Here is a 56,251-nt window from a genome sequence, read left to right as displayed (position 1 = left end):
ATTCTTGACGAAGAAGCCAGGAAGATCGCAGCCATAAATCATGATCTGGGCGAAAAATTTTATCTACTTGCATCTGGCCGAGCGGTAGATTTGGAAGAGCATGTAGAGACTTGGCTTTCCAGCTTGGACAACGAACCAAAAACAATCGCGATGAAGCGTCGTGATGTGACGGTCTTGGTCGGCAACTTTCGGTTCTCCCATGAGGTCCAAAAGAAATCAGTACAGCGCTGGGTTCGTGGCTATCAGTCGTCCAAAGCACTTGCGGACGCAACAATGGGGCGAATGGTTTCTGCCTGGAAAGGCTACTGGTCGTATCTGCAATACGAAGAAATCTTGGATCGTGATGACAATCCGTTTGATGGAATCCTGATTAAGCCAAAGAAGAAGTCCTCAAGCAAACACAACAGGAAAAAGGGGTGGGAGCCTTTTACCCCTGCGGACGTAGCTGCCTTACTTCATGCTGCCACTCTCAAACGGGATCATCAGCTTTGCGACGTGATTGAAATCGCGATGTGGACTGGATGCAGGATTGAGGAGGTTTGTTCGCTTCGGGTCGATCATGTGCATTCCGACTTTATTGAAATCGTAGGAGCGAAGTCCGCTGCTGGGGATCGAAAGGTTCCGATCCATTCAAGGCTTAATCCGCTGTTGCAGCGTCTATGCAAAGAAAGCACTGACGGGTTCGTCATCAGCGGTCTGAACCCGACAAAATATGGCAAACGTTCAGACGCCGTGGGAAAAAGATTTGGACGCTTGAAAGACAGTTTGGGGCATGGCAGGAACCACGTCTTTCACAGTATCAGGAAAACCGTTGCGACGCTTCTGGAGAATGCAGGAGTCCCAGAGAACGTATCTGCCGATATTCTCGGACATGAAAAACAGACAATGACCTACGGGTTGTATTCCGGCGGATCAGGGCTGGGTTTAATGCGTGAGGCGATTCAGAAGTTAGAGTATCCAGAATTGGTTAAGGCCGAGTAGGGGCATGGCTAAGAACGCCAGGCCCAATTAGACGAATTCATCGGACTGCGTGAGTTGTCCTGCAATAGTGAAATTTCCGCAGTGCGGACTTTGCTGCCATTCTCTGCGGATGCAGCATTTGGAGCAAGGCAGCGGATGGGCCAGCAAGCCGCCATCCGCAGCGTTTGTAGCATCGACTATAACTAATGGCAGTTTTGCGTAGAGGAGCAGACATAGTTAGCAGAACACGGCCGTCTAGAGGACTCATGCTGCGACATGCATGCTGCTAGGTTCGCCCCGCACTTTGCCGACAATCTTTGTAGGCGGGTAAGCTGCCAAAAATGTGACAACACCAATTTTTGGATTCTGAGATTGGCCACCGGATGGGGAAGGTAGTGCGTGTTGCTACGCGAACATTCTGCAATAAAATCTGCGGATTAGTGACCGCCAGCGGCCTTGAGAGAACCTATGTTGGGGAGAATTGGTGGGTTGAGAAATCGCCTCTCAAGTGTATAGGATGGTGCTCAGATTGATTGGGCACGCGTCGACGTTCCTTCATTTTTAGATCTTGGTGAAAGATGAAGATTCTACGCTTTAAGGCAAGAAAAGTTCACGGATACCTAAATTTTGACGTTAAGTTCAACGAACGCTTGTCGTTCTTGACTGGCATCAACGGGACAGGGAAAACTACAGCTCTTAATTCGATAGTCGCGTTGTTGCTTCCTGATCCTCAGTTTCTTTGTAATGTGCAGTATGAGTATCTTCAGGTCACAATTCAGCTGGAAAAGCGAAAGATCAGCATCAAGTCAGTAAGCAACGACGGTGGTGCCACCGTATCAATTTCCGGATTTGAGGAGGCAGTTGAACTTACGGCATATCTGCGTGATCCGGACGTTCCGGTCTATCGACAGGAAGAATACGAAGCTGAGTATTATCGCGAACAAATTTCCGACCTTCGAAATAACGAGGTAATTCGTGAAATTGTTGATCTTCCATCACCTATGTACCTTGGGCTTGATCGAAGGGTGCTGCACGGACTCATCCGAAGGCCCAGAAGACTTTCCTCCTCCCGTATAGCGCGAGGCCATCAAAAAAAGACAGTTTTTTCCGGGAGCATGGAAAACAGGCTCGCTGAAGCAGTCGAACTCGCGGAGCACAGCCACGCCCAACAGTCATTAAAGCAAAACTCGTTGGATGCAGAATTTCAGCGACAACTTCTTCTCGAACTGATCAACATTGCTCCAATTTCTACTCAAGGTAAATTGGTACCTCCCACTCAGACAGACACTCGAAAAATTGGAGAGTGGCTGGAGACTTTTGCGACGCTTCCAATGATCCTCAAGTTGCCAGAGGATGATGTTAATCTCGCCATTCGGCCCATGTCGACTTTCTTGCAGAGTCTCAAAACAGATATCCAGCAAGTTCCTCCCGATGTAAGTGCTGACGAGATGTTCAAAGAAGAAAGCACAAGGGACATCATGCTTAATTGGGTGATGAATCAGCCGTACATTGAGAAGATTCAGCGTGTGGTGTCGATTATCGAGAAGTACGATAAGTCCAGGAGTGAAATTGAAGAACTGAATAATCGATACCTAAGTGGAATAAACCGGTTCTTTCGCGATGGCGGCAAGATGGTCGATTTCAACGCACGCGGTAGAATTTCGTTCGCATCGATGAAAACAAAAGGTGACCTAGGATTCAACAGCTTATCGTCCGGCGAAATCCAACTGTTTGTTATTCTGACCCATCTTTATTTTAACCCCAATGCGGCAGAAGCAAATTTGTTTATTATCGATGAACCCGAACTGTCATTGCACGTCAATTGGCAAGAGGCGTTTGTTTCTGCGCTACTAGATGCCACGAATGATGTGCAACTTATCCTAGCTACTCACGCACCATCTATTATCCTTCACCGAGTTGATGAATGTATTGAAATTGAGCAAATTTGAATGAGTTCCGTAAGATATCCACCATCGGCCGCGCGGGCTTTGGCGAAACTGAAGAAGTCCGGCAATACTATTGAAATATATGTCGAAGATTCTTCCAACCCCAATGTTTGGCTCTATTTCTTGAGGCAGCATTTGCCAGCGGGAGTGAATCTGAAAAGCGTTCACACGTTGGGTTCACGCAGCGCGGTAATCAGAGCATGTCGACTGGACCAGTCTGATCGGCCTGAAAAACGATTGTATATTATTGATGGAGACATTGATATAGCTCTCAATCGTCCAAAGCCAAGACTTAAGCACCTCTATCGATTGCCCTGTTATTGTGTTGAGAACATGTTGATGACAGAAGATGGTCTAGTCTCAGTCGCTACGGCAAGCGATGTCAGCGTTACGGAGGAGAACGCGTCAAAACGACTGTCATATGCGGACTTTGAAGTTAAAGCCAACCGCACTCTGCTTCCTCTGTTTTGCGTCTATGCTGCACTTATCAATTTGAAAGTGCCTGAGAAGACCGTGTCACTCCATGGGAAGGGCTTGTACATCTGCGAAAAGAAGAAGATAGGGTTTTGCCCGAAAAAAGCATCCAGACGAGCAAGAAAACTGGGTAGAGCGGCAAGAGCGCATTGCGGTTTTGATGCATTTGTCAATGAAGCAAGACGGATTCGCGCATCGATTGCTAGTCGAAAACTGAGTCATCGCGAGGTAGTTTCCGCCAAGGACTACACTCTCGCAGCTTTGCACATTAGCTTGCGAGGTTTATTCGGTTTTCCTGGGAATGCGGATCAACTGAAGGTGCACCTGGCTCAGAAACCTTCAGTACGCTTGGACCCTTCACTTAAGGGTAGGTTCACGCGGATAATGGCTGCGTAATAGCTTTCTGGTGTGCTACTGGACATTGTCGGCAATACTGCCGGTATTGGTTTTGGTGCCAATCGCAACCTGCTGCATCGACAAAGGCGGTGATCTTTCTGTATGGCCACTTGGATGTCCGGTTTGCGCGGCCAGCGACCTGTTGCATGAGCATTGTCTTGTCTGTTGATGGAGGTCCGCTATGGGCTCTGACCGAACATTTGCGTCAAGTCGATTGTGGTTCAACTGAACGGCTCATAAATGTTTGATGATGTCAGAGCCCGCCACTGGAAAGGTCAATCCTTAGCCACTATCCGATAAACAGACCGTTCCGAAATACCCAGGCACCGGGCGATTTCGCGTTTGCTTCTGCCCTCAGCCAGTAGTTGCACTACATCTGCGGCCTTAGCCTTTGCTGTGGGTTTCCTGCCCTTGTACTTCCCCAGCGCCTTGGCCTTGGCGATGCCTTCCCTCTGCCGTTCCAGCATCATTTCCCGTTCGAACTGAGCCACAGAACCCAGAACGTTCAGCATCAGCTTTCCGGTGGCGTTGGAGGTATCTAGGCCAAGATTCAGAACACGAAGGTCAACCCTTCTGCTCTCCAGGTCTTCAACGATTTCTCCCAGATGCTTAACGGATCGGGCTAGGCGATCCAGCTTTGTGACGACCAGGGCATCCCCTTCCCTGCAGAACTCCATAGCGGCCCTGAGGGCGTCTCTGGGAGCGACTGAGCTTACCTGCTCCTCGTAGACTCGTTCACAACCAACGGCTCTCAGTGACTCTCTCTGAGCCTCCAGCGATGCTTTCTGTTCCAGCGTCGATGTACGTGCATATCCGATCAGCATGTGACGATCCTCTTGTCTGCCAATGATGTTTAAGAAGTTGCGGCAGGGTGTCTGCCAAAAGCCGAAACCGACTTCATAGACAGGCATTTGCGCCACGCTCTGAGGCTGACACATGGGCAAGGTCTATTGGCAGGGTACGGATGCCTTTGAGCGCTGGGCGTAGCGGCCCGGTCGAGCTTTTTCAGATTTCGGAGGGGGGCGGGGGTTCAGAAAACCGACTTCAAAAAGCAGGGGGTTTATTAGGTTGTTATTGTTGTTGGTTTTACTGGCTACCTTGCTGGTGGGCTTATGAATGAAGAATTTTAGCGAACACTTGCTTTGGCAAGACTAGCCGCCCCTTTCCCCTGCAGATGGCATTCTTTTATTTGGATCAGTAGTATCTGCGAGTTGTCCAAACCAGCCTTAGGCGCAGGAATTCGACACCAACAGTTGAAACAAATCTAAGGACTCGGCCCAAACCTACAGTACGAGTTGCTCGACACTATAGTCATTGTCCGATGCAGCGTTAAAAGCTGACCTTCAGTCGAATCTAGGTTTGTTTCGCGGCCTTGTATTTTTGTTCTAGATGAGAATAGTAGTCGATCCCCAAATGAATGCGCTGCGTTTCTATCGCAAACAATTCTAAATCTGAGATTGTGTGCTCATGAGCGTCAGCTGGGTACGGAACTCCTTTCTGTTGCCATGACTTTGCAACCGTCCAGTCAGCGAACAGTTCAACACCTGTCAGCATGATCACAGGTGCTCTCATACGCCCTTCAACCGGTACCCAACCCCAACGAACCAGCCTCTCCAACAGCCGCTTTTCATTTTCCGAGAAGTTATCTTTCAAAACTGACACTACCAAGACGGTTCCAGGGAGTTCTTTTGCCACCGCTTGAAGAGCTTCAAGATCGCCCTTCTCGATCGCTTCCTCCGCAAAGCTCTTGGCTTCACCAACAACAAAATACGGTTCGCTTTTTTGATCGAGCATTCGCTCTTTTCGGTACCAAAAGGCAAAATCAATCTCCCGCTCGAATGCCTCGCACTTGAGGTTCAAGCCGGTGGTCATGGTCATGCCTATGTCTCCAACCGGAGACAGGTTCTTCGCAAACGTGGTTAGCGTAAGCGTTACAGCGTAAGCACCTTCAGCGAAGTTTGGGACAGAAAATGGTCCGGTCACGCGGTACTTCCAGCGTGGCTCCTTGCTACCCTGCGGATAGGAAAATTCCTTAAGACAGCGTTCGCATGTTACGCTGTAATCGATTCCATCAAGTCCGTACCAGTTACTGTGGGTACAGTGTGGGCAATTCAGTCCAAGACCCAGCTTTAAGATGCTTCGGCTTGTGAACTGCTCAAGCGAAACTGGAAAGCGAAGGGAGTTCCTCGCCCTCTTTTTAATTAGTTCGTGCCATCGTCCGGTATCTGCAGTTCTACCTTCAAATGTCTTGGTATTAGAAGTAGATTTTGAATTGCTTGTACGTTCCTGCATCGCCATTTTGTTCAAAAGCTGAATCGTATCCTTGTCCGCAATCAAGTCGGCAGCACGAAGGGATGCGAGCTTCTCAACCATTTGTGACGCAATACGACCGGCAGAAGACGGCTTAGCCTTAATTCCTTTCTTTTTCAGCCAACGACAGATGGCATCCGTACCCGAGTCTATTCGCAGAAAGCAGCTGCTCTCCTGGTAGTGTTCAAGAAAGACCCAACCTTCGCGGGAAACAATCGGACCCAGCTGCCCCATCGCAATGTTCGGAAAAGTGCGGTCCTCGATGTTTGAAGGGTAACAGAGTGCCAAGTCACTCGGACCGTGTGCGCTGAGGTTAACGACATTTGCCCACCGATAACGTCCGCCGCTAAATCTGTCGGCAAATTTGGGATACGGCATGGTAAACGTGACTGATCCTCTTTCGAGTTCCAGCGATAACCTGGCCTCATCTGACTTGACGCTATGACGCTCACATCTCGGTCCGTGCCAGCTATCGGAATGCATAGGGTGCGTAGAGTGGCCAACGAAAAATGATCCGTCAGGGCAATCTGAAGACAAAGATGCAACGGCCTCCTTCGCAACTTCCTCACTGACGCTACGAGCGAAAACCACCTGACTTGTAAACATTGTCCCAAACTTGTTGTTCGGGATCGGACGATGATTGGCTTGGATTGTGTTCGAAACAAACTCTTTCAGTTCGTTAAGCCAGCATAGCGGCACTGGGAACACTGGCGTCTCGTAAAGCCGTGTATTCCAATAGTCGATCAAATCGCTCGTCTTGGAGTGATCAAATATGAAAAACGTCGCCTCTCTTCGTGTCTTGGGTTCAATTTCCAAGTCCAAGAAGGTCGGATAAAACGGCGGCTTTGCTTTACCTTTGAAAACCGACAGCCAGGTATCTGGCCCCGCGGTTACCAATTTTGGAGAATAGGCGCTCTCGTAGAATTTCTTGAAGTATACGGCGTCCTCGTCTCTCGGAAATGCGCCGAACATTGCTTCCACAAGTGGCGCGAGTCGATCTTCCTTGAACAAAAGCGCTGGTACATCTTCACGAAGAACAAATTGATGCTGCGCCTCATATTCAGCTTGATAAATGTCGACCACAGATTGACCAACGTACAGGTCCAACTGATGGCCGGTCCATTTTTTTGAGTGGAGTTCATCAAGCGAGATAAGCTGCGACTCTTGACTTAAAGTCGAAACAGCGCCGAAGCCAATTGACTCCGCTAAGCCTGGCTCCGCCTCAACAAAAATGTCTGGCTCAAAAAAGCGGATGTAATCTCGTGCAACTTCCCGGTCTGGCTTGCGACGAAACGGCTCGCTTGATCGCCAGTGCGCGGGGTAGCGACCCACCGGGATAATCGGGTTGTAACGCCCACCCCAAAGACATGTGGACCAGCGCATGATGCGGCTGACGGATTTCTTGTCACTTGGGCGGACCAAGAAGCCAATGCGTATCGGGCGTACACTTGTTGTACCTGAGAGGCGGGTTGTCATTGTATTATGGTGCCCTCGTTACCAATCGTTCCGCCTTGGCGTTTTCGACACTAAATCTATTAAGAAGCACTAAGGCATCTCAGATGGTCTGAGCACTACCCAGTCGTGATTGTCTTCTTCTTGCTTTCCCTCATATGGGACCGTCTTGCGATAGTTACTTTCGTTGACCAGACGGAAGTCAGCCTTGCAAAGCTCCAACAGGCCGCAGCCGCCCCCAACAATGGTGATTTGATCGACCTGTTCCGCAATCTCTGCAGTACATTCGAAAATGAACATACAATCATCCAGCTCTATCATCTTGCAAGTCTACTGAAATCTATCGAGAAAAGGCTCTTAAAGAACCTGAAAATAGAAATGCGACTTGTCAACTTTCAAGATACTAATCGAACGTGATTTTCGAAGATTGAACTACTCCCCGATATGTGTACGGTTTCTGGCGTGTTCTAAGCTACTCTCTTCTCCTGCTAGTCGGGTTAGGTTGAGCACCCCCGAGAGTCGGCTATTGGTCCTTACGCTTCCAAGTAATGCCTCCGATACTTCCCCAAGTATCCCAAGGGAATGCCTGAAGACCTCCACATGGAATTACTATTCAGCAGGGGGGTACTCCCCCAATGATGAGGATACAGCTATAGGAAAACCATAGTAGTGCTATAGGGCACCTATGGAGCACATATAGCCGTTCCCATAAGCCGCTACCTGGTTGCCGATGTCTGAACTGGACTTAACCCGAGGGATGAATCCAAGACGCTCATTGTAGACTTCCTCAAGAATGGAAGTTGCAGTGTCCTGGTGTCTTTGCTTCACAATCAGACTGTCATGTACCGGAAGGAACGGAACACCAAACCGTTCTGACAGCCTCTGCATCGTGAGCAGAAAACACTCTGCTTCCTCATACTGCAAGACAGCCCAATCAAGCCTGCCCGGTTCCAGACAATTCAAGATCGGATGCTTTTGGACAACTTTGCCTACAACCTGTTTAAGCTTGTAGCGGTCCCTTGGGTGATACCCGTGTTGGGCTATGAACTTGTTGTCGAAAGATCGCGGCCATCGTTTGGGAAGTTCACCCCTGCCAATGGCTGCAACCACGATCCCCTTCACAACCTCTCTGGGCAAGTCGGAGACTTGATACGGGTCTGCGTCGTAGCTCAGAACCTCCCCTTGGAGGGCATAAAGAATTGCAAGCTGACTGGCGGAAACATCCACCTCACAGGTCGGCTCCCCATCAATCAGAATGCTTCTGCGCTTCGATTTGGGCTTCTGGGTCCAATCGTCATCCGAGGCACAGTAGAAACGGCCACCCAGATTGTAGTCAAAGCCCTTTCGGTCTCCGCAGCTAAAGATGCGCCTAAGCATGGGTTTGTCGGAAAGGCTGAACTGGTGTTGGGTCAGGAATACGTTCAGAGCCTCCACTTCCCTTCTGCGTTCTTCGAACCTGGGGCCTTTGGGTTTCAACAGTTTTGCGCATTGCGGATACAAGTATGAACCGTCTTTGGTCGCTCTCACTTGAATGACCTTGGCGTGTCTATGGCTGCGTTCGAAGTGTTCAGTGATGTTGTTGGATGTGATTTGAAAGCGCTGGGCTACCTCCAATAGCCTGGGCTTGGCCCTGAACCGTCTGGCCTTTCTGTACGTCGGTTGAGGATCGTCTGGGTTCATGGAGGCCCGGAAGTTGGTGAACCCGGATTCCTCCATCAGTTCCATTTCTATCCAATACTTCCGAAGCTTGGTGAAATTGTCGGAACTGACCAGTGTTTGGGCCAGTTCGTCCTTGTCGGCTGGCCGATACATGAAGCCCTGTGAAGCCTCATTGCCGCTGTGCTTGATGAGGTCTGCAGCCAAGGCACCTATGGCCAGCGTGAAGGTCTCTGCATCCTTCTGCTTTCTGGCGCGTTTGCGTGGATGAAAGTTTGCCTCATGTGCCAAGGTCAGGTCTGCGAGTTCAGAAACGAAGTTCTTGGCAGCTTCAGTTGCCGCAGATCGGTCTAAGGTAGAAAACTTCGCTTGATTCAGTGTGTCTCGGTATTGAGCGGAGTCGGTCATACTGAATGTGTCGTTCTGGTTATGCGACGGGAAACGCTTCTTCTTTTACCTTTCTGAACTCATAGAGCTACCAGTGTCGCCGAGATTATCAATCCACAAGAAGGTCGTCGTTTTACGTGAGTGACAAGCAAAACGTGTGGGGGAAGTGTGTGGGGGAAGCGTGTGGGGGGCGTTGCCTCTGCAATCTGGTAAGTCATTGTTTTTATGACTGAAAGCGCAGATTCAAATTGATGGCGGAGACGAAGTCCTCCAATTAAGTCGCAAGAGATAGATAAGCGTCGGAAATATAACAAACTGTGTTTCGACGGTATAGCGGATTGTATAGCATTTTGTATAGCAAGTTTTGGAGGGTGCCGTGATTGGCATGCTTCTCACCGTGCATGCTGCGAGTCCTTCAACTCATGGAATTCCATTGCAATCTCCTTGTCTTCAGCAGGGCTCGAACCGTCTCATGAGCGCATTGATGCGCGTTCGTCCAGGTCCAAAGAGCACTCTACGTAGCCCCGCGCGACAAGCCGGGTCATATTCGGGAGCGGCACGATTGCTTGGCGACTGCGGTGTGAAGACTTGCAAGGGTGGCAGCTAATACCCGCAGACCGTGAAGAACTATGCCGTCTTTCTGAAATGCCATGGATGCTGACAACCAACACCATCCATCTCATGGATATCTCTAATGCAGTGTCCCGCCCGGCAGTTCGAATTGCACCTTAAAGAAGAACGCAGCCTCGTATCGCAGCCAGTCCACCAACTCCTGACACAGCGTGTGACCTGCTCGACCAGCCTCCCGTGCTTCATCCAAGAAGGCATCCTGACCTTTTTCAATATTGTCAGGTCGAATGGCCACAAAACGATGCAGCGCTTCGTTGCGCTTGTGCCTCCAGGCATCAATTCGATCAATCAGGTCGGCAGGATAACTCTGTGCTGCATCAGCCTTGGAACGGAATTCTGAAATAAGCCTACCAAAAAGTTCAGGTGGCCTATCCTGACCCATTGCCACTACGAAATGATACAGTATTGCCGAGATAAGACTTTCTTCGATGGCGATAGCTTCGAGCGGAAAGTCGGCCTCAAGAGCCTGCTTTGCGCGGTTCATGGCTGCAAGAAAACCTGCGTTGCGGGACTCAACTCTATTTCGCGCAGTGTCTAGGTCTTCACCTTCTTTTTGGGCATAAAACCAAACCTCAAAGTTAGAGAATCCGCTCTGCTTTGAAGCTTTCAGATCAATTTCCCTGATCATGGACCAAAACTGATTATGGAACCTGTTCAACAGAATGTTGGTGAGCACCCAGTCAGCTTTCGGCCAAGAAATATAAGCCGGGCCGCGGTCAGTGGCACGATCGGGCAGCAGTTTGCCAAGTTCACTAATCCATCTTTCATGCACGAAAAGCAGAGTGTTGACATGAATAATCGTCGCCTGCTTGTCCGGATAAAGGTTGGCAACATCCGGTGTCCAATCAATCACTGGTGTCTTTCCCAGTTTAGGTGCACCTTCCGGCAAAATATCGCTTGACCGCTCAATCACATCTTCCAGCAGACGCTCCATCTCTGGAACGCGCGGCGGCTGCCTTTTCCTGTCACTCGCCAGACACTGAGACAGGTTTCCACAAAACCAAGTCACATTGAAAATGCCGTCCGTAAAATCAAACTCAAGCTCCTGAAGATATCTGGCATAGGCCTCGATTTCATCCAGCACTTCTTTTGAATACATTGTCACGACTATGTCCCTTGGTGGAATGCGGACCGCAATCTATAAACCTCGACGCACCGAGAGCAAGGGGAGGTCTGTAGTTCTGGGGAGGACGGACCCGCTAGTGACGTTCAAAACCTTCCTGAGCTTCCGTTCCAAACCCCATTGGCGCTGACGCCAGACAAGTAGGGTTGGAACCATCTCAAGCACGCTTTGGCGCCACTCACAGAGGCGCTGAGGGTGAAAATCATCATGATCGACAAGGTCCGGGTCAGGTGCTTGACACATGGCGCGGTGCTCCGGTGTAGGTCCAGCGGTATGAAGGCGGGGTCGGCCCCTTGTTTCGGCCGCCCTGTTGGTTCTGTTCCCAAGCGTGGGCCAGAATCCCGTGCGAGCGAGACAGACAAAAGAATCCGCGTGCCAATGGAACCGGAAAACCCAGTTCAGCGAAGATTACTGCAGTGGCGCCATCGAAATCCATCGGCGCGCCAACCTTGCGGCCACGGCTGAGTTCATCCTGAACCGCACGACCGATTGCAGCGAAATCACCCTTGATCTCGCGTGCGGCAGCTGCGGCATCGACCAACGTCAGCAACCGAGGCGCGTGTGGGTCTAACCGGTAGAAGGCAACAATCGCGCTAAGCATGCGCGCGCGCACCTGCCCAGGATTCTGACGGTGTTGGGTTTCATCACTGACTCAAATTGCTCTTGCAAAATTGATGTTACCTAAAGGCCCGGAGTGCAACTGCGAACGAAGCAGTTTTCGTCAGAACTTTCCGAAATCCGGATGGTCCTTGTAGGCGTCAGCAAGAGGCGTGCCTTTTTCCACTGCCCCTATGTCAACAGCATCAACACCCTGATCGTTCGTCCGAATGCTTCTAGACTCTTCCCACGTCCATTTTGGCGAGATAGTGACAGGCTCGGTTTCCAATTCCTTTCGAAGCAGCAGCTCCTCTTCAGCGCGTCTCAGGGGTTTCCTGATGCTGCTCTCCGTCCAAGGGCGGCGCTCATCTCGTTTCTCGCTTTTGAGATTTAGGGGACCGGATTGATTCAACAACTCCACCTTCTCTCGAAGGGTCAGTTTTTCCCAGCCAAGCGTGCGTTCAATGAAGTCGGCGAGTTCCTGCGCTTTGCGATCAGCTCTCGCCGCATTGGAAATTGCACCTTTGCGCTGCGCGGCAGAAAGGTTGATCCTGTTTCCGAGCTTAACGCCACGCCTTTTTGCACTCGCCATCCCGTTCCGCGCCCGGGCGGCGATTTCATCACGATCACGCTGGGCGTCGTCGAGAAGACGTTTCAGGCTCTTGCGTCCAACACGGCGACGCTCCTTGATCGAAATCACTGGCACATTGCTCGCGAGAATGTCTTCTAACACAGCCGGGTGACGAGAAAGGCGATCTACACTTGGAACGAGGATCGCGGCATTCTTTTCTTTGGCGATCTGAAGAGCCTTCTGAAGTCCAGGACGACGCAGGTGAGCCTGCGCTCCGGCTGCAGAGCAATCATCTTCTTGGATGGTCTGTAGGTTCAGCTTCTTCTCCTCACAGAACCCGCGCACCACATACGCCTGCTCGTCAAGACTGCCACCTTCCAGTGCTTGTCTAGTAGTAGATACACGGATGTAACCAACAACGTCCTGCAAGGTGTTACCTTCTTGTGTCTTTGTTCTTCAGTTGCGGAGAAACAGCTTTGTTTTGTTGAGTCTACTATATGTTCATTACTAAAGCAAAGAGGTTAGCAGTATGCAAAGCCCGGTAGCGATAGACTCCTGCGTCGTCAACGGCTGGCTGCAGAACATCTCTACGGGAGGTTTGGGGCATTCGGACGCTGCGGCAACAGAACCAATCCCCATAATCAATAGCGGTGACTTCTAGGACTTCGATGAAGTCAGGACCCGATGATCGGGCTAAAGCTAAACGTTGAGCCATTCCCCGAATGCTTGTGCGCTTTCCCAGCCTCGATTATGTCATACTCCACGAGATGACCCACTTCTTCTCTCCGCGCCATGACGAGCTTTTTCTTGCCACACTTGAACAGCACATGCCCGGTTGGCGTCAGGTCAGATCGGATCTCAATGCATTTCCATTGGCGCAGGAACCAAGTTTTGAGAACTACACAGGCAAATAAGGCTCTGGGCTCGCGCTTCTTGGTCGGGATGAAAGTTGAGGAACTGTGCAGCGCCAGCAGAGCTCGTCGTATCCACCATGTTGATGCCAACTCACCTAATGACGGCTGAGCCTCACATCTGCGAGGTCAGTCAATACGCGACAGGAGTTTCAGATGTCCACCTCAGTATTTGCCGCAGAGGATCAACGCCAAACCTTCCGGGCGGTGCTCACTCTGTTCAATGTCCTTCGAGATGTTGAGAAGGACATGCCTATGTCGATGGCAGCCATCTTCGCTTGGGTCGCTCTGAATGAGGGTGGCACACAGGTCGAATTGAGGCAGGCACTGGGTATGCCAAGCTCCACTGCCTCGCGCAATCTCGCCGCCCTCTCTAAGGTGCACCGGTTGGGCAAGCCCGGCCATGACCTGATTGAGTGGGTTGAGAACACTGAGGACCGCCGAGCCAAGCTGCTCTATCTGACGCCGAAGGGTAAAGCACTCGTCAACGAATTGTTGGGCGCCGTAAGGTGAGTTCGTTGTGTGCGCTTCTGTTCGAACTTTCCTCTATGCAATAGAATACAATACGGCCGGAGATCGGCCGTTTGGGGCGGAGGATGAATAGGATGTCGCTTGGCACTCGTAGCGTCGCAAACGGGCCAGCAGCAGTTGCCTAGCTCTTCAGAAACTCTTTGGAGACCACGAATTTCCGGAACAAATCGTCTCTGTCGGTCACCTTGGTAATGTAATCGAAAACCTTATGATCTTCAATATCTTGGCAATTGAAAGATCCCTGCGGAACCAACCTCAACCAGTGTTTTTCTGCAATCTGCGGCAGTTGCAGTGTCCTTTCTTGGCGGTTCAGGTTTTCGATGTTCGATCTAGCCTGAACGACAAGGTGCCAATGCGGATTCACGTCGAGCTTTTCCGGAAATGCGAACCACAACAATCGCTCATCCGGACGTTTTGACCAGCGGGGTCCGTTGATCTCTCTATTCACGCGCGCGTCCCACTGTTTCAAGAGCTCACGCATCCGCAGATACTTCAGCGGCTGATGGTTGCTCGCAAGAGTTACAAAGTGGTCAAACCTAAAGCCGCGCAGCCAGCACCGTAATTCGTGCTGCAAGCGCTGGAAATCGAGGTGGCTTGGCTGTTTCTGGTGGCAACATGTCCGGATGTTCACGCTCCGCACTCCGCATAAGTTCCTGATCACAAAAGTGTCTATAGCGAGCGCGTCGTCGAACTGCGGAGTTGCGCGAAAAAAATTGAAGCCGGCTGCGAAGTCTCGTTCCTGGCAATATTCAAGCGGAGACGTTGGACAGCTTACTCTTCACTGCGGGAAGTCGCTCGGGGAGCGCCCGGTTGGCCTTCTGGCCCGCCAAGACGGAGCCAATGATGATCAAGGCGCCCACGAGTTGAACAAGTGACAAGGATTGGTCGAGCCAGATCCAGCCGAGGGCCACAGCTGTTACAGGGCTCATCATGCCCAACATAGCCACAGCTCCAGGTTCAATTCGCGCCACTCCTCGAAACCAAAGGGCATAGGTTGCGGCCGCGCCAACGAGTCCTAGCCAAGTCAGTCCCACAACGTTTGTGACAGACAGCGTTGGCAGGGGCGGCTCGCAAATCAGTGCCAATGGCACCAGTATCAAACCACCTGACGTCAATTGCCAGGCGGTGAAGCTCAGTGCTGAGACTGGTGGTTGCCATTTCCGGCTGAGAACGGTTCCAGCCGCCATCGACGCGGCCCCGCCAAGACCGGCCGCAACACCGACAGGGTCTAACGCGGCCTCCGGTGTGACAAGCAGTAGGGCCACTCCCAGCACACCGGTTGCCGCTGCCGCAACTGCCCCGATCCGGATGGGAGTGCCGAGCCAACCATACGCCATGAAGATAACCATCATTGCCTGAAGAGCACCCAAGGTCGCCGCAACGCCGCCTGGAAGGCGATAGGCTGCAATGAACAGCAGCACCCAAAACACTGCAAAATTGAAGGCGCCCAGCAGAAAGACCCTACCCAGCCAGGCGCGATGAGGCAGACAGCGTGTGAGCGCCAGAAGAAGCAGCCCGGCCGGTAGCGCGCGCAAAGCCGCCAAGGTGATCGGGTAGCCGTCCGGCAAAGCCTCGGTCGTAACCAGGTAGGTGCTGCCCCAGACGGCGGGCGCCAGTGCGGTCAGAAAGATGTCGGTTGTGCGGGACATGGCAGAGCTCCAGATTCTCAATCACCACAGAGTGTGGATCTTCAAGCGGGGACGTTGCGGACACGGTGGAAGCCCCATGTCGCGACGCAGTTCAGGTGGCAGATCGCAACGCACATGGCGTGGCGGTTGGATGGGTTTGAAAACCCGTCGAATGATGCGTTTCATGGCGTTCTCCTTTCAGGCGACCAGGCGCATGGCAGTTCGCAACTGCGCGGCAAGGTCATCGGTTGGCCCATTGACCAGACGAGTGCCGGTTTCTCGTATGATGAGGGTCGGAACAGAGTGAACTTGCAGAGCGCGCGCGCGGTGTCGGTCTTGCTCCACCGCCCGGACCGTTGCCGGATCCCGGAACGCTTCGGCGAACAAGCGCGCGTCGTGACCCAGTTCGTCTGCGACGCTAAACACAACCTCGGTGTCCGCGACGTTGCGCGCCTCGCTGAGATGGGCCAATTGGAGGCGGTCGAACATATCCCAATGGGCAGGCTGTCCGCCCAAGCGTTCCGCTGACTTGCAGCCGATGGCTGCGGTCAATCCGTGCGGATAGTCGAATTTAGCCGTGCGCATCGCATCGATATCGACCAATTCGGGCCGGTCGCTGACCTGTCGGCAAACCGACCAATGGCCCAAAATCGTCTCTCGGGCCCGATCCGGTGTGCCCCACCGGGCTGCCATTTCTGCGCGGCTTGCCTGCAGGACAAAAGTTCTATGCTCGACCTTTATATCGAACTCGGTGGCAAGTTCGCGCAGCCGCGAGGAAATGTTGAAACACCAGCAGCACACAACATCGTGGTAGAACTCGACAGTGAGGGTCGCCATCACGCGGCCTCCTCATGAAGGTTCGCCCCGGCCAGCCGCACTGCGATCCGCGCAACATGTTTGCCCTGAAACCGCGCACCGGCGAGATCCTTCTCTGTCGGACTGCGCGAGCCATCCGCGCCAGCGATGGTGCCAGCACCGTAGGGCGCGCCGCCGACGATTTCATCAGCCGTGGTTTGGCCAACATAGGTATAAGGCATGCCAACGATCAGCATTCCAAAGTGCTGCAGCGGGACTTGCGTGGTCAGCAGCGTCGCTTCGTGCCCGCCATGCTGCGAGCCGGTGGAGGCAAAAACCGCCGCGACCTTGCCAACCAATGCATTGCGTGCCCAAAGGCTGCCGGCTTGATCGAGAAATGATTTCATCTGACCCGCCATCATGCCGAACAGGGTTGGTGTGCCAAAGATGACGGCGTCGTAGCGCTCAAGGTCGGCAGGGCTTGCCACAGGGGTTCTGTCGTCTGTGAACCCTGCTTTTTGGCGAATTTCTTCAGGGACGGTTTCCGGAACGCGACGCAGATCGACATGAGTGCCGGCGACGCTGCTTGCGCCTTCCGCCTCAGCCTCTGCAAGGGCGCGGACGTGACCGTAGCTGGAATAGTAAAGAACTAGAATGCGTGTCATTTTGAACCTCTCAGGCGTGACGTTTGCTTGCCAGAGAGAATGGGAAATACCCGACCACGCAGTAAGCGGTCTGGTTTGACTTCATTCTTTACGCAGGTTGAATAATCTCAGTCGCGCAAGGCCGATCGCAGATGATCGACAAAGGCCGATACCTTTGCGTCCGCACCCAGTCTTGATGTTGTTACGGCAAAGATTTCAGGCGCCGGGAGCTCGTAGTCAGGAAGAACGCGGACCAGATCTCCGCGCGCTTCGGCGCGGCGCGAGACGAAATCGGGCAAGGTCCCGATACCTTGACCGGAAATCAGCAAGTCTCGCAGAACAAGACTGTTCCCCACGCGGATCATTGGGTCGAGCTCAACTGTGGTTGTCCCATCCGGACCAGTAAGCGTCCATGTGGTGAGGTGATCGGCAAGAAGAAATCCGATCACTTTGTGCCGGGCTACGTCCTCGGGTTTTTCCGGCATTCCGGCCGACGCAACATAAGCTGGTGAGGCATACACTCTTTGCCGCACCGCTCCGATCTTTCGGGCAACCAACGCCGAGTCTGGCATCGCTGCACGAATGCGGATCGACACGTCAAAACCGCCTTCAACCATGTCGACGACGCGATCATCCATCGACAGCGTGACCCGCAAATCAGGGAAGCTCGCCATGAAACCCGGCAGCATCGGCGCAATCACTTCTTGGCCAAACGAATTGGACGCATTGACTCGCAGGTGTCCGCGGACCGCTCCGGCCCCCTCCCGGATGCGGTTCTCAACGTCGCCTACCGCAGCGAGAATGTTCTGCGCCTCCTCGTAATACAGTCGGCCCGCATCGGTGAGTGACATGGACCGAGTGGTCCGGGTCAGAAGAAGCGTGCCCAAGCTTTCTTCCAAGAGTCTGACTTCTCGACTCAGCAACGCTGGTGACACGCCTAAGTCCTCGGACGCGCGCGCAAAACTGCCACGTTCCACAATGCGCCTAAAGGCATGCATGACCGCCAATTTGTCCAAAGTCGGGCACCCTTCTTACCGAATTGATGGATCTTACAGACGACTAGACCTACTGATAGCACGCGTCCTGGCCTTGTGCGATGGCGGGAAGGCTTGACGCAGATAGCTGCTCAACCATTGAGGTATCTGCGGTTTGAATCCCGAAAGCGGATGATTAACTATTCGATGAGTGCAAATTCGATAGTGGGTAGCGAGTCAACATGACGGAACGGAATGGGCGTTTGACGGCAGAAGAAGCAAAAGGTCTTCGAACTGCAAAGGAACTTGAAAGTCACCTGGCCTGGCTTGACACGTTCACCCCGGCAGCTCTCGGGGTCCTGGCAATCGCTTCCGGGATTTATACTTATCTTGGCGTCTCATCGTTGCTTGAAGATAATGGAGCCGTCTCGTTTTTTGCGGCTGTGGCTTACTCCGTTGCGGTATCGGTCGGCATCTTCGTGTTCTGGAGCTATATGCTGAGGTTGCTTCCGTCGATGCGCACAGCAAGTGGCTTCATCGGATTGACCGTTTCTACGATAGTTGGGTCAATCGCAATTATTGCGATGTCCAGTTGGTTGAATGCGGCGGCGCTAGCCGGTTCTGCTGCGGTTGAACAACACTTAGAGAACACGGTTCGGGATTATCAGGCGGCATTAGAACAAGCCAATGATATTGCTTTGAGCGGCCAAGCTCTGGGTCGTGAAGTGGAGCGCGCGCGCCAAAGTTTTGAGGAACTGGCCGAGTTGGAGCAGTCCGGCGATCTTTCTGGAACAGCCGGACGGGGTGCTGTCTTTCGCGTGCTGACACAGAAGGCTGAGGAACTCCGAAACTTGGAGGAGCAAATCGCCGCCCAGCAGCAGCCGATCGAAGAAGCTTTCCAGCAGGGAAATGAAATCCTCGCAAAGATGCGCGAACTAACCGTTGCGCCTGGTCCAGTAGAGCGCCGCTCAGTCCAGTTTTCTGAAGAGAGCGTAAAGCTGGCTGGAGTAATTTCTCGCCTGAACCAATACAGCGTAGCACCTCTGGTGGCGCGCGCGGCGGAAGACCTGCCTTCTTCAGTCGTTCTCCCAGAGCTGGATGGCCGTAGCTCTGACGTCCGCAGTGCGCAGTCTTCAACTATCAACTCTGTGTTGAACGCACTCGATCAACGCAGCAAGACGCTTAAGAACGCCGCTGACGAGGTTTTGGACATGGAGCCGCCGATTGAGACAGCTTACAATCCAATCTCCAGCGCTGACGCGGTGATTATCTACGCGGGCAACTTTGTGCCCTCGTGGGCGGGAGCAATTGCCATCGACTTGTTGCCTGCGGTGCTGGTCTTCGTGCTGGCAATAACTCAAGCCGCAATTCGTAGTGGAAAAGACGGCATGAGTATCGAGGACACTCTAACGCTGTCCGATCTGAGAGCGGCGATGAATGCGATGAAGGATGTTGAGGCCACGCTTGGTGTCGCAGACGCTGCCGTAATTGAGCGGGCGACCCAGAAAAAAGACGACGTGTGATGAAATACCTATCGCGCTTCGATCCGCGTTCCGGTCTTAGATATGTGCTGATCCTACAGCTTGTCATCGCAGCGGTTCTTATCTTTAGCGATGTTGCAGAAGAGTTCTCAAATCCGTTCAAAAATCGGGTTGAACTGCCGTCTGGACCGGTATCACCTGGTGACCAGCGGCGTGAATATCGCACCGATCGGACTGACCCGACGCTATTTTTGAACGATGAGCCGCAGGATTTGCCGGTTCCGGCGACTTTTTCCGCGCGTTTGGATTTTTCTGTCAGTGAGCTCGACGAGTTTGGGCAGGTGCTTCTGTTAAGCGGTCAGATAGAGACTGGGGACGCTGATCGGCTCATTTCATACCTTTCAGACATGAACGAGAAACCCGGCTTGGTAGCGCTACACAGCCCCGGTGGTCGTGTCTCAGAGGCACTGACTATCGGACAGCATTTGAGGGAAGCCGGGGTAAATACCGGAGTTCTTGCAGGTTCTGTTTGCATGTCGTCATGCCCATATATTCTCGCGGGTGGGATTAATCGTCTTGTGTCTCAAAAAGGGGTCGTCGGAATGCACCAGCATTACTATGAACAGCCGCGTATGATCCCGGTGGTGTTTGCCGTAGAAGGCATTCAGAAGGGACAAGGCGAAACGATGCAGCACCTCATCGAAATGGGCATCGACCCAGCACTCATGCTCTATTCGCTGAATACACCTCCGGATCAGATTTACGCCTTGGTTGCAGATGAGCTAATCCAAACAAGGCTTGCCACTCAGATTCTCGAATGACGAAAGACCTAGGATTGTATTTGTTTTGAAGAGACTAGTTGCCACGTTGATTTTTGCTGCAAGCACCGCATGGGCCGGTGGCGTGCAGGTGCGAGATGCTGATACGATTGTTGTAAATGGAACACCGGTGAGATTGCAGGGTGTAGATGCACCGGAATTGGGAACCTCTGCTGGGCGAGATGCACGCCGATGGATGGTCAACTACCTGCGTGGCAAATCTATTGAGTGCAAGCTCACAGGAGAGCGAACCTATGATCGCTATGTCGGCGTTTGCTATGCCGATGGCAGAGACATTGGAGCAGCTGTGATTGCAGCTGGCTATGCTCTTGACTGTGCGCGATATAGTGGCGGTCGCTATCGGAGTTTAGAGACTTCAGCCGCGCGATCGAGGTTGCGAAGAGCTCCGTATTGTTGAGTTTGATCCTGACAAGTAACTAGCACCGGCAACGTCCTGAGAGCGACAACTACGGTCTGACCCATATCGATCCGGACGACGTCTCAGGCGATATGAGTTTTCTAGATCTGGGCTCGCCCCTGACCTATCAATTCAGCGGCGGTGCAACGGCAGGTGCCTACCTCGACTATGCCGATGCGGATATCGATACCGGGCTTGGGTTCGATCTGTCAGGTGACACAACCTCTTATGGTGTCACGGACGGTTATGGGAGCTTCGGCTCTCTGAGCTGCGCCAAACCGGAACGCATCCTCTTCCGCATTTTGAGAGAATTCTAGGACTTCGTTCATAAGGGCTACGGATCCCACAAGTTGAATCTTCAGCCATTCCCGGACCCGGCTCAAAGCGGGTTGTGGTTCAACCCATCCACTATTGAAGGCAACGGTTTCTTTGGTGATTGCCACGGTTGAAGCCATCCCCTACGATTCAGGGCTAGACGGAGAAACGGAATGGCACAGGCCGACGAAAGCAAAAAACAAGACACCCCTAAGCGTCCGGATCAGGATGAAAACACAGGGCGCGCACAAACCGGTTTGTCACCAAACCAGGAGGGGTCCGACGATAATGCGGCTCGTCGAGAGCGTTTGCGTGCCATTGCGAGCGATGCAGAAAAGCGTCTCAAGGGATCAATGAAACTGCTGTCTTGATGGCTTTCTCGTTGCCTAAGGACCTCGGCGAAATCCATAGTCGCTTTGCACTGATCGAAGGCGATAAGTCCGGATTGTAGCAACACGCCGCGCCTCCCCAAAAATGATGCGTAGGCCGATACCGCAGATCGCGATCCAACTCACACAATCACCGGCCCCAAAAGGACCGCTACGCTCACAAGGCCCAAGGCTGTTCTCACCAAAATATTTGCTCGCCCAATCAGCGCGAAAGACAGCGCTGACAGCCCAAGGGCCAAGGCAACAAATGCCGTAATAGCAGCAGCTGGCTCTGACGGAAGTTGGATCAGATCCGGCCAAGTGATCATCCCGACCGGGATCAAATAGAGGCCGACACCTAAAGCCATCGCTGTCAGCGCCACCTTGATCCAGTTTTCTCCCGCCATCCCAGCAGCGATGAAAACCGCCCCACAAACGGGTGGCGTAATCGTGGATAACAGCGCGAACCAGAAAACGAACAAATGTGCCTGGAGTGGCTCAAGGCCAAGCTGCATCAAGGCCGGGCCGGCCACCGATACGCAGATCACGTAAGCCGCTGTTGTCGGCACTTCCATGCCCAGGATCAGGCAGGCAATTGCAGTCAACAACAAGGATGCCCACAACACGCCCCCCGACCCTTCGAGGATCACGGAAGTGATCTTTACGCCCAGCCCGGTTGCCCCCAAGACACCGATAATGATCGAGGCGCAGAAGATGATAGCCGCGATCATGGACACTTGCCGGGATGCGGTGATCAGCGCTTGGGTTATGCGGTCTGCGGTCCTGTTCACGTCGAACGTCAGCTTGCCATCGATCAGCAACAGGAATGCCCCTGCGAAAATGGCAAGGCATGCTGCGTATTGAGGCGTGTAGCCGGCTGCGAACATTCCGGCCATCAACACGCTGAAGGGCACGAGGAAAAACATGGACGTTACGACCACATCGCGGGTTTGCGGGCGTTGTGACGGGTCCAACCCCTTGAGCTCAAATCGAGTGGCGTAGGCGTTGATACCCACCCAGACCGCCAGGAAATAGAGAATGGCAGGCAGAAGCGCGGCTCCCATGATCTGGGTATAGGGAACGCCCGTGAGCTCGACCATGACAAACGCGCCAGCTCCCATCAGGGGCGGCATGATCTGTCCACCCGAGCTTGCAACGGCTTCGACACCCGCCGCCAGCCGCTTGGGGTATCCCAGCCGCATCATGGCGGGGAGCGTAATGGCGCCGGTCGAAGCAACATTTGCGCTGGCCGAACCGGAAATGGAGCCGAACAGCGCAGACGACAAAACTGAAACCTTTGCCGCTCCGCCTTTGAGCCGGCCAGCCGCAGCGGCCGCCACATTCATGAAGCCCTGTCCCGCCTCGCCGGCGTTCAAGACGGCACCAAATATTACGAAAATCGAGACCACGCCGACGGAGACGGCCGTGAGGCTGCCCCAGATGCCACCTTCCGCAATGGTCATCGACCCAAGGAAGGAGCGCAGAGGCATTCCCGAATGACCAAACTCTCCGGGAATGTGCTGACCGAAAAAGGCATAGAGCAGCGCGAGGGCTGCCACTGTGGGAAGCGGCCAACCGATGGCGCGCCTTGCGGCTTCAATCACCACCGCCAAGAGCGCAAAACCTACTGCGATCTGAAAACGGCTTTCCAGAAAACCATACTGGTCTCCCAGCATTTCGTGGTTCCAAGCCACCCAAACGGCCGAGGCGACACCGATTGCGGAAAGCACCGCACCTGAAGCCAAACGGGCGCGATCGACCACGCCGAACAAGAACACCCAAGGCAGAATGAAAGCCAGGTGCAACGGTCGGCTCACCAAGTTGGGAACAAGGCCCAGAAAGACCAACCCGATGTGGAAAGCGACCAGAGCCAATGCCAAGGCAATCCACAAGGCTCGCAGGCTCCACTTTTGCGGAAGATCAACCGATCCGGTCACGTTGTTTCCTCCCCGACAGAAAAACCGGGCCAATTTCGGCCCGGCCTCAGCTTAGACTTTTCGAAGGGTGAGCTACATTTGGTCGTCAGTCAGCGCAATGCCTGCTTCCTTGTAGTAGCGGATTGCTCCGGGATGGATCTTGCCCGTGATGTTTTCCATCAGGTCGGTATCAACACCGGCCCACCAGGCCGCAGTATCAGCCATCGCATTTTTGCTTTCCCAGAAGGTCTTGGTCAGCTGATAGGCGGTGTCATCGTCCATCTTGGTGGTGGTATATGCCACAACTGGCAAAGAGGTCGTCACTATATCCTCATCCTGACCAGCATAGGTGCCGGCCGGTATTACCAGACGGGCGCGCTTGGTTTGCGCAACTTGGTCATCACTCAGGGACAACACTTTAACACCGGCCGAAGCGGCGGCTTCCACCACATTCGGCGCGGGCCAGGAACCGGCAGTAACAAAGCCGTCGATCTGGCCGTTTTTCAGAGCGGCGACAGCGTTGGAGAGCTCTGCATCGGCAATGTTGACTTTGCCTTCAAGTCCAAACAAATTCAGGTATTTCTCGCCTTCGCGCGCGCCAAAACTGCCTTTTCCTAAGAGGATGGTTTTGCCTTCCATGTCTTCAAAGCTGTCGATGCCGCTGTCCGCGGAAACAACAAAATGCATGGTCAACGAAGGGATCGGGAACAGGGCGCGGATCTCGTCAAAGGACGGATCGCTTTTGCCCTCGAACATCGCTTTTCCGCCCTGAGCCAGTCCAACCAAGGCCGGCGGTGTAGTGAACACATAGTCGGCACCGCGCGCGCGAACTTCCATAACGTTCTGAACCGAACCCTGACCTTCTTCTACGGTTACAATGATGTTCCCGTCCGATCCGGCCTTCATGGCTTCGGCGATCTGAACACCCATTTGGTAGTAAGATGTCCCTGCCTTGGCGGATTTGTAGGTCACGCGCGTTTCCGCCCAAACCGGAGATGACACGACCACCGTGGCGGCCACGGCGGCAACCATGCACTTGAAATTGTCGAACATTTGAGAGTCTCCCTTTGATAGCAGCGATAAAGCACTCAGACTGATCCGGGGTCAATGGCCCGGGATCTCGGAGGCGTGGAGCGTCGCTGGTGCACCAGCCAGGAAGGGTGTGACCACGACCCGACAGACTGGTGTTGTCTTTGCAATTTGACTACATGAAGAAGTCAGCTGGCAAACGGTATCCAACTGATGCGTTGAGCCTTCGTGGATCTGTCTCAGGAGCGCGTAATGTCCAGGTTGGAAAAGAAAACCGCTCTCATTACCGGAGGAGCCCGAGGAATAGGTCTGGCCATCGCCAAAGCATTTCGCGAAGAAGGCGCTGACGTCATTCTGACAGATGTCGACGCCAAAAACGGCCAAAGTTCCGCAGATGAAATCGGCGCAATATTCCGCGAGCTGGATGTTTCGTCGGAGGCGGATTGGCAAAGGGTTGAGGCTGAATTTCCGGTGTTGGACCTGTTGGTGAACAACGCTGGCGTAACGGGCTTTGAATCTTCCGCTACCGGCGCCCCTCCTGCACACGATCCTGAGCACGCCAGCCTGGCTGACTGGCGAGCCGTCCATGCCGTGAACAATGACGGGACCTTCTTAGGGTGCCGTTATGGGATCAAGGCAATGCGAAGGAATGGTGCCGGATCGATCATCAATATCTCTTCCCGATCTGGCCTTGTTGGAATTCCGATGGCGACGGCCTATGCGGCCTCCAAGGCTGCTGTTCGCAATCATACAAAGTCCGTTGCTTTGTATTGCGCAAGCCAAGGCCTTGCGATCCGATGCAATTCCATCCATCCCGCTGCGATCATGACACCGATGTGGGAGCCGATGCTGGGTGAAGGACCAGACAGAGCTGAGCGTGAAGCTGCCATGGTCGCGGACACCCCATTGCGACGGTTCGGAACGGCCGAAGAAGTCGCGGCTTTGGCGGTGCTTCTCGCCTCGGACGAGGCTACTTACATCACCGGCGCCGAGCTGTCGATTGACGGAGGCATACTGGCAGGGTCCGCAGCGACCCCGGGAAGCTAGCTTAATACCAACTGGGATGATTGGCGACCTAACCAAGAGCGAACGTATCGGCCAAATCGCAGTCCGACAACTAGGCTCGGGACCAAAAAATAACCACATTCTCAGCGGCGGCTTCTACCTACAACCAAATGGGGGAAGAATTGCGTCAACGGAGAAGTTGCGGACGAAGCCCTCGTTCGTTGATCGCAATCTAGGGTATGCACTCGGCCCAAAGCTGCCGTTAGGCACTGGGGACGAAGCGATCACTCCTTGACTTGTGCTTTGAAATTGCCGCCATCTATGCTGTGGTCTGTCAATCGGTAGGAGTTCTGATGTGAGCGATGACAGGCTTAGGGTTCCGCAGGACCCCGATTATTTTCATGCGATTGGGCTAACCTAACGTTCCTCCAACCTTAAACGCGCGACCGCATTGGTTTGCCAAAAGCGCCTGCGAAGGCGATCAGTTTGATGGGAGTATGCTATACCAAGACGGCCGCTTCACACCACCGCAGCCCAGGGTAAAATGCTCCATGCGGTTTGGTGCATTTAGGAATAAGATCGCCACACATAAACGTTTCCAATTATCTCGAAGCGGTAGGCGGCAATATCTTCCCCAAAGGCAAGAGAGTTTCTCGCTAAGCGACACAAGGCCTCACAAGTTCGTCAAGGGCTTCAATCATGGCCTCAAAAAAGTCGATCGTCTCATCCAGATCAGATTGTTCTACAGTGGCACTTAAGTTTCCGTGAACCAGTGTATTTCTTACGCCAACCACGTCTTGAAGCTTGTCTTTGGCAAGCTTGGCTGCGGATGCTTGGCGTGTCTCGCCAAACACCTTCTTAATAGCTCCATTTCGACCCACACCTGGATTAAATGGCTCCGGAAGGTCGATCTTTGAAAACAATTTCTCCAGCCGATCGGGTGTAACATTCCCCATCATCAATGTAAATATTTCGGGCATAATCGAAAACGCTTCGGAATCGGAAAAACACTGCCCCAATGCATTGGTTAGGCGGCTGAAGTCGAACTTCTGGCCAGCGAGAGTTCCTGTCTTCATGTGCTGAAGAACTTGGCTGGACAAGTGAATGTGTTGAACGCGAAAACTTTCTGGCAGCTCAGAATATTTTGAGGCCTTTGAAGCCATGTTCTCTGCGACTATCGAGGAGAGGTCTCGAACATATGCCTCGAATATCGAATTGGCTTGAACGAAAAGCCCTCGGTAGAGAGCAGCTGGAGGGGTGGCTTTGAGCCTCGCTGCTTCGGTCAGGCGCGCACGAACCGCCGCGTCGTATCCAAACGCAGCCATGAGTTCACCATTTCGTCCGATGATGATCTCAGAGAAAAACTGCCGAACAGCTGCAGTTTCACGAAGTTCCGATACGTATGAGAATGCGCGTTTTTTTGCGCGATCAAGCTGCTCCATTGCCAATCACGCGCTGAATGACCGCTGTGACCGCGGCTATCCGTTCTTTGATCGTGGCGGCAGTGTTTCCGCGGCCGACCATCAGTTCGTATGTGTCACTGTCCGGTTGTGCCAGATCCATAACAGCTTTCTTTATCGCAGGAGCTGCGGCTCGGATTTCCTCGGCGCGGCTGAATAGCCTAAAAAGTGAAATGATTTGCGCATCAAAGAGCGGCTTCGATAGCTTGCCTCTCCCATCACCCACCCCGGGCAACCGGAAAGCATCATCGCCGAACACCTCACGGGCAAGAGCCAGAGTATTTAGAAACTGCCCTTTCGAGATTTCGATCTGCTCTTCCTTCATGTTTCGATTGGACTTCATTGCAGCATCAAGCATGGAGCGAACCGAGCCGGAGATATTATCTTCTTGTTGAAATGCGAAGAACCTCAGAACGATCTCAACATCAGTCATCCTTTTGTATAGGACATTGTTCTTGAGGGCATCTGCTACGCTTCCGTCAGCAAGTGTATTTTCTTCGTGGCCCGGAATACCCCAAGTGTCAGTAAATGACTTCTCCTTCGAAAGAGAAATGATCATATCATTGAAAGGTCCCGAATAAAGAGAGTTTCTAAGCTCCTGTGCGTTCAACTGTTCCCCACCGGTATTTAGCCGCTCGAACACCTGGGCTCTAAGCTCAATGCTGTTGTCCTCTCGCACGGATGTATCGGACATCAATGTGATGGCAGAAATCTTGGCGCGTTCTAAGCCCCGGCGAACAAGTGGCGGAAGCTGTGCGTAGGTCCGTCCATTCAAAGCAGCCCAAATCTTCAGACCTTCCAACTCGAAGCTTCCTGCCCAGAACTCGGAAATCGCATTGAGACGCTGCTGACCATCCATGACCTCGAATTTCCCGAGGGTCTTCTCATAGAGAAAAATCGGTGGAACTGGAATATTCATGATAAAGCTCTCAATGAGCTTGCTCTTCTTCTTGTTGTCCCATCGAAGACGACGCTGATACTCTGGCCTAAGGTTGGACCATACACGGTTCTCGCTGGTGCCCTGAATGAAGTCGAGAACGTGTGAAAGGAAGATATCGTTCTTTTCCTGAACTACCCTGAGACGCCCAATCTCGAAGTGCTTTTCGATCGCTTTATCTGAAGCGCCAGCCGGAATGACCATGTCTCCGACATCAAGCGGTTCGTCATCGTCTTGGAGACCCTCGATTTCAGCCATTTCGTTCAACCTTTCCGTCATTCTTCGATTGCCTCTACGCTACATGTTGTTTCGATCATGCAAGATTAGGCTTGTCCCGCGCGTCGCTGGCGAGCGTATCGTGAAGATCTTGGCCGCGAAAGACACAAACGTCTGCATAGCGGTCCTCCGTGAGGGGCTCCGCTAAACGGCAGCTCTCCGCCCTTGATTGTCGTTTGTTCAGCTTGCGGCGTTGGCAATTCTGGCATTTCTAACGTAATCTGGAGGCCTTTTTCGAATGGCTCCTTATTGTAGGTCTGCGCACATCTCTGGCCTGTTTTCATCGGTTTCGACACCGTGACACAAGGACAGCAGGGGGGCATTTCGCATCTGTTGTGGCTCGAATACGAGCGCCTCTGTCGCAGCAAGCGCCTATTGCTGGTGAAGTATTTGTCCACGGACGCCAGTCAAACAGCTACCAAATGCTTATGTGGCGACGGATATCTAACGTTGAGGAAGTTTGAGAAATTCTAGCGCCCATCGCTTCATTCGCTCTTCGCGAACCAAGCCTCCGCTACATCGTTCGATACTCGACTAGGCGAGATTTGTGCCGAGCCAAACATCCACCCCATGACTAAGCAAGACAACACGCCATTGGATGCGACAGAGTGCGGGAAACCGTCTTGCCAATGACACTGAGCTCCACGACCGCACATCAGAAGAACGAACAACTGCGCCAATCCAAAATCATTCACTGCGAGGCAGAACGTCCTGCGCTAGGTTGCTGTATCAAGGTTTACATTTTCGACGAAAAAACCGGGTTCTCGGGTAAATCTGTCAACCTAGGGTAAACTTAATGTAAACCTTTTGGCGAAAAATCCGGCTTCGGAAGCAAGAAAAGGTTTACATCTACAACCGTCGGACAGTGGCGATGTAAACCTTTGTCAACCTTGCGCAACCCGGCCGGGGTTTCCTAGCCGGATTGAGGAGGCAGCCCAGCCAATGATGGCTTGAACTACCCCGGCGCTCACGGCGTTATTTCGGTCTGCGAGAGCAGACGCGTCTCAACAGCTGGACCTGATGCAATGTGGGTTCCGGGTCGCTGTGATTGCTCAACTCACGCAGGAAGCGTAACCAAGCGTGCTCGTTGGACGTCAATGCTTCGTTGTGCATACTCTCGTCTCTCATTTTCCAAAGAGCGACTTGATCGAGGCCTGTGACCTGCTAGTCAGCCGGGGATCGGAATTGTCGGAGGCCTCACGGATCGCTTTCAGCCAGTAGCGTTCGTTCTCGGTCACCGGATCTCCGAAAATCTCGACAACAGACGCAGCGGCTGTCTCTCCGATTGCCTGCTCTAATGAAAGACGCATCAAGTAGGCAGGATCGCACTCCAACGCCTTGGCGAGAGCAGGCACGCGATCAAGCGCAACCTTTGAACTTCCCTGTTTGATCATCGTGATCATATTGGCGTTGGTATATCCGGCCTGTGATGCAATATCGGCCTGGCTCTTGGTCGGTTTGAGTTCAAGCACCCGGCGTTCTACGTATTTCGCCAGTCTGGTGTCTGCATGCGGTTTCTTGGTCATTTCCACTCTCTCAAATGTGACGCAGCACACGCTGCACATTTATATTTTAGCGTTCGAGTGCATGGGGATGCGCGGCAGGAAGGCTATATGAGGATGGGAACTGACAATGCTAAGTGTATGCTCTCCTAAGCTGTCCTGCCGTTCCGCACCCAAGGTCCGTGTCAGAACGGCAACACCAAGAGGAACTTTTCGGAGTTTTCTGCATCGCGTCGGCTCGTTGCTATAGCGGGCGTATGAGCGCTGATCTGGAAAAACTGAAGGCCGCATACGAAAAAGCGGCTGCTTTGGTCGTCGAGGACTCGGTTTATTTGCCGGTCTTCGAGCGGATCGAACGTGAGATCGCTCTATTAGAAAAGCAGGAAGACACGATACAGAGGGCCAAGGCAATCGCCGAGCGCTACAAAGCCGTTGCTTGAATGAGCTGTTGCAGGTGTTCCAAGCTCGCGCCCTTGCCATACCTTTCGCGATCAAGTGCGTGGCCCATGAGATCACGTCGGATACGCTCATCGACCCCGGCGGCCAGCATTCGATCTTCGAAGCTGTGTCGCAGACCGTAGAGCGTGTGCTTTGGTGTCTCCATCAAGCCGTTCTCGCGCAGGAACTTGTTCACGGTCGCCGACAGACTGGCAGAGCTGTCCCTATAACGCGGGAAGCCGTCCGGGCAGGCGCGCATAGCTTCCAAGCTTATCCCGCAGAGCGGTATACAACGACGCGCGTTGGCGCTCTTGAGTTGGCGTCCTACCGGCTCAATGGAAATATGCGGCACATTGCTGTCGAGACGTATCTGGGCGGCCGTGAGCGACGCAAGCTCGCTTGGTCGAGCTCCCGTATTGATCATAGCGAGCAGGATGCCGCGCGCTTCCTCGTTCAAACCATTCAGAGCGCCCGGTGCCAAGATCTTGTCTCTGATCCATGCATCCGAAAATGGAGGCCGCGGTTCAGGTTCCCCTTCTTTGAAGCTGAGATCGGACAGGGGTAGAACCAAGCCCAAGCGCTTCATCTTGTTCACGGTCTTCAGAACGTCACCAAGATGGATGAGATCTTTGTTGGCACTGCCGGGCGACAGACCCTCGTTTTCGATCCTGTCCAGCCACCAAGCGCGGAAGTCGAGCATGTCATCGCCAGTGATCTCGGATATCGATTTGTCACCTACGACCGTGACAAAGGTGTTAACCGCCTTCTTACGAGGATTCTTCCATTTGCGGATTTGATCTGCGCTCTTACCGAAGGTTTTCTCTCGTGCCAGGTCCCAATAAAGCTCTAGGGCTCGTGTAACTGTGATCGCGGGCTCTTTGGCGCCACCTAGTAGCGCTGCAGCCTCCCTCAGGTCAGGTTTGCCGTTTCTCGTTGAGATCGCGCCGATCCGATCCAAGAGCTCTTCAGTGGGTAGCTTTGCGACCCTGTCAACGCGCATATAACGGAAGCCACGCGCCTCTGCGAGTTGCCGAGCGGCTTCAAAACGCTGTTCTGCATCCGAGGTGTCACCGGCCAGTTTTGCCTCCCACCCGGCGATCAACTGTTCCCAAGCCGGGCCCGCCTTCGCCTCAGCCTCAGACACGCTGTCCGTGTGCAGGGACAGCCAGATGAACTTGCGCGGCTCCACCGACTCATACCTTTTGGGAACCCTTTTGTAGAGAGAAAGCTTTTTTCCTCTGGTTTTGATAGCCATTGTCACCTCACTGCCTGGCAAGCAGTGTAAAGCAAAATGTATAGCGATTTGTATAGCAGATTTGGCTGATGTAGGGCGGATCGCGTTGCGGATTCGCGCAAAAACTAATCAAATACAATGGCCTGAGCGAATCTCAGAGTGAGGGTGGATGGCGGAGACGAAGGGATTCGAACCCTCGAGACGGTTTCCCGCCTACTCCCTTAGCAGGGGAGCGCCTTCGACCACTCGGCCACGTCTCCGCCGACGGGTATAGCCGTGCAAGCGACGGAAATACAAGGCCAATTCCTGCACCACCGGAAATTTTTGCCGGATTGGGCGAAGCCCTTGAAAACGCTTGGAATCGCTTGGGTCTGCACCCGCTTGGGCAAAGGCGTGGTCGCTATGTCTTGCTGTTGGATTTTCAAGAACCATGCGTGGATTCGCGTTCTGCTTCGATTTGGTTTCGCTGAACCAACGTCGGTTGGCCTTAGAATGTACGCGCGGCCAGAGTACGTAATCGGACACAAAAATTTGGGCGAGCCAGGTGCGGTAGGGAACTGCATCTGCAAAATGATGGGTGTCGCAAACGGCTGAACCAATTGGAGAGGTTGCCTGCCTTTGGCGTTGGAACGCGCTCTGCTGGATCACCAGTGCCAGGTGGATTGAGTTGCAGAAACGGCCGTTTCTTTTGACTGAACTCGGCGGCTCAGCTTCTCCGCTGAAAAGGCATAAGAACAGAAAACTTGCCAATTACATGCCAATGGATGCATATTTGCTAAGATTTTAGTCTTTTTGATTGATCCAAAAAAACAGTTTCAGAGGCTGGCCGGGCAGTGAGCGCATCCGCGCTCGACAGTAACCTTTGGGGGAAGGGCTGGCATTTTGGCTTGGTTGAAGATTGTTCTGGTTGGTTTTTTCGTTCTTTGCGTTCCTGCCCTCAGTTGGGCAAATATCGGAACCGTAATCAGCGTGAAACAGGGGGCGGACGTGACCCGTGGCGGCAAAACGCTGCCCCTGCGTAATGGGATGGAGGTGTTGTCCGGCGACTCGATCGTCACGGATGCGAATGGCGTGGTTCAGCTTGTCTTTGTGGATGACACGAAGATCGCGGTTGGTCCCAATGCGCGGATGGTTCTGGACGTGAAGATGTTGCGCGGCAACCGCAAGGCTAAAAGCTTTGCTGTCGAGGCGCTGGGTGGAAGCTTCCGGTTCATCTCGGGCAAAAGCAGGAAAGGCGCCTACTCCATCAAGACGCCGACGGCCACCATGGCGGTGCGGGGCACGGTATTTGACATGTGGATCGCGCCGGGAAACCAAAGCGCGATGCTCGTGCTGCACGGCACGGTTCAGATGTGTGGCCTCGGCGGCTCTTGCCGATCAACGGGTCGGATTTGCAGCTTGTATGCAACCAGCCAGCGTGGTGCGGTCGGGCGCCCGGTCGATCAGGCGATGTATGACAAGGCCGTGGTCAGTGGTTTTCCGTTCATTCAGTCGCAGAAAGACCTCAAGCCGCCTTTGCAGGTGGATGTCGAAGGTTGCTCGGGTGAATCCCAACCTGCGCCGCGCGCAAAATCGGACGCGCCCGAACCGCGCCGGTCCGCTCCGCCGCAGAGGCAGGTCAAGGCAGCGGTTGCCGCGCCGCCCGAACAACCGGATCCGGTCGGGCAGTTCGACAGGCCGGGCGACCGGCCCGAAACTGTCGATGATCGGCGGGATACTGGCGGCGGTGTCTTTGGGTCCGGCGGCGATGGCTAGAGCGTTGTCCATGTCGTTGCCGGCGAGCAGAGGTTGACGTGAGTGTCAGGCAGCACGAGAAAGCCGGACGGCGCCGTGCTTTTCGGCTGGTGGGCCTGGGTCTGATCCTGTTTGGTTGTCTGCTGCGGGTACTGGACCCTTATCCGGTCCGCATGTCCCGGCTGATCTATTTCGACGTGTTGCAGCGGTTGTCCCCGCGCGCCTTCGATCCCGATTTGCCGGTTCGGGTCGTCGATATCGACGAGACGTCGCTCGAGAATTGGGGCCAATGGCCCTGGCCCCGGACCCTGTTGACGCAGATGGTCGAGCGTTTGGGCGAGTATGGCGCCGCTTCAATCGCTTTTGACATGTTGTTCGCCGAGCCCGATCGGTACTCACCGTCGCGGCTGCTGAGTGATCCGGCCCTGGCTGACATTCTCAGCGCCAAAAAGGAGGCCGCCCAGCTGGACAATGACATCTTGTTCGGGGCCGAGGTTTCGAACTGGCCCGTCGTGATGGGTGTGGCGGCGCGATTGACCGGAGGGGATCAGGACATTGCCCCGAAGGCCGGGATCGTGGAGATCGGCGAAAACCCGGCCGCCGGGCTGGTGTCCGTGCCCCACTGGACTCCGCTGGCGCCACCGCTGGACCGGGATGCAACCGGGATCGGCGGTGTGAATGTTTCACCTTTGGGCGGCACGGGCGTGGTGCGTCGGGTTCCGGTGTTGTGGCAGGGGCCAAGCGGTGTTCTGCCCGGACTTGGGCTGGAGGCTCTGAGGGTCGCGACGGGCGAGCCGGTGATCTTCATCGAAGGGGCTCAGGGCGAGGCCGGCATCGTGCTGTCGGTCGAATTGGCGGGTCTGGTCCTGCCCACAACGGAAAACGGAGAGGTCTGGGTCAGGTACAGACCGGATGATCCCGCGCTCTACCTGTCGGCCAATGACATACTGCAATCCGCAGATGATCCGGTTCTGCGCAGCCAGATCGAAGGCCGGATCGTATTGATCGGAACGTCGGCGGCAGGTCTGTTCGACATGCATCAGACTGCGTTGGGAGAGTCCGTTCCAGGCGTCTCCATCCACGCCCAAGTCATCGAGCAGGCGCTGCTGGGCGACATGCTGACCCGGTCGGATGTCACCGCCGCCCTCGAACTTCTGGCTTTCATCATCCTTGGAGTCGTCGTCACGGTCGTCATGTCCAGTTTTGGAGCCGTTGCCTCGTTCATGGCCGGCGGCATCGCGGCGGCCGTGGTTGTCGGGGTCAGTTGGTTGGCATTTCAGAACCAGTCCGTGCTGTTCGATGCAACCTTCCCGCTTGCCGGCGGGATGGCCAATTTCGGGCTGTTGTCCGGTTATCTGTTCATATCGACCGAGCGGGAAAAGCGGGTGATCCGGCGGATCTTCTCGCACTATGTCGCGCCCGAGATCCTGGACGAGATGGATGCAACCGGACACCAACTTCAACTGGGCGGTGAAACGCAGGAAATCACGGTCATGTTCTCGGACATTCGCGGGTTTACACCGTTGTCCGAGCGGGTGTCGGCCACGGACCTGGTCGCGCTGCTCAATGAACTGTTTTCGGTCATCGGAGACCGGATCCTGCACGAAAAAGGCACCATCGACAAATTCATCGGGGATGCGGTCATGGCGTTCTGGAACGCGCCGGTTCCGGTGGAGCGGCACCCGCTTCTGGCGGCACAGGCTGCGTTGCAGATGCGGCGAGCTCTGGCCGAGTTCAATGCTTCGGACACGATGCGCGGGCATCCTCCGATCGCATTGGCGACAGGATGTGCCACGGGAATGGCCTGCGTCGGCAACATTGGCTCGCGGCGGCGATTCAACTACACGGTGATCGGAGATGTGGTCAACGTCGCCGCTCGAATCGAGCAGAGTTGCCGCCAGGTCGAATATGACATCCTGATCTCAAGCTCAGTCTCACAGGCTGCTGGCGCCGATCTCGCGATGCTCGAAGCAGGGCTTGTTCATCTGAAAGGCAAGACCGAACTGGAGCCGTTATTTGCTTTGGTCGGTGACAGCGTGTTGGCCCATAGCGCGGATTTCCGGAAGCTGCAGGAGATGCATCAGGATCTGATCATTGCGATACGTGCACGGCGGGCTCACGACGAAATACAGCGCTTGAGTGAAGCCTGCAGCGCCCAAGCAGGCTTGGTCGAACCGGGCCTGCGCGCGTTCTATGCGGCCTTGCCGGGACGGTCGGCTGATTTCCGGTTCGACATCCGCTCGGGCCAGGCGATGTTCAGCCATCATGGCAACGTGCACCGGTTTCCCGGATGACAGGGACCCATTGCGGGCCGCAGAGTCAAAACGGGCCGTGCCTTTTTTAAAGGCACGGCCCGTTTCGATCGGACAGGGTTCTCAGTCTCGCCCCCTCGAATACTATCTACAAAATCACGAACTAAAACTTCGATACATTCGAGACTGATCCACATTCCCAATCGGGATGACACATTGATGCCCGATTTCAACCGGGGCGACAGTGAAGCAGTTCACATTCGCAGAAACTTTTTTACAAATTTCTCCACTCGAAGAATCCGGGCCCGGCACGGTGCAGCAGTTCTGCCGCCACGGCCCGGCCCATTTCCGCTGCGTCCTCCGTCGAACCGGTCTGGCTTTCGGTGATGGCATCCGATCCATCCGGGCGCAGGACCTCGCCGCGTAGGCGCAACTGCCCATCGGCAAGTTCGGCCAGACCGGCAATCGGAGTTTCGCAGGACCCGTCCAGCGCGGCCAGCAACGTGCGCTCGGCCGCCAAGCGACAGGCCGTTTCAGAGTGATGAATGGCTTCCAGCATCTCGGCGGCCCGGTGGTCGTCCACGCGGCGTTCGATGCCGATCGTACCTTGTGCGATGGCCGGCAGCATGTCGTCGGGCGAGATCGCAGTGGCAGGGACGTCCTGCATGTTCAGGCGGCGGATGCCGGCCATGGCCAGGAATGTGCATTCGGCCACGCCATCAGCCAGCTTCTTCAGCCGGGTCTGCACGTTGCCCCGGAACTCGACCACGTTCAGATCGGGCCGGCGGTGCAGCAATTGTGCCCGCCGCCGCAGCGACGAGGTGCCGACGACCGCACCTTCGGGCAGGTCATGGATCGAGTTGAGGCGGGGCGAGATGAAGGCATCGCGCACGTCCTCGCGCGGCAGGAACGTGTCCAGCACCAGCCCCTGCGGCTGTTCGACGGGCATGTCCTTGGTCGAGTGCACGGCGATGTCGATGTCCCCGCCCAGCATCGCCTCTTCGATTTCCTTGGTGAACAGGCCCTTGTTGCCGATCTCTTTCAACGGGCGGTCCGCGTCGATCATGGCGCGGTTGTCGCCGGTGGTCTTGATCACCACGATCTCGAACGCCTGTTCCGGCAGATCGAAGGCATCGCACAGCCGCTGACGGGTTTCATGGGCCTGGGCCAGCGCCAGCGGCGAACCACGGGTGCCGATCTTCAGCGGCGATGCGGGGGTGGGCAGGGTCAAAGTCATGGGCACAGCTTTAGTCGCGTCACATTGCCCTGACAATGGGGGCCACGCTTGACATTTTGCCGCTGAAGGCGGACCCGTTGCGCAAACCGGAATAGTGGGGGCTGACATGGCCGAGAACAAGAAACTGCTGCGGGCGCTGGCGGGCGAGGTACTGGACACGCCGCCGATCTGGATGATGCGACAGGCCGGACGCTATCTGCCGGAATACCGCGCGACGCGGGAACAGGCGGGCGATTTCCTGTCGCTGTGCTACACCCCCGATCTGGCGGCCGAGGTGACGCTGCAGCCGATCCGCCGCTATGGGTTCGATGCCGCGATCCTGTTTGCCGACATCCTGCTGGTGCCGCAGGCGCTGGGCGCCGACCTTTGGTTCGTCACCGGCGAAGGGCCGCGCCTGTCGACGATCACGCAGCAACCGGATTTCGATGCGTTGAAGCCGGTTGATGCGATTCACGAGACCTTGTCGCCCGTCTATGAAACCGTGCGCATCCTGTCGCGCGAGCTGCCGTCCGAGACGACTCTCATTGGCTTTGCCGGCGCCCCGTGGACCGTTGCGACCTATATGATCGCCGGGCGTGGCACCCCTGATCAGGGTCCCGCCCACGCCCTGCGCGAGGAAAACACCGCTCTGTTCGAGGCGTTGCTGGACCGGATCACTGCGGCCACGATCGAATATCTGTCGGCTCAGATCGAAGCGGGGGCCGAGGTGGTCAAGATTTTCGACAGCTGGGCCGGGTCGCTGAAAGGTGAGGCTTTCACCAAATACGCGGTCCAGCCGTGCCGGATCATCACCCAGGCGCTCAAGGAACGCCATCCGGGCATTCCGGTCATCGGTTTCCCGCGTGAGGCGGGCGAGGGCTATGTCGGCTTCGCGAAGGCCACCGGTGTCGATTGCGTGGCGCTGGACAACTCGGTTGCGCCGGAATGGGCGGCCGAACATGTGCAGGTGGATGGCTGCGTGCAAGGCAACCTGGCCTCGTCTCACATGGTGACCGGCGGGCAGGCCCTGGTGGATGAGACCCGCCGCATCCTGCGTGCCTTTTCCAACGGGCCGCATATTTTCAATCTGGGACACGGGATCACACCGGATGCCGACCCGGAGAATGTGCAGCTGATGATCGACACGGTGCGCGGCGGATAGGCGGCGTGGGAGGGGGCCAGCCCCCTCTTGGCCGTTGGCTAGATGAAGGATGTGTCAGGTCTTTTTGAGAGCCTGAAGTTCGTTCAGAATTTCGGTCGTGTGTTGGCCGCGGGCCGGGCTGGGTTTCGGTTGCCATTGGTGGGTGGAGAAGCGCGGGGCGGCGGCGGCCTGCAGGGTGCCGCCTGTTTCTCGCCAGGTTTGGCGGGCGGTGTTCATCGGGTGGGTTGCGGCCTCGTCGGGGCTGAGCACCGGGGCGACGCAGGCGTCTGAGCCTTCGAACAGTTTGGCCCAATGGTCGCGCGGTTTGGTTGCGAAGATTTCCGCCAGGCGCTGGGTCAAATCTGGCCAGAGCGTGCTGTCGTATTGTTGCTGGAACGCCGGGTCTTGGGACAGGCCCAGGATTTCCAGGAATTGGGCATAGAATTTCGGTTCGAGACATTGGACCGAAACAAAGCCGCCATCCGCGCAGGCGTAGGTACGGCTCCAATGCGGGCCGTCCAACAGGCTCTGGCCGCGCGTGTCGGACAGGTTGCCGGTCTGGCGCAGGCTCATCAGCAGGTTCATCATGTGCGCGGACCCGTCGTAGATGGCGGCGTCGACCACCGTGCCAGTGCCGGTTGCGCGCGCGTTCAGCAGCCCGGCCAGTATCCCGGTGACCAGATACATCGCGCCGCCGCCGATATCGCCGACCAGCGTGGCCGGGGTCATCGGCTCGATGCCGGGCGGTGAGCCGTACCAGAGCGCTCCCGACAGGGCGATGTAGTTCAGATCATGTCCTGCGGTGTCGGCAAGCGGGCTGTCCTGGCCCCAGCCGGTCATGCGGCCATAGACCAGCGCCGGGTTCAGGGCGTGGCAGGCTTCGGGCCCCAGACCCAGCTTCTCCATCACGCCAGGGCGGAAGCCTTCAATCAACGCATCGGCGGTTTCGATCAGGCGCCGGGCGGTTTCGAGGTCGTCGGGGTCCTTGAGGTCGAGCGCGATCGAGCGCTTGCCCCGGTCCAGCACGGATCGGTCCGGCATGCCGGGTGTGACGGCGCCCCCCTTGCGGTGGATGGTCACGACATCGGCCCCCAGATCCGCCAGCATCATGGCGGCGAACGGGCCGGGGCCGAGACCCTCGATTTCGACAACACGGATTCCGTTCAGCATGAGCAGCACTCCCTCGCGGCGATGCTGGCCGGCGCCCAGCAGGAATGCAAGACCGACCGGCGGCGACGCGGCGTCTGGCATCGGTCTGATCCGGAACGGGAAAAACCAACAAACACATCGGAATACTTGCCAGCTTGGGGCCAGCGGCGTAGCGTGCTGTCCGGGGTGGACCAGCGAGGGGTAGGATGCGTCTTTGGATCACGATCAGTGCCGCCATGGTCTTGGCGGTTCTTGTGGCAATCATCCTTCTGCTGCACCCGCCCGGCGACCTGCGCATGGCAGCCGGACCGGCGGGTGGTGCCTATATCGAAGTGGCGCAGGACTATTCCGATATCCTTGCCGAGGATGACATTCGGCTCGAGATCGTCGAAACCGCAGGGTCTGTCGAAAATGCGCGTCTCCTGGAAGACGGGGCTGTGGATGTGGCCTTCTTGCAGGGCGGCATCGAAGTTGACCCGGAACGGGCGCAGGCCATCGGGGCCGTGTTTTTCGAGCCGATGATTTTCATGGCGCGCGAGGATGCGTGGATTCCGCCCAATCCCGCGCTGTGGCGTGGGTTGAGCATCAACAGCGGTGCGCCCGGGTCCGGCACCGCGGACGCATTCCGCGACTTCGAGCGCGCGGTCGGGCTGGCCCAAGAGGATAACGTGCATGTTGCACTGCCCTATGACCAGGCGGCCGACGCCTTGTTGGACGGAACGTTGGACATCGCCGTCTTTGTCGCCCCGATCGAAGCCCCCTACCTGCTGGCCGCGTACGAGGTGCCGGGACTGAAGGTGCTGAACCTTGAACATGTCGAGGCGATTTCGCGTCGTTTGTCCTATGCCACCGTGGTGACCGTACCGACCGGAGGCATGTCGCTGAACCCGGTTCTGCCGCCGCGCCCGGTAGATCTGATCGCTCTCGAGGCGCGGCTGGTCGTGCGGCCGGGACTGCATCCGGCGTTGGTCAATCGACTGACGATGGCGGCGATCGCCCTGCACGAGGCTCAGGGCATCATTAATGACCCCGGGGCCTTTCCGGGGATCGAAGGGACCGCATTGCCCCTCAACAACACCGCACGGCAGCTGATACTTGAAGGGCCATCCACCTGGCATGATTGGTTGCCTTATTGGGTGGCGGCGCAGGTCAATCGGGTTTTCCTTTTGTTCCTGCCGTTCTTTTTCATCGTCCTTCCGCTGGTCCGGTTGTTGCCGCGCATCTACGCCTATTTCCAACGATGGCGTGTCTGGCAGCACTACCCGGAAATTCGTCTGATCGAACAGGACCTGGCCGACAACCCTTCCGCGGAAGACCTCGTGCGGATGCAAGGCCAATTGCAGGTGCTGGACGAAAAGCTGGCGGACCTACGGCTGCCAGCGGCCTACAGGCAAGGGCAGTATGATGCCCGTCTGCATCTGGAACTGGTGCAGAAACGGATTTCCGACATGCGGGCTCAGGATTCCGGGGGCGGCGGGTAATGTGTGGAACACGGTTGCCGCAACGGCAGTTCGTGGATAGGTCTTTGGTCGAATATCAGACATTTAAGAAAGGGGGGTGGTCCCATGCAAATGAGTGACACGCGTGAAATTCAGGCGGCGCCGTCCGATGTCTATGCGGCCCTGCTGGACCCCGAGGTGCTGAAAGCCTGCGTGCCCGGTGCGCAAGAGGTTTCGGGCAATCCGACGGACGGTTACGAGGCGACCGTGGTGCAGAAAGTCGGGCCGGTAAAGGCCACGTTCAAAGGCACCGTCACGATGTCCGACATGGTTGAGGGTCAAAGCCTGACCATCGCCGGTGAGGGCAAAGGCGGGGCGGCGGGTTTTGCAAAGGGCAGCGCCAGTGTCACGTTCAGCGCCAGTGACAGCGGTGGAACGGTTCTGGCCTATGACGTGGATGCCAAGGTTGGCGGAAAGCTGGCGCAGCTAGGCAGCCGTTTGATCGACGGCTTTGCCAAAAAGATGGCTGACCAGTTCTTCTCGAACCTTCAGCAGCATTTCGAAGGCCCTGCAGCGCCGGAAGAGGGCGGCAAAGACACCTCCGAGGGGGAAAAGAAAGGCTGGCTGGGTCGCCTGACCGGGCGCGAGTGAAACCTGCGTTTGTGCGCAGAGGACTGTGCGAATTTGGTCTGTTCGGCAATCCTCTGGCGCGATACTGTCCCGGCCAGAACTGGGAAAACGCATGACGACAATTCTTTCGATCAAGGATCTGCGCAAAACCTATGCCGGCGGGTTCGAAGCGCTGAAAGGCGTATCGCTGGACATCGAAGAGGGCGAGATCCTGGCCCTGCTCGGCCCGAACGGGGCGGGAAAGACAACCCTGATCTCGACGGTTTGCGGGATTACCACGCCCACGTCTGGGACCGTCACAGTAGGGGGGCACGACATCCTCACGGACTTTCGTGCAGCCCGGCGCATGATCGGCCTCGTGCCGCAGGAAATTGCGCTGGAGCCGTTCGAGAAGGTCTGGAACACCGTACGGTTTTCGCGCGGTCTGTTCGGCTATGGGCAGGACAGCGCGCGGATCGAGGAGATCCTGCGCAAGCTGTCGCTGTGGGACAAGCGCAAGAACGCGATCAAGGAACTGTCGGGCGGCATGAAGCGGCGGGTGCTAATCGCCAAGGCGCTGGCGCACGAGCCGCGGGTGCTGTTTCTGGATGAACCCACCGCCGGTGTGGATGTCGAACTGCGCAAGGACATGTGGGCCATCGTCGACGAGTTGAAGGCTGCCGGTGTCACCATCATTCTGACCACCCACTACATCGAAGAGGCCGAAGCCATCGCCGACCGGATCGGTGTGATCGACAAGGGCGAACTGATGCTGGTGCAGGACAAAAACACCTTGATGGCGCAGATGGGCAAGAAGCAGATCGAGGTCATGCTGACCCGCACGATCTCGGACATTCCCGGCAGTCTGGCCCACCACAATCTGGTGCTGAACGGGCAGGGCGATGCGCTGATCTATACTTACGACACCAATGCCGATCGCACTGGCATCACCACTTTGCTGAATGACGTGGCCGAGGCGGGGCTGGTGCTGCGTGACGTTCAGACCCGGCAATCGAGCCTGGAAGAGATTTTCGTCAATCTCGTGTCCGGAGATGCCGCATGAACTGGTCCGCCATCGCCGCCATCTACCGGTTCGAAATGGCCCGGTTCTTCCGCACCCTCGCGCAGAGCTTCCTGTCGCCGGTGCTGTCGACCTCGCTGTACTTCGTGGTGTTCGGCACCGCCATCGGCAGTCGCATCCAGGAGGTCGAGGGCGTCTCCTACGGCGCCTTCATCGTGCCGGGGCTGATCATGCTGTCGGTGGTGATGCTGTCGATCTCGAACGCGTCCTTTGGCATCTATTTCCCCAAGTTCCTGGGCACGATCTACGAACTGCTCTCGGCTCCGGTGAATTTCATCGAGATCGTGATCGGCTATGTGGGCGCCGCCGCGACCAAGGCGTTGTTCGTGGGATTGGTGATCCTGACCACCGCCACGTTCTTCGTGGACATCCGCATCGAGCACCCCTTCGCGATGGCCGCCTTTCTGATCCTGTCCTGCCTCAGCTTTTCCCTGCTGGGCTTCATCATCGGGATCTGGGCCAGCAATTTCGAACAGATGTCGTTGGTACCGCAGCTGGTTGTGACGCCTCTGATCTTTCTGGGCGGCACGTTCTACTCGATTTCGATGCTGCCGCCGGTGTGGCAGACGATCTCGTTGTTCAACCCGGTGGTCTATTTGATCTCGGGCTTTCGCTGGTCGTTTTACGGGCTTTCGGACGTGCCCATTCTGCTTAGCCTTCTGGCGATCCTGGCCTTTACCGGCTTCTGCCTGGCGGTCATCGGTTGGATCTTCAAAACCGGGTGGCGCATCCGCAGCTAGGGCGTTGCATTTTTGCCGTGGCTGAACAGGATTTTGGTTCACGTCACGTTCATGGCAGGTGGGGTCCCTTGTTTAAGGGGCGGGCGCACTCTACATCGGCACCCATGAAACTCAGCCTGCCGTTTCTCAACAAGCAGCCAACCGTGGCTGTCGTTCGCCTGTCCGGAGCCATTGGAATGGCTGGCCGAGCCTCGCTGAACGATGCCTCTTTGGCACCGGTTCTGGAAAAAGCCTTCCGCAAGGGAAAACCTGCCGCCGTCGCGCTCGAGATCAATTCGCCGGGCGGATCGCCGGTGCAAAGCTCGCTGATCGGTGCGCGGATCCGACGGTTGGCCGACGAGTTCAAGGTGCCAGTCCATGCCTTTGTCGAGGACGTGGCGGCCTCGGGTGGTTATTGGCTTGCGGCTTCGGCGGACGAGATCTGGGCGGATGACAGCTCGGTTCTGGGGTCGATCGGGGTCATCTCCTCGGGGTTCGGAGCCCATGTTTTTCTGGCCCGTCAGGGGATTGAGCGGCGCGTGCACACCGCCGGGAAATCCAAATCGATGCTGGACCCGTTCTCTCCGGAGAAAGAAGAGGATGTCGCGCGTCTCAAGGGGCTTTTGGAGGACATCCACCAGAATTTCATTGCCTATGTGAAAGCTCGGCGCGGCAGTCGCTTGGACGAGGCCGCCGATCTGTTTACCGGTGAAATCTGGCTGGCGCGGCGTGCGCATGAACTTGGGCTGATCGACGGCATCGCGCATCTGAAGCCAAGGATGCAGGAAGTGTTTGGCGACAAGGTCAAATTCCGGCGCTACGGGTTGCGCCGACCGATCTGGTCGCGGTTCGGAACGGACATGGCGCAGGACGCCATTTCCCTGCTCGAGGAGCGCGCGGCCTACGCGCGCTTTGGTATGTGACGTGATCGTCAAGGTCGTCATTCTGTTTCTGGTTGCCATGGGGGTCCTGGCGATGTTCGGAAAGCTGCGCTTTCCCGGCCAACAGCGATTGAACTCCGCGAAATGTCCGCGCTGCGGTCGATTCCGGATCGGCAAGGGCCCCTGCAAATGTGAGCAAGGAGGGCGTCGATGACGGCCTGGCTGCTTTCCGGTCTTGGCTTGTTGATCCTGCTGTTGGCCGGTGACGCGCTGGTGCGGGGTGCGGTGAATCTCAGCCTGCGTCTGGGTGTTCCCGCCCTAATCGTCAGCCTGACGATCGTGGCCTTCGGTACCTCGGCGCCTGAGCTTCTGATTGCCATCAAGGCCATCGAGGAAAATGCGCCCGGTATCGCGTTGGGCAATGTCGTCGGTTCGAACACGGCCAACATCCTGCTGGTCTTGGGTTTGCCGGCCTTGCTGGCCACGATCCACAGCAGCGAATGCAACACGCGCAGAAACTACATCTTCATGTTGCTGGCCTCGGTTCTGTTCATCGGTTTGGCCTTTTGCGGGGAATTCAACCTGTTCAGCGGGGCAATCCTGCTGGCGGGATTGGCTCTGATCCTGCTCAACGCCTTCCGAGAAGCGCACGCGCATCGCAACTCCTGCTCGGAAGAGCAGGACCTGGAAACGCTGGAAGAGGCCGACCCGGACATGCCGTACTGGAAGGTGTCGCTGTATCTGGTGCTGGGGCTGATTGGCCTGCCGATGGGCGCGCACCTTCTGGTCGACAACGCGACCATCATTGCGCGGACCTACGGGGTCAGTGAAACGGTGATCGGGTTGACGCTGGTCGCGGTCGGAACCTCGCTTCCCGAACTGGCGACCACCGTCATGGCCGCGTTGCGCCGGCAGGCCGATGTTGCTCTGGGCAACGTCATCGGTTCGAACATGTTCAACCTTCTGGGCATTGTCGGTATCGCCACGCTGTTCGGGCGCATCCCCGTGGACCCCGAATTCCTGCAATTCGATCTTTGGGTCATGCTGGGCTCGTCCTTGCTGCTGATCCCGTTCGTTTTCTTCAAGCAAGACATCACCCGGGTCTGGGGGTTCATATTGACACTGCTTTACGTCACATACGTCGTGATCTTGTTGGCCTGATCTGACTGAAAGGAGCCCCTTCATGACCCGAGCACTGGTGACCGGCGCCGGCATTCGACTGGGGCGGGCCATGGCGTTGTATCTGGCGAAACGTGGCATGGACGTTGCCGTGCATCACGCAACCTCGGGCGCTGCCGCTGCCGAGACCGTGTCCGAGATCCAGTCGATGGGCCGCAATGCCGTGGCGCTGCAGGCCGATCTGCTGGACGAGGATCAGGTGCAGACCCTTTTGCCGCGCGCGGCCGAGGCGCTGGGCGGTCCGATCACCTGTCTGGTCAACAATGCGTCGATCTTCGAATACGACAACATCCGCACTGCCACCCGGCAAAGCTGGGATCGCCACATGGACAGCAACCTGCGCGCGCCCTTCGTGCTGACGCAGGCCATGGCAAGCCAGGGTCTGGAACCCGAGATGGATGAGAATGACGAACCCGTCGCGACCGGCTTGATCGTGAATATGGTCGACATGCGGGTGCGCAAACTGACGCCTGAGTTCATGTCCTACACCATCGCCAAGATGGGGCTATGGGCATTGACCCGGACGGCGGCCCAGGCACTGACGCCGGCCATTCGCGTCAATGCCATTGGGCCGGGTCCAACCCTGCAGGGACATCGGCAAAGTCCCCAGCACTTCAAGACCCAACGCGAAAACACGGTCTTGGAACGCGGTGCAAACCCGTCGGATATCAACGCGGCCCTTGGGTATTTTCTGGACGCGCATGCGGTCACGGGCCAGCTTTTGTGCGTTGATGGCGGCCAGCATCTGGGCTGGCAAACGCCTGATGTAGTGGGCCTTGAATAGGTATTGCCCCTGCAAGTTTTGCACCGCTCTCGATCCTGTTACAGGTTCGTTACAAAAATGTCTTTTTTTTCATACACTTGTAAAACGAGAATAAAAATATCGTTTAGAATCAATGCATTGAATTTGTGCCTATTTATTGTGCAACGCAGTGAAAACACAAGGATTCAAGGAAAAATCACGGTGCAGGGAAAGTTGTCCGCACAGTTATCCACAAGAATCGTGGATTTGTTTTCTCTTGATCTGAGGCGCGCAAGATTGCAGCCACGGTCAGAGAATCGTATCTCTCCCTCATGACCGCCGACAGCGCCCCTCAATCCCAGCCTCAGCCGACCGGCTATGCCTGCATCCAGAAATACGTGAAGACGCTGGACAGTTCGCCGGGTGTCTATCGGATGCTGGATGCGGACAGCCGGGTTCTGTATGTCGGCAAGGCGCGCAACCTGCGGGCCCGGGTGTCGAACTACACCCGTCCGGGACATTCCGGCCGGATCGAGCGGATGATCGCCTCGACCGCGTCGATGATGTTCCTGACCACTCGGACCGAGACCGAGGCGCTGCTGCTGGAGCAGAACCTGATCAAGCAGCTCAAGCCCAAGTACAACGTGCTGCTGCGCGACGACAAAAGCTTTCCCAACATTCTGGTGGCCAAGGACCATCCATTTCCGCAGATCAAGAAGCATCGTGGGGCCAAGAAAGACAAAGGTGCCTATTTCGGCCCCTTCGCCAGTGCGGGCGCGGTGAACCGCACGCTGAACCAGCTGCAGAAGGCGTTTCTGCTGCGCAACTGCTCGGATTCGATGTTCGACAGTCGCACCCGGCCCTGCCTGCTCTATCAGATCAAGCGCTGCTCGGGGCCGTGCGTGGGCATGATTTCGCAGGCCGACTATGCCGAAAGCGTGCGCGACGCCGAGCGGTTCCTGTCCGGACGCTCGACCCGAATCCAAGAGGAACTGGCCGCGCAGATGCAGGAGGCTTCGGACGCGATGGAGTTCGAGCGCGCCGCCGCCCTGCGCGACCGGATCCGCGCGCTGACGCAGGTGCAGACGGCGCAGGGCATCAACCCGCGCGGGGTGGCCGAAGCGGATGTGATTGGCCTCTACATGGACAGCGGTCAGGCCTGTGTTCAGGTGTTCTTCATCCGCGCCAACCAGAACTGGGGCAACCGCGATTTCTATCCGCGGGTCGGTCCCGACGTCTCGCCGGCCGAGGTGATGGAGGCCTTTCTGGGCCAGTTCTACGACAACAAGGAACCGCCGCGTCAACTGATCCTGTCGGACGCGATCGAGAACGCCGACCTGATGCAGCAGGCCCTGTCGGAAAAGGCCGGTCGCAAGGTCGAGATATTGGTGCCGCAGCGGGGCGAAAAGCTCGAGCTGGTCTCGGGCGCGCTGCGAAACGCGCGCGAGGCGCTGGCGCGCCGCATGTCGGAAAGCGCGACGCAGGCCAAGCTGCTGCGCGGCCTGGCCGAGGCCTTCGATCTGGACTCGCCGCCGAACCGGATCGAGGTCTATGACAACTCGCATATCCAGGGCACCAACGCGGTGGGTGCGATGATCGTGGCCGGGCCCGAGGGGTTCATGAAGAACGCCTATCGCAAGTTCAACATCCGCGGCGACGACCTGACGCCGGGCGACGATTTCGGCATGATGAAAGAGGTGCTGACCCGACGCTTCACCCGCCTGCTGAAAGAGGACCCCGACCGCGACAAGGGCCTGTGGCCCGATCTGCTGCTGATCGACGGGGGCGCGGGGCAGGTGAGCGCCGTGCACGAGATCATGCAGTCGCACGGGGTCGAGGACATCCCGATGGTCGGTGTGGCCAAGGGCGTCGATCGGGACCACGGCAAGGAAGAGTTCCACCGCATCGGCCAGCGCCCCTTTGCCCTGAAGCGTAACGACCCGGTGCTGTATTTTATTCAGCGGCTACGGGACGAGGCGCACCGCTTTGCTATCGGTACCCACCGCGCCAAACGGGCCAAGGCGATGGGAGCGACGCCTCTGGATGAAATCCCCGGCGTAGGCGCGTCCCGCAAACGCGCCCTGCTGGCGCATTTCGGCAGCGCAAAGGCGGTCAGCCGTGCCAATCTGGCGGATCTGAAGGCCGTGGACGGGATCTCGGCCGGTCTGGCGCAGAAGGTCTATGATTTCTTTCACGAAAAGGGCTGAGGCCGCTGGCGCCCGCGCCACAGGATGTAAAGCCCCGACGCCACGATCAGCGCGCTGCCCAGCCACATGGTCTGGTCCAGATGCTCGTCGAATATCAGTACGCCCAGCCCGATGCCGAACAGAAGGCGGGCATAGCGAAACGGAGTTACGGCCGACACTTCACCCGTCCGCATTGCCAGCATCAGCGAAGAATAGGCCACCGCGCCCATCACCACGGCTCCAGTCAGGTGCAGGGCGGCTCGGGCGTCCACCGGCACCGCGGCGGCGCCTTCGAAAGCCCGGTACAGTCCACCGGCGACGACAATTGACAGAAAGCCATAAAACCCAAGAACGGTGGTGCCCAAAGTGGCGGGGGCGGCGCGGCTGGCCAGATCGCGGCCCGCAAAGCCCAGCATTCCCAGTACCGCAAGAATGGACAGGGCCGAGAAACTGTCTCCGGTCGGCTGGATGATGATCACCACTCCGATCAGTCCGACCAGAATGGCACTCCAGCGCCGCCAGCCGACGGTTTCCCCGAAAAACAGCGCGGCACCCGCCACCACGACCAGCGGCGTGGCCTGCAGGATCACTGTGGCCGAGGACAGCGGCGTCAGGGCGATGGCCAGCACATAGAACAGGCGGCCGAAGACTTCGAACAGCACTCGGATCTTCATCGGCTTGGACAGGACATCGGGGTGCAGCAACCGCCGCCCCTGAATCAACGCGACCCCGGCGAAAATCAACGCCCCGCCCAGTCCGAACAGCACCAGAACCTGCCAGATGGGCAGCACCTTGGCGGCACTTTTCAACAGCGCGTCCTCCAGGGCGAACCCGGCCATGGCCGCGATCATCCAGGCGCTGCCGATCAGATTGGCGCGCGCATCGGTTCTGATATGTGAGGTCACGGGGCGGATCTTTCCTGATGTGCCGATACCCGCGCAACCTGACCCGTTCTTCGCGCCGCGCCAAGGGGGAAACGGTCGTCGATCCTCCGCCTGCGACGGTCTGACCTGTCGTGGTCCAAACACCTGTGTTCTTGGCAGTTTTTTGTCGTGCCGTCTTTTCTGTTCCCGGCCATGGTTGTAGGGTCCAGCGCATGAAGTGGAACCTGCCGAATATTCTGACTTTGCTGCGCCTACTGGCCGCGCCCGGCCTGGCGGTGATGTTTCTGTATTTCACACGGCCCTACGCGGATTGGTTCGCGCTGATCCTGTTCCTGTCGGCGGCCATAACCGATTGGTTCGACGGCTATCTGGCGCGCGCGTGGAAGCAGGAAACCAAGATGGGCGCGATGCTGGACCCGATCGCCGACAAGGCGATGGTGGTGATCGCGCTGATGATCTTGGTCGGCTATTCGACTGAGCACTGGACGCCCTGGCTGGTGCTGCCCGCCACCGTGATCCTGTTCCGCGAGGTCTTCGTCTCGGGCCTGCGCGAGTATCTGGGCGACGTGGCCGGAACGCTCAAGGTTACCAAGTTGGCCAAATGGAAGACGACCGCGCAGATGGTGGCGATCGCCGTGCTGTTTTCGCAGGGCATATTCGAGCACTATTTCGTCATGTCCACCTTCGGCATGGATGCCGCGCTGATCGACCAGATCCTGTCGGGCCAGGTCGAGGACATCTCGGGCCTGCAATGGAAGCTGGATGGCATGTTCTGGTCGGGCCGCATCGGGTTGTGGCTGCTGTGGATCGCGGCGACGCTGACATTGATCACCGGCTACGACTACCTACGTAAAGCCATGCCCCATCTGAAGGAGGGCTGACGCATGGATGTCCTGTATTTCGCCTGGGTCCGCGAGCGGATCGGCGTGCCGAAGGAAAAGGTCGAAACCACTGCGGCCACGGTCTCCGATCTGGTGGCGGAACTCAGCGCCCGCGAAGACCGCTATGCCGCGGCCTTTGCCGACATCTCCGCCCTGCGGGTCGCGCTGGATCAGGAGCTGTCGGATTTCGACGCGCCGCTGGCCGGCGTCCGCGAAGTGGCCTTTTTCCCGCCCATGACCGGCGGATAAGGCAATGCGGATCTCCGTCCAGCAAGAGCCGTTCGATCTGGGGGCCGAGGCCAATGCCTTTGCCGCAGGTGACACGGCCAATGGCGCTATCGTCACCTTTACCGGCGTCGTGCGCGATCTGGCGCAGACCGATCTGGCCTACATGGAGATCGAGCATTATCCCGGCATGACCGAACGCGCCATCGCCAAGATCGCCGAGGAAGCCAAGAGCCGGTGGTCGCTGGGTGACGTGCTGGTGATCCATCGCCATGGGCGGCTGGCCCCAGGTGACCGGATCATGATGGTCGCAACGGCAGCCCCGCACCGCAAAGATGCGTTCGAGGCCGCTGAATACCTGATGGATTACCTGAAATCCCGCGCCCCGTTCTGGAAGAAGGAAATCACAGGTTTGGGCGCGGAGTGGGTTGCCGCCAAGGACGAGGACGAGGACGCGCTGTCGCGCTGGTAGGCGCTCAGTCGGCGTTGTTGATCCGGCCGCGCAATTCCTCGGCTTCCTGACGGGCGGCGCGCAGCCCGTCCATAGCCGCGGCCAGCTCGGCCTCGGTTTGGGTCAGCTGGTTGGTCAGCTCGGCCTCGCGCTGCTGCAGATAGGTGATCGCCTGATCACGGGTTTCCTCGGCCTCGTGCAGCTCCTGGCTCATGCGGTCCAGATCGGCCACGTCGGATTGGCGCACGCGCGACAGGCGGTGCACCAGCCAGTTGGCGAACCAGCCCATGCAGAAGGCGGCGAACAGGATGACGGCGGTGGCGATGATGAATTCGGTTCTGTTCAACTTACTGGTCCCCTGCATCCGTTTCGGATGCTTCTTCTTCTGTTGGCGCAGGTTCGGTTGCGCTTGTCTGGGTCTCCAATGCTTCCAGACCGGTTTCCTGATTGGCGACCGGCTCGGGCCGGATCAGCCGGAATTCGATGCGCCGGTTTTTCTCGCGCCCGTCTTCGGTGTCATTGTCTGCAATCGGCTGCGTCTCACCATATCCTGCGGCCGAGTAGCTTTTGGTCGGCACCCGACGGGCGCGCAATTCGTTCAGGATGGACTGGGCGCGTGACTGGCTCAGTTGCTGGTTCATCTCTTCACGGCCCTGGCTGTCGGTATGACCCTGGATTTCAATCCGGATCGGTCCACATTCGCGCAGGATCTCGGCAATCTGGTTCAGACTGTCGCGGGACTCTGATGAAACCGTAGCCGATCCGGGCTCGAACGTGATTTTGCGGGTTTCCTGAACCTCGGCGATGCGACTTTCGCACTGCTCGGGGTCTGGCAGCGCGTCTTCGGGTTCGGGCGGGGGCTGATAGGTGATCGACAGGTCAAAGTCCTGCGCATCGCCCAGCTTGTCGGACAGCAGGCCCGCGATCTGTGCCTTGGCGTCTTCATCATGGCTGACGCCTGTCAACTCGACCTTGTCGGGCGTTACGGTCAGCACGCCGTTGTTCAGCCAGGACAGGGATTCCAGCCCCGCCAGAACGCGTACGGGCCAGTCCTGCGGCATCTGGTCGACTACGCGGGCGGCACTGTGAACCTGATCGGATCCGAAGGCAGCCCGGGCGTAGCTGTCGATCATGTCACGCTGCAAATCGTCGCCCAGACGGCCGCGCAGTTGTACCAGACCTTCCGGGCTGCGGGTGGCGGTGAATTCCACAGGTCCGGCCTGTTCGTTGTTTTCGGGTTCAGGCAGAACCGCGTGCAGGGCAAACACTTCGGGCAGGGCGTTTTCCAACTCGCCCACGACCTTGTCGAAGGTGGCCGGGCTGGTGTTCGGTTCAGCAATCAGCGTGATGTCGGCATCCGACATCGTGACGGAACCTTGCCCGATCTCGGACAGAGCCCGGATACTCAGTTCAGCGGCCTGCGCCCATCGGGGCGATGGCACACCCAGGCCGATCGTGCAGGTATAGGGCCCTGACAGCCCGGCATCCTGCGCGGCGGCAACAATGGTGTCGCGCGCCTTTTCATCCTGTGCCGAACAGGCGTCGAACTGTCCGCCATCTTCCGAAATCAGATAGCGCAATGTGAACGGAGTGATCACCGGGCGCGGTGCCGAAATCGCCAGACCGATGCGCAAGCTGGGCGGCGCGGCGCGTGTCAGCTCTTGTTCCAGCCGTTCTTTTTCCTGCTGGCTGTCAGCGATGGCAGTGATCTTAACCAGGTCGGGACTGGCGGAAACCTTGGCTCGCGGCAGCTTGGACAGGGCAAGGATGGCGTAGGATATCGCGTCGTCCCAGCCTTTGGGTTTCTTGTAGTCTGCGGTTTCCAGCAGGTCCGACACCCGCGCCTGGGGGTCCAGCTTCTGCAGCCGGGCCATCAGTGCATTGCGATCCACGCTGGCCGGAACCAACCCGATCACGGAAATGCCGCTGTCGTTCCGGAGGATTTCAGCCGAGAATTTGGGCGGAGTCAGGTCAGCCGTCGGGGCAATGTCCATCTCGTCGATCACCCGAGAGGTGTCGACCTGTGTACCGGCCGCGGTCAGCGCGTTGAATCGGGTGGCCTCGTCCGGGGCAGTACCGGTCAGCACAACGCGCAGCCCATCCGCCTGCACTTCGGCCCACTCGTGGCCCTGCATGCTCAAAGCATTTCGAACGGCAGTTTCCGAGGTTTCTTCGATCTTGGTCACCGCGAATCCGGCGGCCAGCAGACAGACCCCCGCCGACACGACAAAGATCAGGGCTGATGTCAGGAAATACGGCAAGCGCATGAGCGGTTTCTTATCTCCTCGGGCCATTGGGCGGGACTCTTACAGGCACCGGTACCGAGGTGCAATCAGAGGAGCAATGCGACGCAAAGGAAGATGAGCGGAATAAGGCCGGTATCCCGGTTGGCGCGAAACAGCTGCAGCAGTTTCGCGTTGTCTTCGATGTCCAGCCCGCGCAGTTGCCACGCCATGTGCCACCCCATTGCCCAAGGTCCACCGATGGCCACGACCAGTGCCAGCACGCTGGAATTGGGCAGCGCGGCCTCGACGATGGCCAGCCCCATCAGCGCCACGGTCGCCACAAGGAAATACTTCAGCCATTTCGCGGTGTCGGTCCCGAACAGACGCGCGGTGGACTTGATGCCGATCAGCTCGTCATCCTCGGCGTCTTGGTGGGCATAGATCGTGTCGTAGAACAGCGTCCAGGCGATGCCGGACAGGTACAGCAGGATCGCGGGCCATTCGACCGTGCCGCGATGCGCCGCCCAGGCCAGCAGGGCGCCCCAGTTGAAGGCCAGCCCCAGAAACACCTGCGGCCACCAGGTGAAGCGCTTGGCATAGGGATAGATCGTCACCGGCAGCAGCGACAGGACGCCCATCGCGATGGCCGCCTGGTTGAAGGTCAGCAGGATCGCCAGCGCCAGAAGGCACTGTAGGCCCATCCAGATCAACGCCTGCCGAACGCTGACCTGACCCGAGGGGATGGGCCGCGAGCGCGTACGGGCGACCTGCGCGTCGAACTTGCGGTCGGTGATGTCATTCCAGGTGCAACCAGCGCCACGCATCAGAAAGGCCCCGGCCGCGCACCCAACGGCAATCCACAGATCGCCCCAGCGCGGCTGACCGTCATGCAGAATCGCCAGCGCCAGGCCCCACCAGCACGGAATCAGCAGCAGCCACGTCCCGATCGGCCGGTCCGCGCGCGACAGCCGCAGATAGGGGCGGGCAAAGGCCGGGGCGCGGGTATCGACCCAGTTGCCGGTAACGGCGTCGGCGACCTGACCGTCTGGTGTTGGGGCATTGCCTTGCATATGTAGGGTCTCATGAGTGCGAAGATCAGGCTGTATGTAGATCACCCTTTGGGTGCGGGGCAATCGGTTCCTTTGACGCGCGAGCAGGCCCATTACCTGTTCGGCGTGATGCGTCTGGCCGTGGGCGGGCAGGTGGCCCTGTTCAACGGCCGCGATGGCGAGTGGTTGGCGGAGGTGGCCGAGTGGGGCAAGCGGGGCGGTGTTCTGAGCTGTCTTGAACAGACCCGGCCACTGCAACTGCCGCCGGACCTGTGGCTGCTGTTTGCCCCGATCAAGAAGGCGCGGACCGATTTCATCGTCGAAAAGGCCGCCGAGATGGGGGCCGCCAAGATCATGCCGGTGCAGACTGCCTTCACCAATTCCGAACGCATCCGCCAGGACCGGCTGCAGGCCCATGCGGTCGAGGCGGCCGAGCAATGCGGCGGCACCTTCGTGCCCGAGGTCTGCGACCTGCAGCGGCTGGACAAGCTGTTGGACAACTGGCCCGACGGCCGCCAACTGATGTTCTGCGATGAGGCCGAAGCCGGGTCGGCCCTGCGCCTGGCCGAACAGGCCAAGAGCCGGCCGTGGGCCATTCTGATCGGCCCGGAGGGCGGGTTCTCCGATGCCGAGCGCCAGCGGTTGAAGGATCTGCCGTTCACGCATGTGGTCAGCCTGGGGCCGCGCATCTTGCGGGCAGACACGGCGGCGGTGGCCGCGATGACCCTGTGGCAGCAGGCGCTAGGGGACTGGTCCTGATGTGGCGGCTGGCGCAGCAACAGGACATTCCGGCGATTGAACGGTTTCTTCTGGACCATGTGCAAAGCTCGATGTTCGCGCTGGCCAACCTGCGAGAGTTTGGCCTGAACGCACCCGCGCCGCGCGCGATGAGCATGTGGATGCTGGGCGACCCGCTGCGCGGCGTGTTCGGAATCACCAACGAAGGCATGATCCTGCCGCAGTGCCCGGATCTGCCCGAGGCCGGCCTGTCCGAGGCAGCGGACCTGATCCGGGGCCGCACGGTCATTGGGTTGGCGGGCGAGGCCACGCAAGCCCGCCGGTTTCTGCGACAAGCCGGATGGCAGGACCGCGCCGCCCGTCTGGACCGGGACGAGCCCTCTTTTGCGCTGGACTTGCGCGACCTGATCGTTCCACCAACGGAAAACGCAAGGCTGGTGCCTCTGTCTGACGGCGACCGCAGCCTGCTGATCCGCTGGCGCGAGGCCTATCACTTGGAATCTTTGGGCACCGACCCGGGCATGGCCCGCAAGGCTGCGCAGAAAGACATCGACGGATATATTCAGCGCGACTCGCACCGGCTGTTGATGGTCGACGGCCACCCCGTCAGCATGACGGGCTTCAATGCCACGTTGCCCGAGATCGTCCAGATCGGCGGCGTGTTTACGCCGCCCGCGCTGCGCGGGCGAGGCTATGCCCGCACCGCCGTCGCCCTGCATCTGGCCGAAGCGCGGGCCGCCGGAGTGCGCAGGGCCGTTCTGTTCGCGGCTTCAAACGCCGCCGTGCGTGCTTATGTTGCGATTGGGTTTGCCCCTGCCGGGACCTTTTCACTGGTCCTGTTCAGCGATCAGATGGAGGCCGCGTCATGAGTTTCATCCGACCCGAAGCCAAACTGGCCCTGTGGCGCTGGCGCGAGGTGCTGGCCGCCGGGTTCGTTCTGATCCTTGGCCTCAGCTGGATCGGCGGTCCGGGCGGGTTGCTGGGCTGGCTGGGCTGGGTGCTTGTGCTGGTCTCGGTCGCGCTGGCCGTGATCGGCGTACAGCGCGCGCGGTTCCGGCTGGGCGCGGGCGGGCCGGGCGTGGTGTCGGTGGATGAAGGACAGATCGCCTATCTGGGGCCGCTGGACGGTGGCATCGTCGCCACTCGCGAAATCGAGAGCCTGACTCTGGACCCTACCGCCAGCCCCGCGCATTGGGTGCTGCAGCAGCCCGGCCAGCCGCCGCTTCACATTCCCGTGAATGCCGAGGGCGCCGAGGCGTTGTTCGATGTGTTCTCGGCCCTGCCGGGGCTGCGGACCGAGCGGATGCTGTCGGAACTCAAGGGCGGGGCGTCGCATCCGGTGGTCATCTGGGAACGCCACCCCTCGCGCCCGGCACACATCCGGTTGAATTGACGGTGCATTGACACCGGGGGAGATTGCGACCACCACTGACCCCCACGACTCGACACTTCAGGATCGGAGCACGGTTCATGTCCATTCCTCAGTCCGGCGGCGGACCGATCGAACGCCACGAACAACTGGCCGAATACCTGGCCGATGGCTGCAAACCCAAAAGCGAATGGCGCATCGGGACCGAGCACGAGAAATTCGGCTATTGCAAGGACACGCTGAAGCCGCTGCCCTACGAAGGCGAACGCTCGATCCTGGCGGTACTGCAGGGGCTGCGCGACGGGCATGGCTGGACCCCCGTGGAAGAGGCGGGCAAGCTGATCGGGCTGGAAAAGGACGGGGCCAACGTCTCGTTGGAACCGGGCGGGCAGCTGGAGCTGTCAGGCGCTCCGCTGGAGACCATCCACGAGACCTGCGACGAGGTGAACGCGCATCTGCGCGACGTGAAGGACATCGCCGATAAGATCGGCGTAGGCTTCATCGGGCTGGGCGCCGCACCGATCTGGAAGCACGAGGACATGCCGCTGATGCCCAAGGGCCGGTATGTCCTGATGAATGACTACATGGAAAAGGTCGGCGACATGGGCCGCGCCATGATGCGCCGGACCTGCACGGTTCAGGTCAACATCGATTTCGGGTCCGAGGCGGACATGGTGCAGAAGCTGCGCGTGGCGCTGGCCCTGCAGCCGGTGGCGACCGCGCTGTTTGCCAACTCGCCCTTCTTCGAGGGCAAGCCCAACGGCCACAAAAGCTGGCGCAGCTACATCTGGCGGCATCTGGATGACGCGCGCACCGGCATGCTGCCCTTCGTGTTCGAGGACGGCTTCGGGTTCGAGCGCTATGTCGAGTACGCTTTGGATGTGCCGATGTATTTCGTCTATCGCGACGGAAAGTATAT

The 56,251-nt window shown here is 57.2% G+C and carries 54 protein-coding genes and 1 tRNA gene (2 of these 55 cut by a window edge); 30 read left to right on the top strand and 25 right to left on the bottom strand.

Going from position 1 to position 56,251, the window contains the following annotated elements:
- The 3 genes from ACR0LD_RS14985 to ACR0LD_RS14975 form a co-directional block, all read left to right on the top strand.
- A protein-coding gene (locus ACR0LD_RS14985; RefSeq protein ID WP_480637710.1) for a tyrosine-type recombinase/integrase crosses the window boundary here: on the top strand, positions 1 to 981 show its 3' portion. Its footprint begins 318 nt before the window's first position; 981 of the gene's 1,299 nt are visible here — the last part of the coding sequence; the start codon falls outside the window, past its left edge; the stop codon is at positions 979 to 981.
- A gap of 557 nt (positions 982 to 1,538) precedes the next feature.
- Complete coding sequence (locus ACR0LD_RS14980) at positions 1,539 to 2,909, top strand: AAA family ATPase (protein WP_480637708.1); 1,371 nt, start codon at positions 1,539 to 1,541, stop codon at positions 2,907 to 2,909.
- Positions 2,910 to 3,776 carry a DUF4435 domain-containing protein gene (locus ACR0LD_RS14975; protein WP_480637706.1) on the top strand — a complete coding sequence of 289 codons (867 nt, stop codon included), beginning with the start codon at positions 2,910 to 2,912 and terminating at the stop codon, positions 3,774 to 3,776.
- A 275-nt stretch (positions 3,777 to 4,051) separates the two neighbouring features.
- On the opposite strand, the gene ACR0LD_RS14970 is transcribed toward ACR0LD_RS14975, so the two are convergent.
- The 7 genes from ACR0LD_RS14970 to ACR0LD_RS14940 form a co-directional block, all read right to left on the bottom strand.
- Entirely contained in the window at positions 4,052 to 4,600 is a 549-nt protein-coding gene (locus ACR0LD_RS14970; protein ID WP_480637704.1) for a recombinase family protein, read from the bottom strand.
- Positions 4,601 to 5,129: 529 nt separating this feature from the next.
- Positions 5,130 to 7,562, bottom strand: a complete 2,433-nt coding sequence (locus ACR0LD_RS14965; RefSeq protein ID WP_480637702.1) for a hypothetical protein — start codon at positions 7,560 to 7,562, stop codon at positions 5,130 to 5,132.
- A 69-nt stretch (positions 7,563 to 7,631) separates the two neighbouring features.
- Positions 7,632 to 7,838 (bottom strand): hypothetical protein, encoded by a 207-nt coding sequence (locus ACR0LD_RS14960; protein WP_480637700.1) that lies wholly within the window; start codon positions 7,836 to 7,838, stop codon positions 7,632 to 7,634.
- Positions 7,839 to 8,210: 372 nt separating this feature from the next.
- On the bottom strand, positions 8,211 to 9,602 hold the full coding sequence (locus ACR0LD_RS14955; RefSeq protein ID WP_480637698.1) for a hypothetical protein: 1,392 nt from the start codon (positions 9,600 to 9,602) through the stop codon (positions 8,211 to 8,213).
- Positions 9,603 to 10,272: 670 nt separating this feature from the next.
- Positions 10,273 to 11,316 carry a hypothetical protein gene (locus ACR0LD_RS14950; RefSeq protein WP_480637696.1) on the bottom strand — a complete coding sequence of 348 codons (1,044 nt, stop codon included), beginning with the start codon at positions 11,314 to 11,316 and terminating at the stop codon, positions 10,273 to 10,275.
- Between the two features lie 244 nt (positions 11,317 to 11,560).
- Positions 11,561 to 11,935 carry a citrate synthase family protein gene (locus ACR0LD_RS14945; protein ID WP_480637694.1) on the bottom strand — a complete coding sequence of 125 codons (375 nt, stop codon included), beginning with the start codon at positions 11,933 to 11,935 and terminating at the stop codon, positions 11,561 to 11,563.
- Between the two features lie 120 nt (positions 11,936 to 12,055).
- On the bottom strand, positions 12,056 to 12,931 hold the full coding sequence (locus ACR0LD_RS14940) for a recombinase family protein (protein ID WP_480637692.1): 876 nt from the start codon (positions 12,929 to 12,931) through the stop codon (positions 12,056 to 12,058).
- Positions 12,932 to 13,224: 293 nt separating this feature from the next.
- Here ACR0LD_RS14940 and ACR0LD_RS14935 point away from each other — a divergent pair, with 293 nt between their 5' ends.
- Both ACR0LD_RS14935 and ACR0LD_RS14930 read left to right on the top strand, forming a co-directional pair.
- Positions 13,225 to 13,416: a YgjP-like metallopeptidase domain-containing protein gene (locus tag ACR0LD_RS14935; protein WP_480637690.1), complete on the top strand. Its 192-nt coding sequence runs from the start codon at positions 13,225 to 13,227 to the stop codon at positions 13,414 to 13,416.
- 153 nt (positions 13,417 to 13,569) lie between these two features.
- Complete coding sequence (locus ACR0LD_RS14930; protein ID WP_480637689.1) at positions 13,570 to 13,926, top strand: MarR family winged helix-turn-helix transcriptional regulator; 357 nt, start codon at positions 13,570 to 13,572, stop codon at positions 13,924 to 13,926.
- Between the two features lie 139 nt (positions 13,927 to 14,065).
- Here the strand turns inward: ACR0LD_RS14930 and ACR0LD_RS14925 are convergent, their stop codons facing one another.
- The 5 genes from ACR0LD_RS14925 to ACR0LD_RS14905 form a co-directional block, all read right to left on the bottom strand.
- The gene (locus tag ACR0LD_RS14925; RefSeq protein WP_480637687.1) at positions 14,066 to 14,575 is read right to left on the bottom strand and encodes a hypothetical protein; all 510 of its coding nucleotides are present in this window, start codon (positions 14,573 to 14,575) and stop codon (positions 14,066 to 14,068) included.
- A gap of 118 nt (positions 14,576 to 14,693) precedes the next feature.
- Complete coding sequence (locus ACR0LD_RS14920) at positions 14,694 to 15,593, bottom strand: EamA family transporter (RefSeq protein WP_480637685.1); 900 nt, start codon at positions 15,591 to 15,593, stop codon at positions 14,694 to 14,696.
- A 177-nt stretch (positions 15,594 to 15,770) separates the two neighbouring features.
- On the bottom strand, positions 15,771 to 16,409 hold the full coding sequence (locus ACR0LD_RS14915) for a DsbA family oxidoreductase (RefSeq protein WP_480637683.1): 639 nt from the start codon (positions 16,407 to 16,409) through the stop codon (positions 15,771 to 15,773).
- Positions 16,409 to 17,032, bottom strand: a complete 624-nt coding sequence (gene wrbA, locus ACR0LD_RS14910; protein ID WP_480637681.1) for an NAD(P)H:quinone oxidoreductase — start codon at positions 17,030 to 17,032, stop codon at positions 16,409 to 16,411. Before wrbA ends, ACR0LD_RS14915 begins: the two co-directional genes overlap by 1 nt.
- Before the next feature lie 107 nt (positions 17,033 to 17,139).
- A complete protein-coding gene (locus ACR0LD_RS14905; RefSeq protein WP_480637679.1) occupies positions 17,140 to 18,009 on the bottom strand; it encodes a LysR family transcriptional regulator in 870 nt (289 codons plus the stop codon).
- Between the two features lie 218 nt (positions 18,010 to 18,227).
- Here ACR0LD_RS14905 and ACR0LD_RS14900 point away from each other — a divergent pair, with 218 nt between their 5' ends.
- The 5 genes from ACR0LD_RS14900 (at position 18,228) to ACR0LD_RS14880 (ending at position 21,388) form a co-directional block, all read left to right on the top strand.
- On the top strand, positions 18,228 to 19,508 hold the full coding sequence (locus tag ACR0LD_RS14900) for a hypothetical protein (RefSeq protein ID WP_480637677.1): 1,281 nt from the start codon (positions 18,228 to 18,230) through the stop codon (positions 19,506 to 19,508).
- Entirely contained in the window at positions 19,508 to 20,287 is a 780-nt protein-coding gene (locus tag ACR0LD_RS14895; protein WP_480637675.1) for a COG3904 family protein, read from the top strand. The genes ACR0LD_RS14900 and ACR0LD_RS14895 overlap by 1 nt, the downstream gene beginning before the upstream one ends.
- 82 nt (positions 20,288 to 20,369) lie before the next feature.
- Positions 20,370 to 20,702, top strand: a complete 333-nt coding sequence (locus ACR0LD_RS14890) for a thermonuclease family protein (RefSeq protein WP_367646573.1) — start codon at positions 20,370 to 20,372, stop codon at positions 20,700 to 20,702.
- A 92-nt stretch (positions 20,703 to 20,794) separates the two neighbouring features.
- Positions 20,795 to 21,019 (top strand): hypothetical protein, encoded by a 225-nt coding sequence (locus ACR0LD_RS14885; protein WP_480637673.1) that lies wholly within the window; start codon positions 20,795 to 20,797, stop codon positions 21,017 to 21,019.
- Between the two features lie 171 nt (positions 21,020 to 21,190).
- The gene (locus ACR0LD_RS14880) at positions 21,191 to 21,388 is read left to right on the top strand and encodes a hypothetical protein (RefSeq protein WP_480637671.1); all 198 of its coding nucleotides are present in this window, start codon (positions 21,191 to 21,193) and stop codon (positions 21,386 to 21,388) included.
- Between the two features lie 140 nt (positions 21,389 to 21,528).
- Here ACR0LD_RS14880 and ACR0LD_RS14875 read toward each other — a convergent pair whose 3' ends face one another.
- Both ACR0LD_RS14875 and ACR0LD_RS14870 read right to left on the bottom strand, forming a co-directional pair.
- Positions 21,529 to 23,322 carry a TRAP transporter permease gene (locus ACR0LD_RS14875; protein ID WP_480637669.1) on the bottom strand — a complete coding sequence of 598 codons (1,794 nt, stop codon included), beginning with the start codon at positions 23,320 to 23,322 and terminating at the stop codon, positions 21,529 to 21,531.
- Between the two features lie 72 nt (positions 23,323 to 23,394).
- Positions 23,395 to 24,354: a TAXI family TRAP transporter solute-binding subunit gene (locus ACR0LD_RS14870; RefSeq protein WP_480637667.1), complete on the bottom strand. Its 960-nt coding sequence runs from the start codon at positions 24,352 to 24,354 to the stop codon at positions 23,395 to 23,397.
- Positions 24,355 to 24,582: 228 nt separating this feature from the next.
- Here ACR0LD_RS14870 and ACR0LD_RS14865 point away from each other — a divergent pair, with 228 nt between their 5' ends.
- Positions 24,583 to 25,377 carry an SDR family oxidoreductase gene (locus tag ACR0LD_RS14865; protein ID WP_480637665.1) on the top strand — a complete coding sequence of 265 codons (795 nt, stop codon included), beginning with the start codon at positions 24,583 to 24,585 and terminating at the stop codon, positions 25,375 to 25,377.
- A 614-nt stretch (positions 25,378 to 25,991) separates the two neighbouring features.
- Here ACR0LD_RS14865 and ACR0LD_RS14860 read toward each other — a convergent pair.
- From ACR0LD_RS14860 to ACR0LD_RS14850, 3 genes are all read right to left on the bottom strand, one after another.
- Positions 25,992 to 26,777, bottom strand: a complete 786-nt coding sequence (locus tag ACR0LD_RS14860; RefSeq protein ID WP_480637663.1) for an MAE_28990/MAE_18760 family HEPN-like nuclease — start codon at positions 26,775 to 26,777, stop codon at positions 25,992 to 25,994.
- The gene (locus ACR0LD_RS14855; protein WP_480637661.1) at positions 26,764 to 27,990 is read right to left on the bottom strand and encodes a DUF262 domain-containing protein; all 1,227 of its coding nucleotides are present in this window, start codon (positions 27,988 to 27,990) and stop codon (positions 26,764 to 26,766) included. The genes ACR0LD_RS14860 and ACR0LD_RS14855 overlap by 14 nt, the downstream gene beginning before the upstream one ends.
- 1,142 nt (positions 27,991 to 29,132) lie before the next feature.
- Complete coding sequence (locus ACR0LD_RS14850; RefSeq protein WP_480637659.1) at positions 29,133 to 29,534, bottom strand: helix-turn-helix domain-containing protein; 402 nt, start codon at positions 29,532 to 29,534, stop codon at positions 29,133 to 29,135.
- 233 nt (positions 29,535 to 29,767) lie between these two features.
- Here ACR0LD_RS14850 and ACR0LD_RS14845 point away from each other — a divergent pair, with 233 nt between their 5' ends.
- The gene (locus ACR0LD_RS14845; protein ID WP_480637657.1) at positions 29,768 to 29,950 is read left to right on the top strand and encodes a hypothetical protein; all 183 of its coding nucleotides are present in this window, start codon (positions 29,768 to 29,770) and stop codon (positions 29,948 to 29,950) included.
- Here ACR0LD_RS14845 and ACR0LD_RS14840 read toward each other — a convergent pair.
- Both ACR0LD_RS14840 and ACR0LD_RS14835 read right to left on the bottom strand, forming a co-directional pair.
- Positions 29,932 to 31,203, bottom strand: a complete 1,272-nt coding sequence (locus ACR0LD_RS14840; RefSeq protein WP_480637655.1) for a tyrosine-type recombinase/integrase — start codon at positions 31,201 to 31,203, stop codon at positions 29,932 to 29,934. The genes ACR0LD_RS14845 and ACR0LD_RS14840 overlap by 19 nt on opposite strands.
- A gap of 149 nt (positions 31,204 to 31,352) precedes the next feature.
- A tRNA-Ser gene (locus ACR0LD_RS14835) sits at positions 31,353 to 31,442 on the bottom strand.
- A 709-nt stretch (positions 31,443 to 32,151) separates the two neighbouring features.
- Here ACR0LD_RS14835 and ACR0LD_RS14830 point away from each other — a divergent pair.
- Both ACR0LD_RS14830 and ACR0LD_RS14825 read left to right on the top strand, forming a co-directional pair.
- Positions 32,152 to 32,937, top strand: coding sequence for a FecR family protein (locus tag ACR0LD_RS14830; RefSeq protein ID WP_367646319.1), 786 nt, complete (start codon positions 32,152 to 32,154; stop codon positions 32,935 to 32,937).
- A 38-nt stretch (positions 32,938 to 32,975) separates the two neighbouring features.
- A complete protein-coding gene (locus ACR0LD_RS14825) occupies positions 32,976 to 35,210 on the top strand; it encodes a CHASE2 domain-containing protein (RefSeq protein ID WP_480637653.1) in 2,235 nt (744 codons plus the stop codon).
- Between the two features lie 232 nt (positions 35,211 to 35,442).
- Here the strand turns inward: ACR0LD_RS14825 and hemC are convergent, their stop codons facing one another.
- Positions 35,443 to 36,405: a hydroxymethylbilane synthase gene (gene hemC / locus ACR0LD_RS14820; RefSeq protein ID WP_480637651.1), complete on the bottom strand. Its 963-nt coding sequence runs from the start codon at positions 36,403 to 36,405 to the stop codon at positions 35,443 to 35,445.
- 106 nt (positions 36,406 to 36,511) lie between these two features.
- Here hemC and hemE point away from each other — a divergent pair, with 106 nt between their 5' ends.
- Positions 36,512 to 37,546 carry a uroporphyrinogen decarboxylase gene (hemE, locus tag ACR0LD_RS14815; RefSeq protein ID WP_480637649.1) on the top strand — a complete coding sequence of 345 codons (1,035 nt, stop codon included), beginning with the start codon at positions 36,512 to 36,514 and terminating at the stop codon, positions 37,544 to 37,546.
- Positions 37,547 to 37,600: 54 nt separating this feature from the next.
- On the opposite strand, the gene ACR0LD_RS14810 is transcribed toward hemE, so the two are convergent.
- The gene (locus tag ACR0LD_RS14810; protein WP_480637852.1) at positions 37,601 to 38,695 is read right to left on the bottom strand and encodes a CaiB/BaiF CoA transferase family protein; all 1,095 of its coding nucleotides are present in this window, start codon (positions 38,693 to 38,695) and stop codon (positions 37,601 to 37,603) included.
- A 185-nt stretch (positions 38,696 to 38,880) separates the two neighbouring features.
- Between ACR0LD_RS14810 and ACR0LD_RS14805 the strand changes: the two genes are divergently transcribed.
- The 8 genes from ACR0LD_RS14805 (at position 38,881) to uvrC (ending at position 47,531) form a co-directional block, all read left to right on the top strand.
- Positions 38,881 to 40,155 carry a TAXI family TRAP transporter solute-binding subunit gene (locus ACR0LD_RS14805; protein ID WP_480637647.1) on the top strand — a complete coding sequence of 425 codons (1,275 nt, stop codon included), beginning with the start codon at positions 38,881 to 38,883 and terminating at the stop codon, positions 40,153 to 40,155.
- An 84-nt stretch (positions 40,156 to 40,239) separates the two neighbouring features.
- Entirely contained in the window at positions 40,240 to 40,764 is a 525-nt protein-coding gene (locus ACR0LD_RS14800; protein ID WP_480637645.1) for an SRPBCC family protein, read from the top strand.
- Between the two features lie 91 nt (positions 40,765 to 40,855).
- Complete coding sequence (locus ACR0LD_RS14795) at positions 40,856 to 41,785, top strand: ABC transporter ATP-binding protein (protein ID WP_170343068.1); 930 nt, start codon at positions 40,856 to 40,858, stop codon at positions 41,783 to 41,785.
- Complete coding sequence (locus ACR0LD_RS14790; protein ID WP_093963579.1) at positions 41,782 to 42,543, top strand: ABC transporter permease; 762 nt, start codon at positions 41,782 to 41,784, stop codon at positions 42,541 to 42,543. Before ACR0LD_RS14795 ends, ACR0LD_RS14790 begins: the two co-directional genes overlap by 4 nt.
- 104 nt (positions 42,544 to 42,647) lie before the next feature.
- Positions 42,648 to 43,445 (top strand): S49 family peptidase, encoded by a 798-nt coding sequence (locus ACR0LD_RS14785; RefSeq protein WP_170342352.1) that lies wholly within the window; start codon positions 42,648 to 42,650, stop codon positions 43,443 to 43,445.
- A gap of 168 nt (positions 43,446 to 43,613) precedes the next feature.
- The gene (locus tag ACR0LD_RS14780; protein ID WP_170342350.1) at positions 43,614 to 44,564 is read left to right on the top strand and encodes a calcium/sodium antiporter; all 951 of its coding nucleotides are present in this window, start codon (positions 43,614 to 43,616) and stop codon (positions 44,562 to 44,564) included.
- A 22-nt stretch (positions 44,565 to 44,586) separates the two neighbouring features.
- Positions 44,587 to 45,366 carry an SDR family oxidoreductase gene (locus tag ACR0LD_RS14775; RefSeq protein WP_170342348.1) on the top strand — a complete coding sequence of 260 codons (780 nt, stop codon included), beginning with the start codon at positions 44,587 to 44,589 and terminating at the stop codon, positions 45,364 to 45,366.
- Positions 45,367 to 45,656: 290 nt separating this feature from the next.
- Positions 45,657 to 47,531 (top strand): excinuclease ABC subunit UvrC, encoded by a 1,875-nt coding sequence (uvrC, locus tag ACR0LD_RS14770; RefSeq protein WP_480637641.1) that lies wholly within the window; start codon positions 45,657 to 45,659, stop codon positions 47,529 to 47,531.
- Here uvrC and ACR0LD_RS14765 read toward each other — a convergent pair.
- Complete coding sequence (locus ACR0LD_RS14765; protein ID WP_480637640.1) at positions 47,516 to 48,415, bottom strand: DMT family transporter; 900 nt, start codon at positions 48,413 to 48,415, stop codon at positions 47,516 to 47,518. The two genes, uvrC and ACR0LD_RS14765, sit on opposite strands and share 16 nt — an antisense overlap.
- A 191-nt stretch (positions 48,416 to 48,606) precedes the next feature.
- On the opposite strand from ACR0LD_RS14765, the gene pgsA reads away from it, so the two are divergent.
- From pgsA to ACR0LD_RS14750, 3 genes are read left to right on the top strand one after another with little or no spacing between them, the layout of a single operon-like run.
- Positions 48,607 to 49,275, top strand: a complete 669-nt coding sequence (pgsA, locus tag ACR0LD_RS14760) for a CDP-diacylglycerol--glycerol-3-phosphate 3-phosphatidyltransferase (protein ID WP_170342342.1) — start codon at positions 48,607 to 48,609, stop codon at positions 49,273 to 49,275.
- A gap of 3 nt (positions 49,276 to 49,278) precedes the next feature.
- Entirely contained in the window at positions 49,279 to 49,524 is a 246-nt protein-coding gene (moaD, locus tag ACR0LD_RS14755) for a molybdopterin converting factor subunit 1 (protein WP_170359984.1), read from the top strand.
- A gap of 4 nt (positions 49,525 to 49,528) precedes the next feature.
- Positions 49,529 to 49,972, top strand: coding sequence for a molybdenum cofactor biosynthesis protein MoaE (locus tag ACR0LD_RS14750; RefSeq protein ID WP_480637638.1), 444 nt, complete (start codon positions 49,529 to 49,531; stop codon positions 49,970 to 49,972).
- 4 nt (positions 49,973 to 49,976) lie between these two features.
- On the opposite strand, the gene ACR0LD_RS14745 is transcribed toward ACR0LD_RS14750, so the two are convergent.
- The 3 genes from ACR0LD_RS14745 to ubiA all read right to left on the bottom strand — a co-directional run bounded on the left by ACR0LD_RS14745 (position 49,977) and on the right by ubiA (position 53,246).
- The gene (locus ACR0LD_RS14745; RefSeq protein ID WP_093963571.1) at positions 49,977 to 50,297 is read right to left on the bottom strand and encodes a hypothetical protein; all 321 of its coding nucleotides are present in this window, start codon (positions 50,295 to 50,297) and stop codon (positions 49,977 to 49,979) included.
- Position 50,298: 1 nt separating this feature from the next.
- Entirely contained in the window at positions 50,299 to 52,218 is a 1,920-nt protein-coding gene (locus tag ACR0LD_RS14740; RefSeq protein WP_170359987.1) for an OmpA family protein, read from the bottom strand.
- Between the two features lie 65 nt (positions 52,219 to 52,283).
- Positions 52,284 to 53,246, bottom strand: a complete 963-nt coding sequence (ubiA, locus tag ACR0LD_RS14735) for a 4-hydroxybenzoate octaprenyltransferase (protein WP_480637635.1) — start codon at positions 53,244 to 53,246, stop codon at positions 52,284 to 52,286.
- Between the two features lie 12 nt (positions 53,247 to 53,258).
- Here ubiA and ACR0LD_RS14730 point away from each other — a divergent pair, with 12 nt between their 5' ends.
- The 4 genes from ACR0LD_RS14730 to ACR0LD_RS14715 all read left to right on the top strand — a co-directional run.
- Complete coding sequence (locus ACR0LD_RS14730) at positions 53,259 to 53,984, top strand: 16S rRNA (uracil(1498)-N(3))-methyltransferase (RefSeq protein WP_480637633.1); 726 nt, start codon at positions 53,259 to 53,261, stop codon at positions 53,982 to 53,984.
- Positions 53,984 to 54,832 (top strand): GNAT family N-acetyltransferase, encoded by an 849-nt coding sequence (locus ACR0LD_RS14725; protein WP_480637631.1) that lies wholly within the window; start codon positions 53,984 to 53,986, stop codon positions 54,830 to 54,832. The genes ACR0LD_RS14730 and ACR0LD_RS14725 overlap by 1 nt, the downstream gene beginning before the upstream one ends.
- Positions 54,829 to 55,356, top strand: a complete 528-nt coding sequence (locus ACR0LD_RS14720) for a hypothetical protein (protein WP_170343048.1) — start codon at positions 54,829 to 54,831, stop codon at positions 55,354 to 55,356. Before ACR0LD_RS14725 ends, ACR0LD_RS14720 begins: the two co-directional genes overlap by 4 nt.
- Positions 55,357 to 55,433: 77 nt before the next feature.
- Positions 55,434 to 56,251, top strand: partial view of a glutamate--cysteine ligase gene (locus ACR0LD_RS14715; RefSeq protein ID WP_170342329.1) — the 5' portion only. It continues 553 nt past the right edge of the window; the window shows 818 of its 1,371 coding nt (coding positions 1-818); the start codon lies at positions 55,434 to 55,436; its stop codon lies beyond the right edge, outside the window.

It is taken from the genome of Ruegeria sp. BF8 (genome assembly GCF_056538625.1).
Note: the sequence above shows the minus strand (reverse complement) of the source record. Positions and strands in the feature narration are given on the sequence as shown.

Excerpts from the sequence above, each read along its gene's own strand:
- ACR0LD_RS14980 (WP_480637708.1), top strand. The coding sequence starts at position 1,539 with ATGAAGATTCTACGCTTTAAGGCAAGAAAAGTTCACGGATACCTAAAT.
- ACR0LD_RS14975 (WP_480637706.1), top strand. The coding sequence starts at position 2,910 with ATGAGTTCCGTAAGATATCCACCATCGGCCGCGCGGGCTTTGGCGAAA.
- ACR0LD_RS14970 (WP_480637704.1), bottom strand. The coding sequence starts at position 4,600 with ATGCTGATCGGATATGCACGTACATCGACGCTGGAACAGAAAGCATCG.
- ACR0LD_RS14965 (WP_480637702.1), bottom strand. The coding sequence starts at position 7,562 with ATGACAACCCGCCTCTCAGGTACAACAAGTGTACGCCCGATACGCATT.
- ACR0LD_RS14960 (WP_480637700.1), bottom strand. The coding sequence starts at position 7,838 with ATGTTCATTTTCGAATGTACTGCAGAGATTGCGGAACAGGTCGATCAA.
- ACR0LD_RS14955 (WP_480637698.1), bottom strand. The coding sequence starts at position 9,602 with ATGACCGACTCCGCTCAATACCGAGACACACTGAATCAAGCGAAGTTT.
- ACR0LD_RS14945 (WP_480637694.1), bottom strand. The coding sequence starts at position 11,935 with ATGCTTAGCGCGATTGTTGCCTTCTACCGGTTAGACCCACACGCGCCT.
- ACR0LD_RS14935 (WP_480637690.1), top strand. The coding sequence starts at position 13,225 with ATGCTTGTGCGCTTTCCCAGCCTCGATTATGTCATACTCCACGAGATG.
- ACR0LD_RS14930 (WP_480637689.1), top strand. The coding sequence starts at position 13,570 with ATGTCCACCTCAGTATTTGCCGCAGAGGATCAACGCCAAACCTTCCGG.
- ACR0LD_RS14920 (WP_480637685.1), bottom strand. The coding sequence starts at position 15,593 with ATGTCCCGCACAACCGACATCTTTCTGACCGCACTGGCGCCCGCCGTC.
- ACR0LD_RS14915 (WP_480637683.1), bottom strand. The coding sequence starts at position 16,409 with ATGGCGACCCTCACTGTCGAGTTCTACCACGATGTTGTGTGCTGCTGG.
- wrbA (WP_480637681.1), bottom strand. The coding sequence starts at position 17,032 with ATGACACGCATTCTAGTTCTTTACTATTCCAGCTACGGTCACGTCCGC.
- ACR0LD_RS14905 (WP_480637679.1), bottom strand. The coding sequence starts at position 18,009 with ATGCATGCCTTTAGGCGCATTGTGGAACGTGGCAGTTTTGCGCGCGCG.
- ACR0LD_RS14900 (WP_480637677.1), top strand. The coding sequence starts at position 18,228 with ATGACGGAACGGAATGGGCGTTTGACGGCAGAAGAAGCAAAAGGTCTT.
- ACR0LD_RS14895 (WP_480637675.1), top strand. The coding sequence starts at position 19,508 with ATGAAATACCTATCGCGCTTCGATCCGCGTTCCGGTCTTAGATATGTG.
- ACR0LD_RS14885 (WP_480637673.1), top strand. The coding sequence starts at position 20,795 with ATGAGTTTTCTAGATCTGGGCTCGCCCCTGACCTATCAATTCAGCGGC.
- ACR0LD_RS14880 (WP_480637671.1), top strand. The coding sequence starts at position 21,191 with ATGGCACAGGCCGACGAAAGCAAAAAACAAGACACCCCTAAGCGTCCG.
- ACR0LD_RS14870 (WP_480637667.1), bottom strand. The coding sequence starts at position 24,354 with ATGTTCGACAATTTCAAGTGCATGGTTGCCGCCGTGGCCGCCACGGTG.
- ACR0LD_RS14865 (WP_480637665.1), top strand. The coding sequence starts at position 24,583 with ATGTCCAGGTTGGAAAAGAAAACCGCTCTCATTACCGGAGGAGCCCGA.
- ACR0LD_RS14860 (WP_480637663.1), bottom strand. The coding sequence starts at position 26,777 with ATGGAGCAGCTTGATCGCGCAAAAAAACGCGCATTCTCATACGTATCG.
- ACR0LD_RS14855 (WP_480637661.1), bottom strand. The coding sequence starts at position 27,990 with ATGGCTGAAATCGAGGGTCTCCAAGACGATGACGAACCGCTTGATGTC.
- ACR0LD_RS14850 (WP_480637659.1), bottom strand. The coding sequence starts at position 29,534 with ATGACCAAGAAACCGCATGCAGACACCAGACTGGCGAAATACGTAGAA.
- ACR0LD_RS14845 (WP_480637657.1), top strand. The coding sequence starts at position 29,768 with ATGAGCGCTGATCTGGAAAAACTGAAGGCCGCATACGAAAAAGCGGCT.
- ACR0LD_RS14840 (WP_480637655.1), bottom strand. The coding sequence starts at position 31,203 with ATGGCTATCAAAACCAGAGGAAAAAAGCTTTCTCTCTACAAAAGGGTT.
- hemC (WP_480637651.1), bottom strand. The coding sequence starts at position 36,405 with ATGACTTTGACCCTGCCCACCCCCGCATCGCCGCTGAAGATCGGCACC.
- hemE (WP_480637649.1), top strand. The coding sequence starts at position 36,512 with ATGGCCGAGAACAAGAAACTGCTGCGGGCGCTGGCGGGCGAGGTACTG.
- ACR0LD_RS14810 (WP_480637852.1), bottom strand. The coding sequence starts at position 38,695 with ATGCTGAACGGAATCCGTGTTGTCGAAATCGAGGGTCTCGGCCCCGGC.
- ACR0LD_RS14805 (WP_480637647.1), top strand. The coding sequence starts at position 38,881 with ATGCGTCTTTGGATCACGATCAGTGCCGCCATGGTCTTGGCGGTTCTT.
- ACR0LD_RS14800 (WP_480637645.1), top strand. The coding sequence starts at position 40,240 with ATGCAAATGAGTGACACGCGTGAAATTCAGGCGGCGCCGTCCGATGTC.
- ACR0LD_RS14795 (WP_170343068.1), top strand. The coding sequence starts at position 40,856 with ATGACGACAATTCTTTCGATCAAGGATCTGCGCAAAACCTATGCCGGC.
- ACR0LD_RS14790 (WP_093963579.1), top strand. The coding sequence starts at position 41,782 with ATGAACTGGTCCGCCATCGCCGCCATCTACCGGTTCGAAATGGCCCGG.
- ACR0LD_RS14785 (WP_170342352.1), top strand. The coding sequence starts at position 42,648 with ATGAAACTCAGCCTGCCGTTTCTCAACAAGCAGCCAACCGTGGCTGTC.
- ACR0LD_RS14780 (WP_170342350.1), top strand. The coding sequence starts at position 43,614 with ATGACGGCCTGGCTGCTTTCCGGTCTTGGCTTGTTGATCCTGCTGTTG.
- ACR0LD_RS14775 (WP_170342348.1), top strand. The coding sequence starts at position 44,587 with ATGACCCGAGCACTGGTGACCGGCGCCGGCATTCGACTGGGGCGGGCC.
- uvrC (WP_480637641.1), top strand. The coding sequence starts at position 45,657 with ATGACCGCCGACAGCGCCCCTCAATCCCAGCCTCAGCCGACCGGCTAT.
- pgsA (WP_170342342.1), top strand. The coding sequence starts at position 48,607 with ATGAAGTGGAACCTGCCGAATATTCTGACTTTGCTGCGCCTACTGGCC.
- moaD (WP_170359984.1), top strand. The coding sequence starts at position 49,279 with ATGGATGTCCTGTATTTCGCCTGGGTCCGCGAGCGGATCGGCGTGCCG.
- ACR0LD_RS14750 (WP_480637638.1), top strand. The coding sequence starts at position 49,529 with ATGCGGATCTCCGTCCAGCAAGAGCCGTTCGATCTGGGGGCCGAGGCC.
- ACR0LD_RS14740 (WP_170359987.1), bottom strand. The coding sequence starts at position 52,218 with ATGCGCTTGCCGTATTTCCTGACATCAGCCCTGATCTTTGTCGTGTCG.
- ubiA (WP_480637635.1), bottom strand. The coding sequence starts at position 53,246 with ATGCAAGGCAATGCCCCAACACCAGACGGTCAGGTCGCCGACGCCGTT.
- ACR0LD_RS14730 (WP_480637633.1), top strand. The coding sequence starts at position 53,259 with ATGAGTGCGAAGATCAGGCTGTATGTAGATCACCCTTTGGGTGCGGGG.
- ACR0LD_RS14725 (WP_480637631.1), top strand. The coding sequence starts at position 53,984 with ATGTGGCGGCTGGCGCAGCAACAGGACATTCCGGCGATTGAACGGTTT.
- ACR0LD_RS14720 (WP_170343048.1), top strand. The coding sequence starts at position 54,829 with ATGAGTTTCATCCGACCCGAAGCCAAACTGGCCCTGTGGCGCTGGCGC.